The 40,697-nt window shown below is 69.7% G+C and carries 27 protein-coding genes, 2 pseudogenes and 1 riboswitch; of the genes and pseudogenes, 10 read left to right on the top strand and 19 right to left on the bottom strand.

The genetic code is table 11. The features are described 5' to 3' along the window. Positions 1-113 precede the first annotated feature (113 nt). The 5 genes from ABT061_RS21845 to ABT061_RS21825 all read right to left on the bottom strand — a co-directional run bounded on the left by ABT061_RS21845 (position 114) and on the right by ABT061_RS21825 (position 5,885). A complete protein-coding gene (locus ABT061_RS21845) occupies positions 114-1,121 on the bottom strand; it encodes a LacI family DNA-binding transcriptional regulator (protein ID WP_030908950.1) in 1,008 nt (335 codons plus the stop codon). 34 nt (positions 1,122-1,155) lie between these two features. Next, positions 1,156-2,580, bottom strand: a complete 1,425-nt coding sequence (locus ABT061_RS21840; protein WP_350920622.1) for a GH1 family beta-glucosidase — start codon at positions 2,578-2,580, stop codon at positions 1,156-1,158. After that, positions 2,577-3,476, bottom strand: coding sequence for a carbohydrate ABC transporter permease (locus tag ABT061_RS21835; RefSeq protein ID WP_451936441.1), 900 nt, complete (start codon positions 3,474-3,476; stop codon positions 2,577-2,579). The genes ABT061_RS21840 and ABT061_RS21835 overlap by 4 nt, the downstream gene beginning before the upstream one ends. Beyond that, a complete protein-coding gene (locus tag ABT061_RS21830) occupies positions 3,473-4,450 on the bottom strand; it encodes a carbohydrate ABC transporter permease (protein ID WP_350920619.1) in 978 nt (325 codons plus the stop codon). The genes ABT061_RS21835 and ABT061_RS21830 overlap by 4 nt, the downstream gene beginning before the upstream one ends. 82 nt (positions 4,451-4,532) lie before the next feature. Next, positions 4,533-5,885: an ABC transporter substrate-binding protein gene (locus tag ABT061_RS21825; protein WP_350920616.1), complete on the bottom strand. Its 1,353-nt coding sequence runs from the start codon at positions 5,883-5,885 to the stop codon at positions 4,533-4,535. 760 nt (positions 5,886-6,645) lie between these two features. Between ABT061_RS21825 and ABT061_RS21820 the strand changes: the two genes are divergently transcribed. Further along, entirely contained in the window at positions 6,646-7,155 is a 510-nt protein-coding gene (locus tag ABT061_RS21820; protein WP_350920613.1) for a hypothetical protein, read from the top strand. Between the two features lie 30 nt (positions 7,156-7,185). Here ABT061_RS21820 and ABT061_RS21815 read toward each other — a convergent pair whose 3' ends face one another. Together ABT061_RS21815 and ABT061_RS21810 are read right to left on the bottom strand one after the other, a co-directional pair. Further along, on the bottom strand, positions 7,186-8,520 hold the full coding sequence (locus ABT061_RS21815; protein ID WP_350920611.1) for a sensor histidine kinase: 1,335 nt from the start codon (positions 8,518-8,520) through the stop codon (positions 7,186-7,188). After that, complete coding sequence (locus ABT061_RS21810) at positions 8,517-9,185, bottom strand: response regulator transcription factor (protein ID WP_350920608.1); 669 nt, start codon at positions 9,183-9,185, stop codon at positions 8,517-8,519. Before ABT061_RS21810 ends, ABT061_RS21815 begins: the two co-directional genes overlap by 4 nt. A 356-nt stretch (positions 9,186-9,541) precedes the next feature. Here ABT061_RS21810 and ABT061_RS21805 point away from each other — a divergent pair, with 356 nt between their 5' ends. Both ABT061_RS21805 and ABT061_RS21800 read left to right on the top strand, forming a co-directional pair. Beyond that, positions 9,542-10,687 (top strand): branched-chain amino acid ABC transporter substrate-binding protein, encoded by a 1,146-nt coding sequence (locus ABT061_RS21805; RefSeq protein WP_350920605.1) that lies wholly within the window; start codon positions 9,542-9,544, stop codon positions 10,685-10,687. Positions 10,688-10,708: 21 nt separating this feature from the next. Then, positions 10,709-11,482, top strand: coding sequence for a hypothetical protein (locus tag ABT061_RS21800; RefSeq protein WP_350920602.1), 774 nt, complete (start codon positions 10,709-10,711; stop codon positions 11,480-11,482). 124 nt (positions 11,483-11,606) lie between these two features. Here the strand turns inward: ABT061_RS21800 and ABT061_RS21795 are convergent, their stop codons facing one another. Next, positions 11,607-12,317: a CHAP domain-containing protein gene (locus ABT061_RS21795; protein ID WP_350920600.1), complete on the bottom strand. Its 711-nt coding sequence runs from the start codon at positions 12,315-12,317 to the stop codon at positions 11,607-11,609. A gap of 18 nt (positions 12,318-12,335) precedes the next feature. Then, positions 12,336-12,474, bottom strand: a riboswitch (cyclic di-AMP (ydaO/yuaA leader). Between the two features lie 493 nt (positions 12,475-12,967). Beyond that, positions 12,968-13,195: pseudogene (locus ABT061_RS21790) on the bottom strand (helix-turn-helix domain-containing protein); the annotation flags it as partial. Between the two features lie 169 nt (positions 13,196-13,364). Here ABT061_RS21790 and ABT061_RS21785 point away from each other — a divergent pair. Then, entirely contained in the window at positions 13,365-14,333 is a 969-nt protein-coding gene (locus tag ABT061_RS21785; protein ID WP_350920597.1) for a hypothetical protein, read from the top strand. Between the two features lie 145 nt (positions 14,334-14,478). Continuing rightward, positions 14,479-15,663, top strand: a complete 1,185-nt coding sequence (locus tag ABT061_RS21780; RefSeq protein WP_350920594.1) for a DUF6716 putative glycosyltransferase — start codon at positions 14,479-14,481, stop codon at positions 15,661-15,663. Between the two features lie 371 nt (positions 15,664-16,034). Here ABT061_RS21780 and ABT061_RS21775 read toward each other — a convergent pair whose 3' ends face one another. The 4 genes from ABT061_RS21775 to ABT061_RS21760 form a co-directional block, all read right to left on the bottom strand. Continuing rightward, positions 16,035-17,363, bottom strand: a complete 1,329-nt coding sequence (locus ABT061_RS21775; protein WP_350920591.1) for an alpha-2,8-polysialyltransferase family protein — start codon at positions 17,361-17,363, stop codon at positions 16,035-16,037. Further along, a complete protein-coding gene (locus tag ABT061_RS21770) occupies positions 17,360-18,289 on the bottom strand; it encodes a glycosyltransferase family 2 protein (RefSeq protein ID WP_350920588.1) in 930 nt (309 codons plus the stop codon). Before ABT061_RS21770 ends, ABT061_RS21775 begins: the two co-directional genes overlap by 4 nt. 268 nt (positions 18,290-18,557) lie before the next feature. After that, positions 18,558-20,636 carry an N-acetylneuraminate synthase family protein gene (locus ABT061_RS21765; protein ID WP_350920585.1) on the bottom strand — a complete coding sequence of 693 codons (2,079 nt, stop codon included), beginning with the start codon at positions 20,634-20,636 and terminating at the stop codon, positions 18,558-18,560. Between the two features lie 154 nt (positions 20,637-20,790). Beyond that, positions 20,791-21,753, bottom strand: coding sequence for an alpha/beta hydrolase (locus tag ABT061_RS21760; protein ID WP_350920644.1), 963 nt, complete (start codon positions 21,751-21,753; stop codon positions 20,791-20,793). 312 nt (positions 21,754-22,065) lie between these two features. Between ABT061_RS21760 and ABT061_RS21750 the strand changes: the two are divergent. From ABT061_RS21750 to ABT061_RS21740, 3 genes and pseudogenes are all read left to right on the top strand, one after another. Further along, a pseudogene (locus ABT061_RS21750) lies at positions 22,066-22,266 on the top strand (ABC transporter permease subunit); the annotation flags it as partial. Positions 22,267-22,420: 154 nt separating this feature from the next. Continuing rightward, positions 22,421-22,690: a hypothetical protein gene (locus ABT061_RS21745; RefSeq protein ID WP_350920582.1), complete on the top strand. Its 270-nt coding sequence runs from the start codon at positions 22,421-22,423 to the stop codon at positions 22,688-22,690. An 84-nt stretch (positions 22,691-22,774) separates the two neighbouring features. Beyond that, on the top strand, positions 22,775-23,497 hold the full coding sequence (locus ABT061_RS21740) for an MgtC/SapB family protein (RefSeq protein ID WP_502991461.1): 723 nt from the start codon (positions 22,775-22,777) through the stop codon (positions 23,495-23,497). A 36-nt stretch (positions 23,498-23,533) separates the two neighbouring features. Here the strand turns inward: ABT061_RS21740 and ABT061_RS21735 are convergent, their stop codons facing one another. Further along, positions 23,534-24,880, bottom strand: a complete 1,347-nt coding sequence (locus ABT061_RS21735; RefSeq protein ID WP_350920579.1) for an aspartate aminotransferase family protein — start codon at positions 24,878-24,880, stop codon at positions 23,534-23,536. Between the two features lie 29 nt (positions 24,881-24,909). Here ABT061_RS21735 and ABT061_RS21730 point away from each other — a divergent pair, with 29 nt between their 5' ends. Beyond that, positions 24,910-25,869, top strand: a complete 960-nt coding sequence (locus ABT061_RS21730) for a LysR family transcriptional regulator (protein WP_350920576.1) — start codon at positions 24,910-24,912, stop codon at positions 25,867-25,869. 84 nt (positions 25,870-25,953) lie between these two features. Here the strand turns inward: ABT061_RS21730 and ABT061_RS21725 are convergent, their stop codons facing one another. Next, positions 25,954-26,829: an AEC family transporter gene (locus ABT061_RS21725; RefSeq protein ID WP_350920573.1), complete on the bottom strand. Its 876-nt coding sequence runs from the start codon at positions 26,827-26,829 to the stop codon at positions 25,954-25,956. Between the two features lie 164 nt (positions 26,830-26,993). Here ABT061_RS21725 and ABT061_RS21720 point away from each other — a divergent pair, with 164 nt between their 5' ends. Further along, on the top strand, positions 26,994-27,566 hold the full coding sequence (locus ABT061_RS21720; protein ID WP_350920570.1) for a putative glycolipid-binding domain-containing protein: 573 nt from the start codon (positions 26,994-26,996) through the stop codon (positions 27,564-27,566). 140 nt (positions 27,567-27,706) lie between these two features. Here the strand turns inward: ABT061_RS21720 and ABT061_RS21715 are convergent, their stop codons facing one another. The 4 genes from ABT061_RS21715 to ABT061_RS21700 form a co-directional block, all read right to left on the bottom strand. After that, positions 27,707-30,691 (bottom strand): carbohydrate binding domain-containing protein, encoded by a 2,985-nt coding sequence (locus ABT061_RS21715; protein WP_350920567.1) that lies wholly within the window; start codon positions 30,689-30,691, stop codon positions 27,707-27,709. 90 nt (positions 30,692-30,781) lie between these two features. Continuing rightward, entirely contained in the window at positions 30,782-32,815 is a 2,034-nt protein-coding gene (locus ABT061_RS21710) for a carbohydrate-binding module family 20 domain-containing protein (RefSeq protein ID WP_350920564.1), read from the bottom strand. Between the two features lie 93 nt (positions 32,816-32,908). Next, the gene (gene pulA / locus ABT061_RS21705; protein WP_350920561.1) at positions 32,909-38,695 is read right to left on the bottom strand and encodes a pullulanase-type alpha-1,6-glucosidase; all 5,787 of its coding nucleotides are present in this window, start codon (positions 38,693-38,695) and stop codon (positions 32,909-32,911) included. 207 nt (positions 38,696-38,902) lie between these two features. After that, complete coding sequence (locus ABT061_RS21700; protein ID WP_350920558.1) at positions 38,903-40,501, bottom strand: glycoside hydrolase family 13 protein; 1,599 nt, start codon at positions 40,499-40,501, stop codon at positions 38,903-38,905. Positions 40,502-40,697 lie beyond the last annotated feature (196 nt).

Here is a 40,697-nt window from a genome sequence, read left to right as displayed (position 1 = left end):
GCGCTTTTCCGGCGGCGACTACCTCGACCCCACCGCCCCGCCCGCGTCGTGGTACCGGCTGAGGCCCGGCTCCGTCCCGCCCGGCGCGCCGAAGGCCACCGGAAGGGGTCGTCTCAGGCGGAGGATCGCTCGACCAGGTGGGTGTCGAGTATCACCACCGGCTGCTCCAGGTGCTCGCCGTTGATGCGGGAGACGAGGAGGTGGGCCATCTGCCGGCCCATCGACTCGGTGGGCTGGTGCACGCTGGTCAGGGCGGGGGAGGAGTGCGCCCCGGCGGGCGAGTCGTCGAAGCCGATCACCGCGACGTCGCCGGGGATGCTCTTGCCCTCCTCACGCAGCACCCGCATCGCGCCCAGCGCCATCGGGTCTGAGGCGGTGAAGACGGCGTCCAGGTCGGGGTTCTCGGCGAGCAGCTTGCGCATTTCGGCCATGCCGCTCTCCTCGCTGAAGTCGCCGTACGCCACGATCTCGCTCAGGCCGGTCGCGAGCAGCGCGTCACGGTAGCCCGCGAGCCGGTCCACGCCCACGCCCATGTCCTGCGTTCCCGCGATGGTGGCGATCCGGCGACGGCCCCGGCCCAGCAGGTACTTGACCGCCTGCCTGGCTCCGGCCCGGTTGTCCACGTCGACGTAGCTGTAGGGGGTGAGGCCGACAGGGCGGCCCCCGATGACCGTCGGCACGCCCATCGCCTCCAGCCTTCCCGGCAGCGGGTCGGCACCGTGCAGGGAGATCAGCAGCACCCCGTCGACGTGCTGTCCCGTCAGATAGTGCTCCAGCCGTTCGTGCTCCTGCTTCGACTGGGCCATCGCGAGGATCAGCTGCAGACCGGTCTCGGACAGTGCGGAACCGATGCCGCGGATGGTTCCCGCGAAGTACGGCTCGTCGAAGACCCGCAGCTCGGACTCCGATACGACCAGCGCCACGGTGTCCGTGCGCCGGGTGACCAGCGCGCGCGCAGCCCGGTTGGGCACATAGCCCAGTTCCTGGATCGCCTGCAGCACGGCGTCGCGGGCCTTCTCGCTCACCTTCGGTGAACCGTTGATGACCCGCGACACCGTGCCTCGGCCGACTCCGGCCAGGGCCGCGACCGCCTCAAGCGTCGGACGACGGTCGCCGTTCATGTGTTTCAGCCCCCCGTGGTGAATTCGCCGGCCCCTATTCTGTCGGACCGTTCAGGCCTCCGCGCCTGATCGTCCCGGCATACCAGAGAGCGCTCTCTTTGGGAACTCTAGTTTGCGTCTCATAGTCGACGTGCACCAGTCCGAACCGCTTCCCGTACCCCCACGCCCACTCGAAGTTGTCCATCAGGGACCAGGCGAAGTAGCCCTCCAGCGGGATCCCCGCCTCGATCGCGGTGTGGCAGATGCGCAGGTGGGCGTCGATGTAGCCCACCCGGTCACGGTCGTGGACGACGCCGTCGGGTCCCACGACGTCGTCGAAGGCCGCGCCGTTCTCCGAGATGACCAGCGGGACGCGCGGGTACTCGGCGGCCAGCCGCTGCAGGATCTCCAGCAGCCCCGAGTCGTCGATCTCCCAGCCCATGGCCGTCACGGGACGTCCGCCCTCGACGAACGAGACGTGCTCGCTGCCGACCCAGGGGGACCCGGTGTCGGTGGGCGCCGCCGCGGCCGACGCCGCGCCGCCGGGGGTTCCGGAGACGGTGAAGCGGCTGTAGTAGTTGATCAGCAGCTTGTCCAGCGGCGTTGAGATGGTCTCCATGTCCCCGTCCTGGACGAGCCCGGCCGGCCGGCCGAGGTCCTCCAGCACGTCGGCCGGGTACTCGCCCTTGAGCAGGGCGTCCAGGAAGAAACGGTTCTGCAGCCCGTCGATGCGGCGGGCGGCGTCCTGGTCGGCCTCGGAGGCGGTCTGCGGCGTGATCGCGTACAGGTTGACGCAGCCGCCGATGACGCTCTCCGGGCGCTGGGCCCGTATCGCCTGCGCGGCCAGGCCGTGCGCGAGCAGCAGGTGGTGGGCGGCGTACACCGCCTTGTCGGGCTCGCGCCGCCCGGGGGCGTGCTCACCCGAGGCGTACCCGAGGAACGCCGAGCACCAGGGCTCGTTGACGGTGCTCCAGTTGCGGACCCGGTCGCCCAGCGCGTCGTGCACGGCCGCCGCGTAGTCGGCGAAGCGCTTCGACGTGTCCCGTGCCGGCCAGCCGCCCGCGTCTTCCAGGGGCTGGGGCAGGTCCCAGTGGTAGAGCGTCACCCACGGGTCGACGCCCCGGGAGAGGAGCTCGTCGACCAGGCGGCTGTAGAAGTCGATGCCCTTGAGGTTGACGGGGCCGTGTCCCTCGGGCTGGATCCGGGGCCAGGAGATGGAGAACCGGTACGCGCCGAGGCCGAGTTCGGCCATCAGCCGCACGTCGTCCCGGTAGCGGTTGTAGTGGTCGATGGCGACGTCGGCGTGCTCGCCGTTCACCACCCGGCCCGGCTGCTTGACAAAGGTGTCCCAGATGGAGATGCCGCGGCCATCCGCCGAGACGGCGCCTTCGATCTGGTATGCGGAGGTGGCCGCGCCCCAGACGAAACCTGTCGGGAACACCAGATCCGGGGTCTGAATCTGCGTCTCTTGCGTGGTCACGCTTTAACCGCACCTTCCATGAGTCCGCCGACGATCTGACGGCCGAACGCGATGAAAACGATGAACAGGGGGAGGACCGATGCCGCGGTGCCGGTGAACAGCATCACGTAGTCGGTGCCGTGGGCCTGGTTGAGCGCGGCGATCGACGTCTGGACTACCGGGTTGTCCGGGTTCAGCACGATCAACGGCCACATGAACTCGTTCCAGGTCTGCATGAAGACCAGCAGTGCCAGCACCGCCATTCCCGGCCGTAGCGCCGGCAGGATGACGTTCGCGTAGATGCGCATGGTGGAGGCGCCGTCGACGCGGGCCGCCTCGACCAGTTCGTCCGGCACCGCCTGGGTGGCGTACTGGGTCATCATGAAGACCCCGAAGCCGTTGACCAGGAAGGGCAGGATCACCGCCTTCAGCTGGCCGGTCCAGCCGAGCGTGACCATGAGCTCGTACAGCGGCACGACGCCCATCTGCTGGAGCGGGACCATCATCGTCACCAGGATCAGGCCCAGCAGGATCTTGCTGCCCCGGAAGCGCAGCTTGGCGAAGGCGAAGCCGGCCAGGGTGGAGATGAGCACCACGGAGAGGGTCACGGTGACCGAGACGATGGCCGAGTTGACCAGGCCGGTCATGAAGTAGGCGTCCTCGGTGGACAGGAGCCGTGAGATGTTCTCGCCGAGGTGGCCGCCGGGGAGCAGCGGCGGCGGTACGTCGATGGCCTCCTCGTTGGTCCGGGTGGCCATGATGAACATGTAGTAGATGGGGAACGCCGACAGCACGAGCGCGAAGGCCAGGACGACCTTCGTCAGCGGGCCGGCGTCCCAGATGCGGTTCCGTGCGGCCGACGGGCCGGAAGGCCGCCGTGAATGCGCCGGGGGCCGCCTGGACTGGATGGCCGTCACTTGGAACCCCCGATGCGGCGGGTGAAGGAGTAGTTGATGAGCGTCCCGACCAGGATCAGCGCGAACAGCATCCACGCGGCGGCCGAGGCGTAGCCGAAGTCGAAGTCGCGGAACGCCTCCTTGACGATGAACATGGCCACGGTCTGGTATTGGCCGGTGGTGCCGCCGGCCATCGTCGGGTTGCCTTCGAACATGACCGGCTCGGTGAACAGCGTCAGGCCGCCGATGGTGGAGATGAACACCACGAAGACGATCGTCGGGCGCAGCATCGGGATGGTGATCTGCCAGAACTGCCGCCTGGCCGTGGCCCCGTCGATGGCGGCGGCCTCGTAGAGATCCTTGGGGATGGTCTGCATGGCGGCCAGCAGGATGATGGCGTTGTAGCCGGTCCAGCGCCAGTCGATCATGGTGGAGATCGCGATCCACGCGGACCACTTCTCGTTCTGCCAGTTGATCGCGTCGGTTCCGAAGAGGCCCAGGAACCAGTTGATCATGCCGTAGTCACGCCCGTACAGCTGGGTGAAGACGACGGCGACGGCGACGACGGAGGTGATCAGCGGCAGCAGCACGCCGAGGCGGAAGAAGAGCCGTCCCCGGATGCGCTTGTTGAGCGCGTTGGCCAGCACGAGGGCGAGGACGAGCTGCGGGATCGTCGACATGACGAACATGCCGAGAGTGTTGATCACCGCGTTCCAGAAGGCCTCGTCGGTGATCAGCTCGATGTAGTTCTCGAGGCCGACGAAGGACTTGTCCCCGGCGAGCTCCCAGTCGTGCAGCGAGACCCAGAGGGTGTAGCCGAGCGGGAAGATGCCGAAGATCGCGAAGAGGAGGAAGTACGGGGAGACGAGGAAGTAGGGGGTCGCCCGGAGGTCGAACCGGGCCCATCCACCGCCTCGCTGCGGTCCGCCTGCCCCCGCCGACCGGCGGGGGCCGGGCTGTGGAGGGGCGGCAGGGGAGTCGACGTGCAGTGTCATCAACGGAGCCTTTCAGCGGGGGCAGGCGACCGGCCCGGCGGCGGGATCACCGCCGCCGGGCCGGTGCGGGTCGGTAGGGGGATCAGCCCGCTGCCTTGACGCCGGCCTCGATGAACTTGGTCCAGGCCTGGTCGTAGGGAACCGAACCCTGGTCCATGCCCTCGAGGACCTTCTCCACCGCGGTCTTGACCTGGGCGTGCTTCTCGCCGAGGAAGACGGGAAGCAGGTCCTTGACCGATGCGCCGAAGATCTGGCCGGTCGGCGCGTCGTTGAAGAACGGGTTCTTCAGGTCGGCGACCGCCGGGTCCTGCTGCGCCGGGATGGAGCTCGGGAAGGCCGCTGCCTCCTGGAAGGCCATGACGTGGCCCTCCTTGCCGGTGAGGTAGTTCAGGACCTCGGCGGCCTCCTTGGGGTGCTTGCTCTGCTTGGGAACCGCGAGGTAGGAGCCGCCCCAGTTGCCCGCACCGCCGGGCACGGACGCGACGTCCCACTTGCCCTTGTTGTCGTCACCGGCCGCGCCGGAGACCACACCGAGCATCCAGGCCGGGCAGCCCATGGTCGCGAAGCCGCCCTTCTTGATGGCGGCGTTCCACGGCGGGGTGAAGGAGGCGAGCTTGGCGGTCAGGCCCGCCTCGCTGAAGTCCTTCACCGTGTCGAAGGAGGTCTTGATGGCGGGGTTGCTCTCGATGACGAGCTGGTTGCTCTTGTCGAAGTAGGCGACGTTGCCGTTCTTCGGCGCCTCCTGCGACAGGATCACGTTGTAGAGCGTGTTCGGGCCGTCGAGGAACTTGGGGTCGCCCTTGCCGGGGTTGGCGGCCTTGAACTTCTCGCCGATCGCCTTGAAGGCGCTCCAGTCCGGCCAGAGCTTGCCGACCTCGTCGCGCTCGGTGGGCAGGCCCGCCTTCTCGAACAGGTCCTTGCGGTAGCACATGGTCATGCCGCCGATGTCGGTGCCGAGAGCGAAGAGCTTGTTGTCGGCGTTGATGCCGTTGTCCCACTTGGCCGCGGGGAAGTCGGCCTTGCGGCTCTCCAGCCCGTACTCGGCCAGGTCGGTGAAGAACTGCGGGCGGGCCTTCATGAGGCCCATCGCGCCCTCGTCCAGGGCGATGATGTCGGCCGCGCCGCTGCCGGCCTGCAGGCGCTGGAGCAGCTGCGGGAGGTAGACGTCCTCGAACCGGTCGGTCAGGTTCTGGTACTTGACCTGGATGTTCGGGTGTGCCGCGTTCCAGGTCTCCACGGCCTTGTCGTAGCCGAAGTTCTCGCCACCGCCGAAGGTGTGCACGGTGATGGTCACCGGCTCGGCCGCGGCGGAGGCGCCGCCGTCGCCCGCGGCGGGCTTGGCGGGCTCGCTGGAACCGCACGAGGTGATGGCCAGGGCGGTGGCCGCCATGACCGCTACGGCGGCGAGCTTGCCGTGCCGCTTGTTGTTCAACATTTCCGGACCCCTCTCAGGTGGTCGCCCGAATCATTGGGAGGTGACACCGGGGGGCCGGTCCCCGACAAACACGGCCTCGCGGTGCGGTAGTTCCTCAATGTGCTTTGGGAGCGCTCCCACGAAGAGTGGACGATGGGCAACCGGGACGTCAATATGCCGAAACTCAACCGTTACATCCGACTGTTTTGGGTGGGACTATCAGCATGAAGTGGGTACATACATCTCATTAGGGTGATTGGGAGCGCTCCCATCTCACGGACATACAGTCGGGGCATTTCGTGTCCGTGCCGAGGCTCGCCGGGGAGCGGCGGGCTGCCCGCCGCTCCCCGGCGAGCCTCCGCCCCGGTCCGGTGTTCGGCGAAACCCGTTAGGCTTATCCAATACGTTGAAACATGCCTGAGATGCCACACTCGATGCGTGCCGCACGTTCGCGATCGAGAGACATGGTGGCGGGTGGACGCGCGAGGGGGTTTCCATCCCCCGGCCCCCCGGCATCGTTGTTCACCGAGATCCGACCGTGGCCGGTCGGGTCGTCACGCCATCCATGATCGTTGATGGTGTCGCCCTCGCCCGGATCACCGTGTCCGGCGCTCGGTGACACCTCCCGCGAGGGAGCCGTGTGATTGTCACCCACTCCAGGCGGCGAAACGGCCGGGTAAGCGAGTCGTCAGCCGCCGAAAGGTCTCCGACAAGGAAGATCTCATCGAGTACCCCCGGCGGCGGGGAGGCATCCGGCGGGCTGTCCAGGCAAACTGTGCCCATGAGTCGACGTTCACGGTGGGCGGCGCTCCTGGCGGGACCCGTCGCCGCCCTGATGGTGGCGGGCTGCGCCGCTGACGGCGGAGCGCTCCGGCCCGACACGGAGCTGACCAGAGTGTCGGACCCCAGCGCCGCGCCCGGCCCCGGCCTGTTCGCTGTCAACTCGCAGCGGCTCGGCGGCCTCATCGTCATCGACGTCCAGGGATACGTCCTCTACCGCAGTGACGCCGACGACGCGAGCCCGTCACGTTCGGCCTGCGTCGGCGAGTGCGCCGAGATCTGGCGCCCGATGCCGGTCAGCGACATCGGGAGGCTGCGGATCGTCGGCATAGACCGGGGAAAGATCGGCAGGGTCGTCAGGCCCGACGGCACCGAGCAGCTCACCCTCTCGGGGTGGCCGCTGTACGGTTACAGCGGTGATCGCATGCCCGGCGACACCGGCGGGCATGGCCGAAACGGCTGGTTCGCCATCTCACCCGCCGGAGCCAGAGCCGGCCGCTCCACTCCCTGACGCTGCCTCGCCACGGCGCCGCGGCGAGCGTCATCGCCTGTCAGGCGGCGGCTCGTCGGGCAGGGTCATGATCGCGGCAGTGCCCCCTCCGGGCGCCGGATGAAGCCGCAGTGCCCCACCGTGCAGCTCCGCCACCCATTGTGCGATGGTCAGACCCAGGCCGGTGCCGTCCGCCGCGTCGCTCCGGAAACGCTGCGCCGGGCGGCCGTCCGGACCCGGACCGGGACCCGGACCGGCATCCTTGATCACAACCGTGCCGTCGGTGACGACGAGGGTGATCGTCGCGGGTTCGGCACCGGTCCGGCCATGCCGGACGGCGTTGTGGACCAGATTGCGGATGGCGATGCGGACCAGGGTCGGGTCACCGCTCGCCACCGTGGGCGAGACCGACACCGCCGCCGTGTGCGGCGGCTGCACGGTCTCGGTCACCACCTCCTCGGCCAGCTGGTCGAGGCGGAACGGCTGCCGCTGGAGCTCTCTCAGCCCGGCGACGAGACGCGCCCGCATGAGCAGCGCCTCAACCGAGTCGGCAAGCCGTTCGGTGGAGCGCAAAACCTGCTGCAACGCCTGAGACTGCCGGCCGGGATCCTTGATCGCGGCCTCCGACAGTGCCCGGATGACCGTCAGAGGGGTGCGCAGCTCATGCGCCGCGTCGGCGACGAACCGCTCCTGCTGGCCCAGCGCCTCGACAGCCGGCTGGGTGCCCCGCCGGGCCAGCAGATGCCCGCCGAAGCCGGCCAGGAGTGTGAACACCGCTCCTCCGGTGAACAGGATCCACCCCAGCCGCCGATGGGCCCGCTGAACGGGCTCAAGATCGACTGCGACCACGATGGTGCCCGACACCGCTCCGGTGACGGCGTGCGAGAACGGGACCGCGAGCAACCGTGAACGACGCCCCACGCTGGTGACGGTCGCGGCGAGTTCGCCGCGCCCCTGCCAGACGGGCCGGGCGAGGCCGCGCAGAACCTCTGGCGCGATCACCGGCAGGCTCGACGGATACGCGAAGACGAGGCGGACGTCGGTGCGGGTACCTTCGTACACGTGCACCGCGGTCGGGCCCTTCGACGCCGGATCGGCGAAGAGGCGGTCCAGCCGCAGCGCGCCGGACTCGTAGTACAGCAGGGCTTTCGCGGTCCGGGCGGTGCGCTCCAGCTCCGCCCGGACGAGACCGTCGCGCTGCTGCTGGTCGACGACCATCGCGACGGTTCCCATACCGGCCAGACCCATCACATTGAGGGCTGTCAGCAGCAGGGCCAGGCGGACCCGAAGCCCGTTGAGGCGCCCGGTCGTCTGCAGATGTGTCGGCTGGGTCCCCTTCTGACCCCTGCCGCCGGGATCGGGGCCGCGGAGACGTAGCGGGTTCACAGCCGCACGGGCCCGGCCCGGTAACCGGTACCCCGCATCGTGAAGATCACGGCAGGCTCACCGAGCTTGCGTCTCAGCTGGTTGACGACGACGTCCACCACATTGGACGCCGGGTCGGCCCGCTCGTCCCAGCAGTGCTCGATGAGCTCGGTACGGGTGACGACAGCCGGTTGGTGGGTCATCAGGATCTCAAGGACCGCGAACTCCTTGGGCGTGAGGGTTTGCAGCACCCCGGCGCGGCGGACCTCCCGGCGGGCCACGTCGAGCGTGACGTCGCCGACGCGCAGGACCGGCGGGACCATCGTGGTGCGGCGCCGGCACAGGGCGCGCACCCGCAAGACCAGTTCGTCGGTGGAGAACGGCTTGGTCAGATAGTCGTCGGCGCCGGCCTCCAGGCCTGCCACCCGGTCGCTGATGTCGTCGAGCGCGGTCAGCATGATCGCTGGTATGGCCATGCCGGCCTGACGGCGCCGGTGGAGCTCGTCGGCCGAGTCGCCTTCCGGGAGCATCCGGTCGAGGATCAGGCAGTCGTAGTCGTTGACGCTCATGCTGAGGTCGGCCTGGCTCCAGTTGGCCGCCTCGTCGACGGCGAAGCCGGCCGAACGCAGCCCGGAGACGACGGCACCCCGCACGTCGGGATCATCCTCGACGACGATCACACGCATGGGACGAGGGTAGCGATCCGCCGGGGGAGTTCAAGACGAGGGTGGCGACCTGTCAGGAGAGTTCAACCAGCCGCGTGCGGAGCGGGCCGGGGGCGTCCGGGCGTTCACCCGCCCGGTCACCGCGTGTGATCACAGGGCATCGCGGAACTCGCATGAAGGCTCCTGACGAATCTCTCCTCCGGAGATCGGATCGGTTCCCGTTTCCGTGGTACTTCTCCCCCTTCACCGGATCTTCATCGAATCCTCATGATCATCATCGCAGAATTCATGTCGGGCGCCCGCGGTGTGGGACGCCCCCGTACGCTGAGGCATCCGCCAGGCGGCGGCTGGACGGCCTAAGCGCCTGGAGGCGATCGATGCGCAGCGCCCGCCGGTTGGCCGCCTTCGCCGCGGCGGCGCTGCTGGCGGCCGTGCCGGGGTGCGCCGACATCGGGGGGCGCGTCTCGGATCAGGGGCGCTGCGGCCTGCGTATCGCCTTCTTCGGGCCACTCACCGGCGAGTCCATGAACCTCGGGCGCAACATGCGCGAAGGCGCGCTGCTCGCCGTCGAACAGCACAACGCCCGGAATCCGGCCTGCCCCGTCGGGCTCGTCGACTTCGACACCCAGGGGGATCCGAAGCAGGCGCCCGAACTCGCTCAGCAGGTCGTCGCCGACCCCGCGATCATCGGTGTCGTCGGGCCGGCGTTCTCCGGCGAGTCGCAGGCCGCCAACCCGATCCTGAACCAGGGCGGGGTCAGCACCATCACCCCGGCGGCCACCGACCCCGGCCTCAGCCGCTGGGGGCGATCGACCTTCCATCGCATCCTGGGCAGCGACGCCGCGCAGGGACCGGCGGTCGGCCGGTACATCAGGGAGAGGCTGCTCGCGCGGAAGGTGTTCGTCATCGACGACATGAGCCCCTACGGGCGCGGCCTCAGTGAGCTGGTCATGAAGGAGCTCGGCTCGCTGGTGGTGCAGAGCGCCTCGGTTCAGCCGAATTCGGTCGACTTCCGCGGCGCGGTCTCCGAGGTCGAATCGGCCGCCCCCGACGTGGTCTTCTTCGGCGGTTACTACACCCAGGCCGGCCGGCTCCTGCGCGAGCTGCGCGACGCGGGCGTGAGCGCCGTCTTCGTCTCGGGCGACGCGGTCAAGGACGACGGGTTCGTCCGCACGGCGGGGGCCGAGGCCGCCGAGGGCGCAGTTCTCACCTGCCCGTGCCGGCCGCCGGAGAAGGATCCCGGGTTCGCCCGGCGCTACCGGATCCGTTTCGACCACGACCCGGGCACCTACAGCGCGGAGGCCTACGACGCCGCCACCGTCTTCCTGCGGGGCATCGACGCCGGCCGGACGCGACGCTCTGACATGGAGGAGTTCGTCGACGGCTACTCCGGCGCCGGTATCACTACGAAGATCCAATTCAACGGCGACGGCGAGCTTGCCGGCTCCTCGGTCACGGTGTGGGCCTATCGCGTCCGCGGCGGCCGGATCGTCGCCGACGACAGGCCGATCCCCGGAAACTGACCGCACAGGAGATCAGAAATCATGACAAGCCCCCCGATCGCCTATCGAATCCCCGGTCCGACCGCGTCGTCCCCGAGGTCACCGTCTGCCGGACGCCTCGACTGCGCGAGCGGCACCGTCCACCGCGCCCTCGCGGAGGCTCCGATCGGCGGGTACGGCATGCTGGAGGCGGCGCTCGCCTGGCAACATCTGCGCTCCGCCGGACCCGGGAACACCGGCGGAGGGACACACGCCACAGCGTCGCGTCATCTTCCCGTCGTGGAGACGCGCAGCGGGGCGGTGGCGGCACGGATCGCCCGGCTGCTGTCAGGGCTGGCCTGGGCCATCGTCACCCAGGCCGACGCCGGCGACACCGGCTTCAAGCGGTCGCCGGTCATGCGCGTCGAGGTGCCCAGAACGCTACACCGTAGGGTCCTGCGGGCGTTGACCAACGCGTGGCGCGACGCCCGGCGGCAGTTCGACCCGAGCGTCCCGGGCACCGCCACCGACGCCGACGCGGCCGTCGCCCTGTGGCGCATGGGCATTCTCGTCGCCGGGCTCGGTCCCAGCCACAACATGGTCTACCTGCGCACCGGCACGTCCACGATGGCCGAGATGATGGCAGCCGCCGCCAGGTGTCTCGGCCTCACCCCGATCGTGGACAATGTCCAGGGCGCCCCGGCGGTAGCCCTCTACCATCGGGGTGAGGTGCACTGGCTGCTCGCGGAAGCGGGAGCGGGAGGCGCGGCGACCATGTGGGTGCGCGGTGGCCGTCCCGCCGGTGCCGCCGGTACCGGCGTCGGGCTCTGGCCATGAAATCGCCGTCAGGGGCGCCGCTCGAGCGAGCGGCGCCCCTGGGCGAGTGCGGATCGGCCCGCGTTCACCGGCGGGGGTGCCGGGTGCCCGCCCCATGGGGGATGGCGCGGGCGGCGGGTGTGGATCAGCCGGAGTAGACGGGGTAGCCGTAGCCGACGACCTGGGAGACGGGCCGGATGCGCTGCTCGACGTTGCCGTTGCCGGTGTTGCCCTCGATCGTGGTGATCGTGCCGTCTCCGTTGTCCTTCTTCACGAAGCCGACGTGGTCGATGCCGTCGAGGCTCTTGCCGCCGGCCCAGTCGAAGTAGACGACGGCGCCGGGAGTGGGGGTGGTGCCCCAGTGATGGTTGTTCTTGAACCACTTGGCGTGGGTGACGGTGTAGGCGTCCCAGCCCATCGTGGGCCGGATGCCGGCCATCTCACCGACCCAGGAGACGAACATCGCGCACCAGGGGGCGTTGGCGTAGCCCTGGATGCTGCCGCCGTCACGGGCGACGGTCTCCTTGGCGCGCGGGGAGGACATGTACCACGAGTGGAACTTGGTCCCGCCGCCCTGGGAGTTCTCACGGACGCCGATCTGCTTGGAGGCGAGGTCCAGGACCTGCGCGGCGGAGACCTTGGGCAGCCTCTCGGCCGCGATCTCGAGCGGGGTTCTCGCGGGCCTGTGCTGCGAGACCTCGGAGACCTTCGTCTCGGCGGGCGGGTTCAGAGCGGTGTGGCTGTCGGCCAGGGCTGCGGAGCCCACGGAGCCGGTCGCCAGGACGACGCAGGCGCCCAGGAGGGCGCTCGCCACGCGGGGGGCGCTGAAGGTGGGGGTGAGGCGGTGCTTGGTCATACCGGGGTTCGACTCCTTGCTTCGCTTCCATGCCGCCTACCGGGTTAGCTGACGGGTTCGGGCTGGGAAGTGCCCTACGGCGCGAGAACGCGCTGATTCACCCCAGGAACGTGGTTCCCCGGTTCCGCAGACTTCGCGGATTCGGCGGCCGTGCTCACCGCGGGCGGAGGGGTTCCGCCCAGGTGGAACACGGTCGGGCAATGTGACGGCAATGCTTAGATCTATACAGACCCAGACATTTGCCATGAACAGGACGAACGTACGTCACTCGGACAGACGATTACAAGTAGGACACATTGCCCTGACTTGGTGATACGTCCAAGTCGCGGGGGTACGGCGGGGGGTCGCTTGGCCTGGGAAGGGGGCGGGTCACGCCCGTCCTCCGGCCGGTCGCGGCGGGCGGGGTCGCGGCCCCGTCGCGGGCGGGATCCCCTGTTTCCTCGGCGATCCAGCCGTGTGGTATCCGCCGGTGGATCGCCTGACCCGGGGTGGTATGGCGTGATCGGGAGGCTCGCCGGTAAGGGTGTCAGGCCTTAACTCTTTGCAACAAATATTCGATGGTAAAAAGTGTGGAGCGGATGCGTCCTCCTCCCCCGGAAGGCCCGAACAAGGTTCGGCGGCCCAGGGGCCCTCCGGCGGCAGGGCGGGCCTCAGCTCTCCTGGCCGGACCAGGAGCGGAACAGCGGGAGCAGGAACCGGTCGACCGTGTCCTCGACGAACTCCCGATCCAGTGGCTTGCCGGTGAAGAGCAGCCGGTACCACACCAGCGCCTCCTTGCCCGCCCAGCGACGGTAGATCGTGACCTTGCTCGCGCTGGCCCGCCTGGCGATCTGGTCGATGGACATCCGGTCGTATCCGACCTCGGACAGCAGAGCGGCCGTCGCGTCGAGGAAAGATCGCGCGCAAGCACGCGTGGGCGGCTGTTCATCCGTGGTTCCCCGGCGCTTAAGGCCACCGGGTTAGCTTGGGTCAGTCGTGAACGGGTCATCACCCGGCGTGGAGGACGGTCGAGACCACGCGCGGGATCAGGGTTCGGCCATCGCCTGGGTGGAATCCCCGCTGCAGATGCTCTGCGCCGTGGAGGCCCACCACGCGGGGCTGCTCGGTGCCCGCAGCCACCTCGTGCCCAGGGCGAGGCTCCGCCCCCTGGCCGTCACCGGGCGCGAGCTCGGGCGCCTCACCCTGCCGCCGGGCCTGGAGCTCACCGCCGCGCGGCCGGACATGCCCAGGCCGCGCCGGGGCGTGACCTGGGCGGTGGGCGACGCCTTCTCCGGCAAGGTCCAGTTCCGCTGGCTCACCGGGCGCCCCGGCCGTATCGTGATCGTCGACGACGGGCTGGCCACCATCAGGCTCCTGGAGTTGCTCGTCGGCCACGCGGGTACGCCCCTGCTGAGGGCCCGGGGGAAGGCGGGACGGCTCAGAACCGCCCTCGGCGCGGCGGCCGGACTCAGGTTGCGCGCCGCGGCCCGCTCGGGTCGGCTGTCGATCTTCACAGCGCTGCCCGTTCCCGCGGACCTGGCGAAGGCCGTACGGGCGAGAGGGGCCGAGCTGATCACCCACGACTTCGCCTGGCTGCGGTCGCAGCCGCTGCGCGTGCCCCGTCCCAAGGAGCTCACGGTCGTCCTCGGCACCTCGCTGGTCCGCAACGGCCTGATCCACCGCGACCACTACCTCGGCTGGCTGGCCGCTCTCGGCTCGGCCGGGCCGGTGGCCTACTTCCCGCACCGCAGGGAGGACCCCCACGATCTCGCCAAGGTCGGGGAGCAGCCCGGGATCACCGTCTACGGTGGCGGGATCCCCGCCGAGATGACCCTGCGCGGGCTGGCCGCCGGGCAGCGGGTACTGAGCCTGCCGTCCACCGCGGTCACCTCCCTGCGGGTCCTGCTCTCGGCCAGGGGCGTCCCGGTCGAGACGGTGGACGTCCCGGACGAGTGGTGGACGGTGGAGGCGGCCCCCTCGCTCCGCTCCCACCTGTCGATGTTCGCCCATCACGACACGGGAGCCACCGGGGCATGACCTCGTGACCTCGTGACCTCGTGACCCCGCGGCCGGAGGCCGGTGGCGTGCCGCCCCGGGATGCGAGCCGCGCCGGGTCCGCCCATGTGAAATCGGATATGAAGCGGGGGATCCCCGTTGGAGGTTCTCGTTGAAGGTCCTGGCCGTGGCCGACTCTGACTCCTACCTGAAGTGGGCGGCCTGCCTGCTGCGGGACCTGCCCTCGGGATGCACGAGGGAACTGGCGGTCATCCGCACCCCCATCACCCCGTCCCCGGCGCAGATCAGTGCCGCGGTCGCGGGCTCGGCGGCGGATCCGCCGGTGCTCTCGGCCCGCGCGCTGCGCCGGGCCGCCGAGCGGCTCGGGCCCGACGTGGTGCTCGCCGCCTGCACAGGGCCCGTGGTGGACGTGCTGGTCGGCGAGGTGCTGGCCGGGTTGCGGCCACGGCCGGTGTTCGTCTCGGGCCTGCCCGGCATCTCCGTCCCCGCCACCGAGAAGGCCTGGCTGTTCCGTAGCGGATGCGAGCTGTTCGTGCTGCACAGCGGGCGGGAGGTCGAGGAGTTCTCGGCGATGGGCCGCGAGCTGGGCGGGGGCGGCCAGGTGGGGCTGGCCCGGCTGCCGTTTCTGCGAGGCCAGGAGGAGGTCGCCCGCATCGGGCCGCGGGACCGGGTGGTGTTCGCCACCCAGGCCAAGGTGCCCAAGCGGAGACAGGAGCGCGAGAGCATCCTGCTGGCCCTGGCCGAACTGGCCGGGCGGCGGCCGGATCTGGACGTCGTCGTCAAGCTCCGTGCCCTGGACGGCGAGCGGCAGACCCACAATGAGCGCCACCACTACCAGCGCCTGTGGCAGTCGCTCGTGGAGGAGGGCAGGGTGCGCGCCGGGGCCGTGCGCTTCGCGGCGGGGCCCATGCACGAGCACCTGGCCCACGCGGCCGGGTTCGTCACCGTCAGCTCGACCGCCGCGCTGGAGGCGATCGCCCAGAAGGTGCCCCTGCTGGTGCTGTCGGACTTCGGGGTGGGCGCCGAGATGATCAACCTGGTCTTCGAGGACAGTGGCCTGCTCGGCACCCTCGACGATCTTTCCGCGGGGCGCTTCCTGGACCCGGACGACGGCTGGTGCAGGGACAACTACTTCCATCCCGGTGACGAGAGCGACTGGGTCTCGCGGATGGTCTCCCTGGTCGGGCAGGCACGCTCGGGACGCCTCGTTCCCGCCAAGTCCCTGCTCGACGGCCCCGAGTACGCCGCCGCCCGCCGTCGCGCCCGGATGCGCGTGGAGGTCCCGCCGAACGTGCTGCGCATCGGCTACCGCGCCAAGCGCCGGATGCGCCGCTACCTGAGTCGTCCGTAGCGCTTTGCCCCTCAGGCCGGAGGGTTGATAACCGTTCCGTCGTGGCGGGGCAGGGAACGCTGATTCGCCGTTAACGGCGAATCAGCGCATGCCGGCGTGACCGCGTCAGATACCGCTGGATGAGCGGGAACGGAGCAGGAAGGGTTCGCAAGCCTGTGGAGACCCGATAAGGCCACCCCGGTGGCGCGGGTCGACGAGGCAGGAAGCCGCAGAGGTACCGCACACGCGGTACTCATGCCGAAGAGCGCGTCAACTCAGGGCGCCGGGCCGGCACTCGCGCCTCGCCTCCGGACCGGAGGAGACGGCGCGGCACGGGGACGCGGGGCGATCCGCCGTTTCCCGCCCGTGCCGTGCCGCTGTGGCCGTCCGGCTCAGGGAAAGGTTCTCGACAGGCGGCTGCGGAGCCTGCCCAGGGGGCTCCGCTCCTGGGGGGCGGCGACCGGGGCGCCGGCCGGAGCGGTGGCCGATGCGCCGGCCGATGCGGTGGTGGCTGAGGTGGCGATCAGGTCCAGGGCGGCGAGCCGCCGGTGCTTGAAGTAGCGGTCGGGGCCGCAGGCCTGGAGATAGGCCGCGGCCTGCTCGCGCAGCCCCGGATACGCCTCGCTCCGCATGCAGTAGCCGACCGCGCCCACCAGGGCGGAGACGTCCACCGGCGGGGGCTCCCACAGCGAACCGTCCGTCGACAGGCGGGGCAGCAGGGCGTCGGTGATGGTCGCCGGGATCCGGTTGCTGTTCTCGTACGGGGAGAGCCGCTCCAGGATCAGCTTGCCGCCCACCGTCGCCACCGGGAGCCCGAAGTACCGCCCGGCGGTGATCAGAGCGGTGGAGAAGCAGCCGACCACGAGCTCGGGCCCGAGGGTGGCGAAGCACGACTCCGCCGGGACGCTCTCCGCCACCACGTCCAGCTCGACGCCCAGCTCGGCGGCCGTCTCGCGCAGCCGCTGGGCGTGCCGCCGCCCGGCGGCCGGGTGCGGTTTGAACAGCACGCGCGAAAACCCCCGGGCGACGAGGCCGCGCAGCATGTCGGCGTGGAGCTCCGCCTCCTCCTCGGAGGTGACGATGCCGAGGGCGGACAGGTACTGGCCGAGGATCATCGCCCGGCCCGAGGGCGGGTCATCGGCCCGGTGGCCGACCACGTCGAGGAAGGCCCGGTCGGGGAGGGGTTCGGCGGGCACCCCGTACTCGGAGAGCAGCAGCGGCCGAAGACCGGGCACCAGGTCGAGGTGGAGCAGGCGGGTGATCCGCCCGTAGATCTCCTGCGGCAGCGGGTCGCGGGTCGGGCCGTAGCTCATCAGGCCGTCGGAGTAGACCGAGATCGGGCAGTCCCTGACCAGTCCGGCCAGCGTCTTGGCAGGGGGGACCGCGACGGATTCCAGAACCAACTCGGCGGGCCCGGCTCCCAGGGACAGGTGCGAGCGGAGCAGGCGGCCCAGCATCGGCACCTCGACGACGCGTGCCTTCCAGTCCGATGGATGCAGCGGGGCCACGATCTCGTTCCACGAGTGAATCTCGTCGAAGCGCGGGCGCAGCGTGGCGAAGCCCGGGGTCTCGTCCAGAGCCGGGGTGATCTCCGGGATGGCCGCGTTGTTGGAGACCAGCAGGATCCGGCGCCCCTGGCGGGGGCCGAAACGGCCGTCGTCGATCGCCGCCGCCAGCGTCATCGCACCGAACAGGGTCGAGGCGTAGAACAGCTGCGTCATCGGCGCTCCAGGAGGTCGAGCAGGATCTGATCGCGTTCGGGGTCCAGGGCGGTCCCGGCGAGCAGGTCGGCGGGGAACCGCCTCAGTGTCGTGGCACCGCGCTCCTCGAAGCGGGCTCGAAGCTCGGGGGAGAGGCGCTCGCCCAACTCCAGGTGGTGGGCCAGCAACGCGCGGAAGGTGCGCACCGCCTTGGGCATGAACTCCTCCTCCAGGTCCGCGAAGACCAGGTCGAAGGCGTCGAAGAAGTGCAGTTGCCTGGCGTCGCCGGTCTGCGTCAGCGAGCCCGCCACCATCCGCCGGTAGAACAGCCCGGCCAGTGACACCACCGCGAACGAACCCGCGTCGCGGTGCAGCCGCCAGATCCACGGCCTGTCCTCGGCGGTGTGCAGGTGCCCCGGGAAGGTCAGCAGGTCACCGAGGTCCCGGCGGTAGATCCCCGCCCAGGCGTACGGGTAGTCCACCATGGTCCTGGCGTGATCGGGCAGGATGTGGTCGCGCGGCTTCAGCACCACCTCGCGGGTGGCGAGCGGCGCCCGGTGGATCGTCCGCTTGCGGCCCTCCGCCTGTACGTGGTCGACCCGGACGAAGTCGCAGTCCAGCCGCTCGATCGCGCCGACCAGGTCCCCGAGATATCCGGGCGCGAGCCAGTCGTCGCCGTCCATGAACGTCAGGTAGCGGCCGGAGGCGAGGGAGATCCCGAGGTTACGCGCGTCGGCCAGTCCGACCGGCGCGTCGTTGCGGACCACCACCAGACCGGGCAGATCACGGCAGAAGTCCTCGACGATCTGCCCGGTCGCGTCCACCGACCCGTCGTCCACCACGATGAACTCGAAGTCCCGCCGCGCGTTCCTGACCAGTGACGCCAAGGCGTCCCCGACGTAGCCCTCCGCGTCCCGCACCGGAACCACCACCGACAACTTGATCAACTTCGCCCTCCCGTCCCCAACTCAGACGACCCAACCAAGAACCCTCACGTCGACCACCCTCACCTTCCCCCGACGGGACTCCCCGTGAGGCCGCGCCGGCGACTAGGCCAAGAAGCACCCTGGGGACGTGCCCCGTACTCCGTCCCCGAGGGACTCCCCGTGAGGCCGCGCCGACGACTGGACTGAGGAGCGAAGGAGCGAAGCGGATGAGCGACGAGGGAAGGAGTCGGATAAGAGCGGCCTCACCGCGACGCGTCAGCGTCGCCATCTACACAGTGACGCGGCGGAGGCGGGACTTGGGGGCCTGCTCGCCGGGGAAGACCCGCTTGACGCCGTCGCCTAGGGCGGTCTCGATGATGCGGATGTCGCGGACCAGGTGCTCAAGCCCGGCGGGCTCCAGCGAGGCGGCGTGGTCGGAGCCCCACATGGTGCGGTCGAGCGTGATGTGCCGTTCCACGGTCACCGCCCCCAGGGTCACCGCGGCGAGCGAGATCTGCAGGCCGCGCTCGTGGCCCGAGTAGCCGACCGGCACGCCGTACCGCTCCTGGAGTGTGGTGATCGTGCGGAGGTTGGCCTCCTCGGGAGGGAGGGGGTAGGTGGAGGTGGCGTGCATCAGCACCAGCTTGGAGGTGCCGAGAAGCTCCACCGCCTGGTCGATCTCCTCCAGCGTGGACATGCCGGTGGACAGGATGATCGGCTTGCCGGTCGCGGCGAGCGCGCGGAGCAGTTCCAGGTCGGTCACGCTCGCCGAGGCGACCTTGTGGGTGACCACGTCCATGGACTCCAGGAACTCAACGGACGGCACGTCCCACGGCGAGGCGAACCAGTGCAGGCCCCGCTTCCGGCAGTGCTCGGCGATCTGGGAGTACTCCTCCAGGCCGAACTCGGTCCTGAGCTTGTACTCCATGTAGGTCATCTCGCCCCACGGCGTCTGCCGGATCTGGTCGCGCTGCTCCAGCGGCACGCAGATCTCCGGCGTGCGCTTCTGGAACTTGACGGCCTGACAGCCCGCCTCGGCCGCCACGTCGATGAGCCGGCGCGCGATGTCCAGGTCGCCGTTGTGGTTGATGCCGATCTCACCGATCACGTAGACCGGCTGTCCGGCGCCGATCAGCGCGTCGCCGATCTGGACGGGCCTGGCGACCGGGGCGAGCCTCAGCTCGGCGCGGGGCGCGGTCACTCCGGTGACCTTCTCGTCCGCCGGGCGGGCCGCGAGGACCCGGTCGCACAGCTCCCGTACGGCCCCGGCCCCGCCGGGCCTGGTCAGCACGGTCCTGGCGGCGGCGCGGACCTTCGGGTGGGCGTCGGGGACGGTGACGGGCCAGCCGACGTCGCTCATCGGGCCCAGGTCGTTGACGTCGTTGCCGACGTAGGCGACGCGGGCCGGGTCGATTCCCTCGATGGCCAGCCAGTCGCGCAGCACGGTCCGCTTGTCGGTCAGGCCCTGCAGGACGGGCACGTCGAGCTTACGGGCGCGGGCCGCGACCACCGGGTTGTGCTCGGTGGACATGATCATCAATTTGACGCCGGAGCGGCGCAGCAGTGAGATGCCCATGCCGTCGGAGCGGCTGACCGCGACCATCTCACGGCCGTCCTGGTCGACGTAGGCGCGGTCGTCGGTGTGCACGCCGTCGAAGTCGGTGATCACCGCGTCCACATCGATCGGCTCGGGCCGGTCCACGAACGGCGCCAGCGCCCGTACGATCTCCAGATCCTCGGGGGTGTCCACCTCGACGGCGTGGTGCGGGGAGACCCGCTGCACGGCGACGGTGCCGAAGAAGCGGTGGCCGTACTCGCGCAGACCCTCGGCGCGCATCACGTAGAAGGCGCCGGTCTCGCGGAACTGCGGTTCGCGGTCCTGGCGGCGCGGCCGGTGGGAGGGGTCGTGGTTGACGCCCGCGCCGTTCACGCTCCACAGGAACTCGTGCGTCTCCAGCCCGGAGAACACCACGTCGGCGCTGCCGTCCAGGACCTTGGCAATGGCGTCGTCCAGGTCGGCGGGGTCGATGAACGCGCTGGTGCACTGCACCAGGATGACCACGTCGGGGACGTCGGGGGTGTGGTCGAGCGCGTGGAGCACCGCGGACTCGCTGGAGGCGGTCCCGCCGCTCAGCTCTTCCGGCCGGTCGATCACGGTCGCGCCCGCGGCGCGGGCCACCTCGGCGATCCCGGCGTGGTCGGTGCTGACCACGACCTCGTCGACCAGCTTGGCCCGCACACAGGCCCGTACCGCGCGGGCGACCAGGGGACTGCCGCCCACCGGGGCCAGGTTCTTCAGGGGAACGCCCACCGAACCTCCGCGGGCGGGGACAACGGCCAGGACTCGCAAGGTGGCTCCTCGTGACATGCGACAAACGCCCCTGAACTGGGGTGTTTGACGAACGCTAGTCACGGGGGTGACCGGCGAGGGGTGCCTGAGCTGAACGCCCAGAGTCATCAGCCTTAACTTTCGGCGCCCCGATGCACGGGTGGGACACCTTTCGAGGAGGTGTCCCAGGTCGTCAGGGAGCGGCGTCGATGGAGTCCATGAGCATGGGGAGCGCGCGTTCGAGGCCGCGGCTCCAGTAGGGCCAGCTGTGGGTGCCGGGCCCGTAGAAGTCGACGGTCACATCGACGCCGTTGGCCCTGGCCCGCTCGGCGAAGGTCACGGCCTGGCGGAACAGGGCGGCCTCGCCCTCGTCCCGCGGCTCGGAGGTGCCGTCCAGCGGGCCGGGGGAGCCGTCGCCGCTGGAGACGAAGAGCCGTACCCCGCGAAGCGCGCCGGTGAGATCGGCCGGGTTGTGGGCGGCCCATTCGGGGTCTCGCGGGGGACCCCAGAGCTTCGCGGAGTCCTCGCCGTTCCGGTTGAGCAGCCAGTCGACGCCGCCGTTGCCGTCGCGGGTGTGCAGCACCCCGGAGAAGGAGGCGGCCGCCTGGAACATGCCGGGATGGCGGGCCGCGTACGACATGGCCCCGAACCCGCCCATGGACAGTCCCGCCACCGCCCGCCGGTCCCCGGCGCCGTAGTCGCGCTCCAGGATCCGCCGTACCTCGGTGAGGTGGAAGGTCTCCCAGCCGGGGCCGTCGCGCCAGTCGGAGTAGAAGCCGACGGTGCCGCCCTCGGGGATGACCACGATCGCCCGGTAGCCGGAGGTGAGGCTCGCGGCCTCCCCCTTGGTGACCCAGGTGTCGTAGTCGGACTGGCAGCAGCCGTTCAGCAGGTACAGCACCGGCCACGGACCCGAGTCCGGCGTCCAGCCCTCGGGCAGCAGGACCCGGACCATGCCCTCGCGGCCGAGCGCGGTGGAGGTCACGGTGAGCTCGTGGTCGCGGCCGCCCAGCTTCTTCACCGCGACGGCGGGGGTTCGCGAGGCGCCACCGTCAAGCCTGCCGGGCGAGGACGGTGGCAGGAGTGCCATCAGTACCGCCACGACCGCCACGGCGGCCAGCAGGAACACTCCCAGACGTACAGCTGTGCGGTTCACGCCGCCAATACTCCCGCTTCCCGCCGATCGCGTGAAGCCTACTCGACGCGTTGAGGGCCGATGGGACGGACAAAGTGCCCCAGGAACGGGGGCACGGCCGCTTTTGAGACGGTGGTAGCGGGAGTGGTCGATGGTCGTGTCGGCGTGCAGCCCGGAGACGACGAGAATGCCGGAGACGCCACGGTCCAGCAGCATCCCGACGTACTCGTCCTCACCTGCCCCCTCGGGGGTCTGCGTGCACAGAACCGCGGTGTATCCGTGGCGCGCCAGCCCCGTCTCGATCACCTGGGCGAAGAACGGGAAAACCGGATTTTGCTGATGCTCGCGCTGGCCCCGCTGCTGGTCTCGTCGTTCGCGTTCAACTTCAACGGCATCTTCCTGGTCACCGCCGGAGGCCCGTTCCCCGCCGACAACCCGACGATGGGGGCGACCGACCTGCTGATCACCTACACCTTCCGGCCCGCCTTCGGGCAACAGGGCGCGCAGTACGGCCTGGCCTCCGCGATGTCCATACCGTCACGCTGCCCGCCGACGGCCCGGCCTTCCACATCTGGCGCCTGGCCCGGAGCTGAGGACCCGGGGACGGGCAAAGTTCTCATCAAACGGCGTTACAGGCCACGTGAGGCCGGGGACTTGCGACAGTACGTCGTGATTCACGGAGGCTGTCATGGTCAAGGGAACCGCCAGCGCACTGGATGGCAGAGCGGGCGGCCAGGCGGGTGGGGCGGAGCGGCCGCACATCAGCCTGCCGGTGATCGGCACGCTGACCGTGCCACCGGCGGACCGACTGGTCTTCTACGGCGTGCTGGGCGCGCTGGGCGCGCTCGGAGTCGTCGAATGGCCCCTCGTGCTCATCGTCGGGATCGGTCACTATCTGACCGAACAGCGGTTCTCGCCCCTCTTGCGGGAAGCCGGGCAGGCCGCGGAGGCGGCGTAGCGAGGAAAGAGACACCGAGCGGCGGCCCGGCCCTTCCCGGCGGACCGGGGCCGGGAGGGGGCCTGCCGGCCCGACCTGGAGGTGGTGGCGCTGGCACCTCTCGGTGACCTGGCAGGACAGGGCTGGACGCAGATCGGTGAGCTGGCCCTGGCCTTCGTGCTCTCGGCCGCGATCGGCCTGGAGCGGGAGATCCGCCAGAAGAGCGCGGGACTGCGCACCCACGCCCTGGTCGGTTTCGCCGCCGCCCTGTTCATGCTGGTGTCGAAATACGGCTTCGCCGATGTGCTGGGAGAGCACGTCACCCTCGATCCGTCCCGGGTGGCCGCCCAGATCGTCTCCGGCATCGGCTTCATCGGCGCCGGCCTGATATTCGTCCGCGGTGACGCGGTCCGCGGTCTCACCACCGCTGCGGCGATCTGGCTCACCGCCGCGGTGGGCATGGCGGCGGGGGCGGGGCTGTGGCTGCTGGCGACGGCCGTGACCGCGGGATATTTCATGACGGTACTCGTCCTCACCCCGCTGGCCGACCGGCTTCCCTGGTCCAGGTACGCCCCCTCACGGCTCCATCTGACCTATCTCGACAGGAGGGGCGTGCTCCGGCTGGTACTGGCCGAATGCACGCACCGGGGATTCGTCGTGGACGAGCTCTCCATCGACCAGCGCGGCGAGCGCCACGTCCCGGAGACCGTCTCGCTCTGGCTCACCGTGCACGGAGTCGGCCTGATAACCGAGCTGACCACCGCGCTCTCCGAGATCGACGGGGTGCTCGCGGTGGTGAGCCAGGACGCCAACGCGCCCACGGTCTGACGGCCGTCGCCACCGTGGCGCTCTCCCCTTTCCCGGTCAAGCAGCGAGGTGCGTTCGTGCGGTCACCTCTGCGATCGCCTGGTCGAGCATCTCCAGGCCGAGGGTAATCTCGTCTTCGGTGCTGGTGAGAGTGGGGGCGATCCGGAACGTGCCGCCGATTCCCGGCAGCTGCACGATGTTCATGTGGAGGCCGAGTTCGAGGCAGCGGCGGGTGATGGCCGCTCCGAGCTCGTCCGAGCTCTCCTCGGCGCCGGTGCCGGGCGCGAGTTCGACTCCCTGGAGGAGCCCACGGCCACGCACGTCGCCGATGATGGCGTGCCGGTGCTGGATGGACAGCAGACCGGCGCGCAGGAACGCCCCCAACTCGGTCGCTCGCGCATCGAGCGCGTCACGTTCGAGCACGTCGAGCACGGTGTTGCCGACGGCGGCGACCAAGGGGTCGGAGACATGCGTGGTGAAGAAGAGGAACCCCCGCTCGGCGGCGGCCTGTTCGATCTCGGCCGAGGTGACGACTGCGGCAAGTGGCAGGCCGGCGCCGAGCGTCTTCGACAAGGTCAGGATGTCGGGAACGACACCGTCGCGCTGAAAGGCGTACCAGGTGCCGGTACGGCACAGCCCGGTCTGAGCCTCGTCGAGGATGAGGAGCATCCCGCGCTCCACACACTTGCGCTTGAGTGCCGCGAGGTAGCCGAGCGGCGGTTCGATGACTCCCCCGGAGCTCAAGATCGGTTCGATGATGCAGGCGGCGAGGTTTCCCGTGGACTGCGCGTCCACGAGCCCGAAGGCGACGTCGAGCTGACGCCGCCAGTCAAGTCGCCCCTCCGCGTCGATGAAATCGGGCCGATACTCGTAGGGGACCGGGATCGGGATGTTGCCCGGGGCGGCCGGACCGTATCCCTTGCGTCCTGCGCTGTAGGTCGCCCCGGCTGCGGCCTGGGTCATGCCATGCCAGGACCGCGCGAACGACACGATCTCATGCTTTCCGGTGACAAGCTTCGCCATCCGGATCGCCGCCTCGTTCGACTCCGCACCCGTGCTCAGAAGCAAGGTCTTGGCGAGAGGGGCGGGCAGCGTCTCGGCCAGGCGTCGCGAGAGCTCGACGACCGGCCTGGAGAGCATGCCGCTGTAGAGGTGGTCGAGACCGGCGACCTGGCGCTGTACTGTCGCCACGATCTCCGGGTGCGAGTGGCCGAGGATGGAACTCATTTGCCCCGACGTGAAGTCGAGGATCTTCCGTCCCCTTTCGGTGTAGACGAAACTTCCCTCGGCGCGCGCGATTATCTCCGGAACGAACGGGGCGCCGTACCGGATGACGTGCTTGTCAACATCTGACCAGAACGCAGCATCGGAGGCGAGTGGGGGTTCGGAGGCGATGGACGACATGGTTCGACGGTACTGACGTCAGACTGTGCATGTCCATCGCAGCATTTCCATCATTCTGTTCGGTTCCATCGAACAGTAGGCTGCGTGTCATGACTCTGAACCCGTGGCGACTTCGGCTTCTCGATGTGTTCGAGCGGGTCGGAACCGTGCGCGCCGTGGCGGCGGAACTGATGTTGAGCCCTTCGACGGTGTCGCAGCAGTTCACAGTGCTGGAGGCCGAGACGGGAGTGCAGCTCTTCGAACGGGTCGGTCGAACCCTCACCCTCACGCCGACCGGTGCGACGCTCGTGGAACGGGCGCGCGAGCTGCGCGATCACATGGATTCCATCGAGGCGGAGCTGGCCGAGGTCACAACCGAACCCGCGGGACAATTACGCGTGGGCGGGTTCGCCAGCTCGATCGCCCCGATCCTGATCAAGGCGGTGACGGCTGTGGCGCGCACGCATCCGCGGCTGAGGCTGGAGCTGCTCGAGATCGAGCCGCGCGAGAGCATGGCGGCGCTCCATCAGGGCCGCTGCGATCTCGTGGTCACCGTCGACGAAGCCGACGGCTCGCTCTTGAGCCCCACCATCACGGTGATCCCGCTCGCGACCGACCCGCTCCTGCTTGTCGCGCCCGCGGCTCATGCGGTGGGGGAGCTCGACGTCGTCTCGCTCGCCGATCTCGCCGCGGAGCGGTGGGCGCTGGACCACTCGGGCACGTACCTGGGTGAGCTCGTTCCTCGTCACTGCCGGCTCGCCGGATTCGAGCCGATCGTCGCCGGTCGCTTCTCCAGCTACGGTGTGCTGCTCTCCCACGTCGCCGCAGGACTGTCCGTCGCGGTGCTCCCCGAGCTCGCGGTCGAGCCCAGGGCCGGCGTCGTCGCTCGCCCGATCATCGGTCTCTCCGATCGGAAGATCGTGGTTGCCGTTCGCTCCGGCAGCGCGCGGCGGCCCGCGATCACGACCGTGATCGAAGCACTTCGGCGGGCCTCCGCTCACGCCTCATAGCGCCCGCATGCGCTGTTGACGGCACTTCGCCACCACGCTCGCCCAGATGACGAACGAACGTACCGGACGGACGGATCTCTCGGATCACCCGGCTCCCAGCAGGGCGATGACGGACAGGGTCACCAGGGACAGGAGGCTGGAGACGAGGATGGCGTCGCGGGGCAGTTCGGTGGGACGGCCGTGCTCGGCGGCGTAGACGTAGGTGTTCTGGGCGGTCGGAAGTCCCGCGAACAGGACCGCAGCGAAGAGCGCGGGACCGTCGAGATCGAGGAGGAAACGTCCGGCCAGGAGAGCGACCAGCGGCTGGAGCAGCAGTTTGAGCACCACCACCGGTCCGATTCCGCGCCAGGCGACGGCCGAGCCGTTCAGGGACATGCCCAGTGAGAAGAGCGCCAGGGGCACCGCGGCGCCACCGAGGATCTCCAGGGGCCGCAGCGCGAGGTCGGGCAACCGCCAGCCGAGGGCGGACACGCCCAGGCCGAGGATCGAGGCCGCCACGATCGGCGTCCGCAGCGGGGCGAGGAAGGACGAGCCGCCGGCCCCGAGACCGAGGAAGAGCAGCGGGGAGACCACCAGGACCTGGAACATCAGGACCGACACCACGAACGTCGCGTCGTGCAGGACGTAGAGGCCGACGGGGATGCCGAGGTTGCCGGCGTTGACGTAGGACGACGCCATCGCGCCGGTCACCCGGTCGGGCAGCTTGCCGCGGAACAGTGCCAGTGCCAGCAGGCCGACGGTGAAGGTGCTGATCGCGAAGGCGAGCAGCGGGCCGGGCTGGATCTGGCTGAGCGGGGTACGGCTGAGCGTGGTGAACAGCACCGAGGGCATCGCGATGGTGAACGCGAACCTCGTCAGCGCCTGCCGGACCTGAACGCTCGCCGACCCGGAACGGGCGGCCAGCCAGCCGAGGGCACCGATGCACCATATCGGGACGAACGCCGCAATAACCGCCTGCACCCGGCATACCGTAGCCGGGCCTTGCACCGGAGGGCCGAGGGGGTACGCGTCTTGTTTAACGTTCTTGGAATGGTGTGGAGGTTCACGCTCACCGGCCAGGGGTATTCCCGTGCCGCCGGGTCATCTCACTCGTGGGCCGGGAAGGAGCGGGCGGGGGGACGGCGATGCGCGGGCTCGTGTGGCTGAAGGACGAGGGAGCCGAATACGCGGAGGTCGACCTCACCGGGGAGATGATGGCGGTCGGCGTGGCGATCGGCACGGATCCGGTGCCCTACCGGCTGGAATACACGCTGCGCGTGCTGCCCGGATACATCACCGAGCTGCTGACGGTACGGGCTCACGGCGCGGACTGGTCCCGGTCCCTCGATCTGCGCCGCTCCGTCCACGGAGCCTGGTCCTGTGAGACCTACGAGGAGGGGCGCCTGGACGGGGCGTTGCCCGGCGGGGACATGAACGTCCTGAACGACGCGCTCGACTGCGATCTGGAGCTCTCGCCGCTGACGCACACCATGCCGGTCCTGCGGCACGGCCTCAACGCTTCCAAAGGGCACGTGGACATCGTCACGGCCGCGGTCCAGGTGCCCCACCTGCACGTGAGCCACCATCCCCAGCGCTACACCCACCTCGGTCCCAACCTGGTGCGCTGCGAGAGCGGGGGCCTGCACGCCGACCTCGTCTTCGACGACGACGGGATCGTGGTCGACTACCCGGGCTTCGCGAAGCTGATCGACTCCTGACGGCCTGCGCCCGCCGCGACACCCCGGCGGGGCAGCCGGAGCCGGCCAACGTCGGGGGAGTGCGGCATCGCGCGTGGTGAACGGCGCGACACCGCCCGGATCGGCTCGGAGGCCGATCCGGGCGGTGCCACCGGGCGCGGTCACCTCAGGTACGGCCCCGCGACGCCGATCTTGCCGGGAGCCGGGTTGCCGGGCAGTGCGAGCACGTAGGCCCTCATGTTGCCCTTGCCGCTCAGCGAGATGGTGAGCGTTCCGCCGGTGACGGTCTTGCTGTCACCGGTGACGGCATCGACGTAGGTGCCGTTGGGGATGCCGGTGAAGGTGGCGTTCCCGGAGACCGAGACCAGCACGAAGCTGTCCACGGACCCCTGAGTGAAACGACGCTTGTAGGCCATGCCGCCCGAGACGCCCTCGGTGGAGTACTGCCCCTTCTGCAGCGCCGGGACGGCCCTGCGGATCTGGTTGAGCCGCTGCACATGCTTGACCAGCGGCTTGTCGAGGGTCTGCGTCACCGTGCCCGAGGCACTGGACACCGTGCCGAAACCGGAGGCGGTGACCGATCCCGCCAGATGGTCACCGAAATAGGCGCGCCCCGTCGTGGCCAGCGGGCAGGTCGGCCCGCAGTCGATCGGCTTGCCCGCCTGAAACTCGATCTCCGAGCCGTAGTAGAGCGTCGGGATGCCGCGGAAGGTCCACATCAGGCTCATGTTCTCCGCCCAGGCGTCGGTGCCGCCGTCGTAGCGGACCGAGGACTTGTTCGGGCCGTAGTCGTGGGAGTCGACGTAGACGGTGTTGTAGGTGGCGTCGTTGTAGCTGTCGTCGGAGTCCTTGCCGTTGTGGAACGCGTTGGACGCCTCGCCGAAGTTCATGTGCATGCGCATGTCGATGACGTTCATGCCGGAGAACCTGCTGTGGTCGGGCGCGTGGTAGGTGTTGCCGTTCAGCGTGGCGTTGGTGCTGGTGGGCTGGTTGCCGGGGCCCATCAGGTTCTCGTAGTCGTACTGCTCGATCGCCGCTCGGACGTCGTCGGCGCTGTACTCTTTGCGCTCCTTCCAGGTGAAGAACTGGGCGGAGTGGTTCACTGAGCCGCGGTTCCACTTGTCGTGCACGAACGAGGCGACCTCGCCGAAGACGTAGAAGTCCTTGGCCTTCTCCGCACCGAACTTCGCGGTCGCGTGCTCGCGGATCGCGGGCAGGAACCGGCGGTTCCAGGTGACCCTGGGGATGTGCACGGCGGTGTCGACGCGGAAGCCGTCCACGCCCATGTCGATGTACTTGTTGTAGACGTCGATCAGGTAGTCCTGGACGACCTTGCTCTCCGTGTTGAAGTCGGCCAGGTCGTCGTGGAGCCAGCAGCTACGGGAGTCCTCGCCCTCCCAGTTGCCGATCCAGCACTGGTGGTAGTAGTTCGCGGGGAACATGCCGGAGGTCGGGTTCGGCCACTGGCAGTTGTAGATGCGGTACCCCTCGGGGCTGCTCCACTGGGTGGGAGTGCCCCAGTTACGGCAGGTGTTGCCGGCCGGCTCGGTGGTGGACCACTGGTCGCCGTTGTACGGCCTGCCCTTGGCCATCGCGTTCTGCGCGGCCGTCAGGTCCGGGGCGTTCCCCTGATGCTCCTGCATCGGGTCGTACTGCCGGCCCGCCACCTTCTCGCTGTAGAGCCACTTCCACTGATCGTCGCGCGCGCCCCACACGGTGGGGGTGAACAGGCCCTTGGCGCCCCAGCGGGAACTGTGGTTGTAGACGACGTCCTGGTAGATCTTGATGCCCTTGGCGTGGGCGGCGTTGATCAGATCCTGGTACGACGTGCCCTCGGACTCCAGGCGGGGGTCGACCCGGTAGAAGTCCCAGCCGTGGTAACCGTGGAAGTCGTAGTCGGAGCGGTTGAGCACGACCGGGGTGATCCACAGGGCGGAGAAGCCGAGGCCCTTGATGTAGTCGAGCTTGTCGACCAGGCCCTTGAAGTCACCGCGGAACATCGGGTCGTTGTTCGCGGCGTTGCCCGACTTCACGTGCTGGCTGCCTCCCCGGTTGTTGGAGGTGTCGCCGTCGGCGAACCGGGCGGTCATCACGAAGTAGATGGAGTCCTCGCGCGGGTCGCCGCCGAGCGGGGTGCCGCCCTTGGGCTCCTCGGGCTTCTTCCCGGTGGTGGCGGTGGCCTCCGCACTCGCCCCGGAGAGGTTGCCGGCGGCGTCCCTGGCCTGGACGGTGTAGCGATAGAGGGTGTTCTCCGCCAGGCCGGTGTCGGAGTGCGCGGTGGCCGTCACCTCGACGACCTTGGTTCCCCCGGTGCCGCCGGTGCGGGTGACCTTGTAGCCGGTCACCCCGACGTTGTCGGTGGAGGCGTTCCAGGTCAGTGCGATCGAGACACCGGTCGCGGCCGCCGTCACACCGGTCGGCGTGCTGGGCTTCTCGGTGTCCGGAACCTCGGGGGCGCATGGGTCGGCGGCGTTGCCGGTCACGACGCCGTTCTTGACGGTGCTGACGCCGGTGCCGATGGTGTAGTCGGCGCCGTTGTTGTTGTCCCAGGTGCCGGAGCCGTTGTTGAAGGCGGCCTTGAGCCCGGTGGCCGAGCCCAGGCTGACGGTCTTCTTGGCCCAGTCGGTGCAGGCGGTCTCGTTCATGGGGACGCCGGGGACGGCGGTCCAGGCGCCGCCGGTGGGCTGGTAGTGGATGTTGGCGGTCGTCCAGCCCTTGGTCTTCTTGTAGAAGTAGACGACGGCCTGGTTGCCCGGTGGTTCGCCTCCCGAGCACGGGTCACCCGACGTCACCTGGCCGCCGGAGACCTTCACGGTCCCGGTGCCGATGGTGTAGTCGGCGCCGTTGTTGTTGTCCCAGGTGCCGGAGCCGTTGTTGAAGGCGGCCTTGAGCCCGGTGGCCGAGCCCAGGTCGACGGTCTTCTTCTTCCAGCCGGCGCAGGCGGTCTCGTTCATGGGGACGCCGGGGACGGTGGTCCAGGCGCCGCCGGTGGGCTGGTAGTGGATGTTGGCGGTCGTCCAGCCGGTGGCGTAGTAGACGGTCACGCTGTTGGCGGCCAGGGCCGCGGACAGCGGGACGACGGCGGAGGTCAGGCCGAAGGCCGCGACGGTGAGCAGTCTGAGGGCGCGTTTGGGAGATGAGCGCATGGGGTTCCTCTGTGTGAGGCGGTGGCGGGATGGTCCGGGGCGCCGGTGGGCGCCCGGGATGGTGGGCCGGGCCGAGGCCCGGCCAGGAGGTCAGCGCCAGCTGTCGTTGCGCGTCGCGGTGCCGCTCGCCGGGATGGTGAAGGACCGGTTGGGGTCGCTCTCCCACGTCACCGAGCCGTCGGGGTTCTTCTTGATGTACTTGTAGGAGACCGCGGTGTTGGCCGGCAGGTTGGCCGTGACCTTCCAGACCGGGTAGTCGGCCGATGAGAGCGCCACCGCGTTGGCGGGGTTCCAGCTGCCCAGTTCGGCGACGTCGCCGACCACGAAGACGTTCTGGCCGTAGGAGGTCGTCACGTTCGCGTTGAAGGAGGTGGCGACCTTACCGGGGTTCACCGTCGGGGTGGGGCTGGGTTCGGGGCCGCAGGGGGAGGTGGCGTTGGCGGTCACGACGCCGTTCTTGACCGTGCTCACCCCGCGGCCGATGGTGTAGTCGGAACCGCCGTTGTTGTCCCAGGTGCCGGAGCCGTTGTTGAAGGCGGCCTTGAGCCCGGTGGCGGTGCCGAGGGCGACGGTCTTCTTCTTCCAGCCGGCGCAGGCGGTCTCGTTCATGGCGACGCCGGGGACGGTGGTCCAGGCGCCGCCGGTGGGCTGGTAGTGGATGTTGGCGTCTGCCCAGGTGGTGGAGTAGTAGACGGTCGCGTCACCGGGCGGCGGGTCGGTCGGCCTGACGCCGCCGACGTGGATGGCGACCGCGCTCTTGCCGGGGACGGTCACCGAGGCGGAGCCGTTCGAGTCGACGGTCACCGTGCCGCCGCCCACGTCGTTGGAGTAGGTTCCGGCGGGCAGGCCGGTGGAGAAGGTACGGGTGACGCTGCCGCCCTCGTTGTTGATCGCGACCCAGCCCTTGTTGCCGCGGCTGAAGGCGATCACGTTGTTGCCGTTGTCGTACCAGTTGCCGACCGAGGTGCCGGCGACGGCGCGGTTGAAGCCGACCATCCCGCTCATCTGGCGGTGGAAGCAGGTCCACTGGCCGTTGCCGCAGTTGACGTCGGTGACGAAGCCGCCGTTGGCGGACGGCGGGCCGCCCTCGCTGTCGCCCCAGGTGAACCCGGAGTAAACGCGCTGGGTGCCGTACGGCCAGGCCAGCATGAAGACGTTGGCCAGCTTGTAGGCGTCGCCGTACTTGTAGTTCATGGTCGAGCCGTTACGCTCGGTGTCGTGGTTGTCGATGAAGACCACGGCCTTGTCGCTGGGCACCGACAGGCCCCAGCTCTGGCCGAAGCTCTGCAGGTTCTTGATCTGCCCGGCGAACTGCTCCTTGAGTTTGCGTCCGTACACGAACTCGTGCACGTCGCCGATCCCGGTGTACTGGCTCGGGGTGATCGCCTCGTTGTCGCCCTGGATGACCTCCTGGTGGATGTAGGGCGAGCCGGTCAGCTTGCCCTTGATCGCGGCCAGGTCGCCCGGGTTGATGTGCTTGGCGGCGTCGATGCGGAAGCCGTCCACGCCCAGGGAGGTCAGCTTGTTGAGGTAGCCGGCGATCTGGCCGCGGACGTACTCGGAGCCGGTGTTGAGGTCGGACAGGCCGACCAGCTCGCAGTTCTGCACCCGCCAGCCGTCGTTTTTGTAGTCGGAGCCGTTGATCCCGCAGGTGGGGGAGTGAAAGTCCCAGGATGAGTAGAGCCCCGGGTAGTTGTACTTGCCGAAGCTGTAACCGCCGTAGCTGGTGCTGCCCTGGCCGGTCATGTGGTTGATGACGGCGTCGGCGTGGACCTTGACGCCCGCCGCGTGGCAGGCGTTCACCATGTTCCTGAACGCGTTCTCGTCACCGAACTTGCTGGTGAGGGTGTAGCGGGCGGGCTGGTAGATGTCCCACCAGACCGAGCCGCCCTTGGACATCGAGTCACTCGGCGGCGAGACCTGCACGGCGGAGTATCCGGCCGGGCCGAGGATGTCGGTGCACTCCCTGGCGACGGAGTTCCAGTTCCAGTTCCACAGCTTGACGATCGGGCCGGGGGTGGGCGGTGCCGCCTGGGCGGGGGTGCTCAGCGCGACGGGCACCACGACCGCGGCGCCCGCCAGCGCGCTTAACGCCGTGGCAACGATGAGTCTGTAGGGTTTCATGAGTGGGGGGCCTCCAGGATCGATGGACGGGTTCCCTGGCCGGGCCGGGTGCTGCAACACCTGGCCCGGCCGTCTTTCCGGGGTATGCGGGGGTCAGGGCTGGACGAAGACGGCGACCGTGCGTGCCGGGACCGTCAGCGTGCCCGTGGCGGGGTCGAACGTCGACTGCTTCACGACGGCGTCGTCGCCGGCCGTCTGGACGGGGTGGAGCGTCACCTGGGTGCCCTTCAGCGCGGCGACGGTCTGCGGCCGTGTCTCGGGGGTCGCGTTGAAGACGACGGTGATCGACTTCCAGCGCGGGTCGATCCCCGAGGCGTCCAGGTGCATGGTCACCACACCCGGGGTCTCCGAGGTGCCGCTGGTCGGGAAGGTCAGGCGCTTCTGCACCTCGGCCAGGCTGCCGAGACCGAAGGCCGGGGAGGACGAGCGGATCTTCAACAGCTCGCCGTAGCGGGCGCGGGCCGCGCCGATCGCCGCGCAGTCCGGCTTCAGCGCCGGGTCGGCGAGCAGCGGCCTGGCGTACTGCCACTTGTCCTCGTTGTCGGCCTTCGGGGGGAGCCCGGCGCCGAAGCCGTTGCCCGCCGAGCAGTCCCAGAGCAGCCGGTTGAACCAGTCGCCGGAGTCGTAGGAGTTGCGGTCCAGCGACTTGGAGCGGAGCCGCTCGCTGCCGGCGTGCACGAACGAGGTGCCCTGCCCGAGCACGGCCGTGGCCAGCGAGAGCGACTGCATGCGCACCCGGTCGGCCATGGTGGTGGCCTGCGGCAGCTTGTAGGCCAGCGCGTCGAACAGCGTCTCGTTGTCGTGGGCGTCGACGTAGGTGACGACCTCGCCCGGCGAGGCGGTGTATCCGGCGGGGGAGCCGTTGTAGTCGACCTGCGAGCCCTTGACCTGTCTGCCGTCCGAGGCGGTGAAGGTGTAGTCGCGGAGGTTGCCGGCCAGCCCGACCTTGATCAGGTCCTGGTAGCCGAGCAGCCGGGCCCGCTGCTGCGCCTCGTCGCCGTTGGCGGGCGACCCATTGGGCGCCCCGGCCAGTCCCGAGCCGAAGCCCTGGACCCGCGGGTCGGGGTCGAACGGGCTGCCGCCGCGGACCGCGTCACGGAGCCGGTCGCTGAAGGTGCCGATCCCGGTGCCCGCCATGTTGGCCTGGGTGGCCTGCTCGAAGCGGGCGTTGTCGGCGACCTCGCCGAAGTTCCAGCCCTCCCCGTACAGGATGATCGACTTCCCGTCCACGCCGTCGCGGGCCACGGTCAGCCTGTCCAGGGCGGCGCGGACCGCGAGCATGTTCGCCTTGGGGTGGTGGCCCATCAGGTCGAACCTGAAGCCGTCCACCTTGTACTCGCGGGCCCAGGTGACGACGGAGTCGACGACGAGTTTGCCCATCATGGCGTGCTCGGGCGCGGTGTTGGCGCAGCAGGTGGAGGTGGCCACGGTGCCGTCGTCGAGCAGCCGATGGTAGTAGCCGGGCACGATCCGGTCGAGCACCGAGGTGGAGTCCTGGCCGGCGGCGTGGGTGTGGTTGTAGACCACGTCCATCACCACCCGCAGACCCGCCCCGTTCAGCCCGCCGACCATGCTCCGGAACTCCTTGATCCGCGAGGACCCCTCGGGGTCGGCGGCGTAGGAGCCCTCGGGCACCGTGTAGTGCAGCGGGTCGTAGCCCCAGTTGAAGGAGTCTCCTGCCGCGGTGCGCGCGACGCAGGCCTGCTGCTCCTCGGAGTCGGGGGGCATCGAGGCCAGGTCGCAGTCGGGCTCGGTCCGCTCCGCCCGGCGCTCGGGGACCGTCGCGATGTCGAAGACGGGCAGCAGGTGCACGTGGGTCAGGCCGTCCTTGGCCAGCCCGCGCAGCTCCTTCATCCCCGCCGAGTCGCCGGTGAAGGCCGAGTAGGTGCCGCGGCTGGAGGTGGGGACCGTCGTGTCGGAGGCGGAGAAGTCGCGCACGTGCAGCTCGTAGATCGACGCCTTCTCCTGCGGCACCGCCTTGGGTTTGGCAAGTGACGACCAGCCGTCGGGCCGCAGGGAACGGTCGGACAGGTCGACGAGCTGGCTGCGGCCCGAGCCGGCGGCCAGCGACAGGCTGTAGGGGTCGGTCACCTCGTTGGTGACGATCTTGCCCTCGGCGGGCGCGTAGACCGTGACCAGGAAGGTGTAGTAGCGGTTCTTCCAGCCCTGCTGTCCGCGGACCGACCAGATGCCGGTGCCGTCGTCGCGCCGCATGGCGTGGACGGTGCGGGCCCCGCCGGAGGGGTCGCGGTAGAGCGCCAGCTCGACCTTGCGCGCCGTCGGCGCCCAGACCGACAGGCCGGGCGTGCCACCGCTCCATGAGGGACCGAGGCCGGCGGTCGCCGCCTTGGCGTGCAGGTCGTCGAGTACGCCGGGCAACTGCACGCCGGTGGCGGCCAGCAGCACGCCCGAGGCGTCGCGCTCGACGGCCACGACCTGGCCGCGCAGTGCCTTTCCGACGAGGTCGGCGTCACGCGGGTCGATCGTGAACGCGGCGTGCCCGGCCAGGTGCGGCCACTTCGCCTGCTGCGCCTCGGTGAGCGCTCCGAGAAGGAGGCGGATGATCCGGATGTCGCCGGTCAGGTCGCCCTTGGCATAGGTGATGTCGCCCTTCTCGGAGAAGGCCAGGGAGTGCCGGAGCGAGGACGACGGCTCGACCTTCCACACCACGGTGCCGCGGTCGATCCAGTGCGCCGAGGACTTCGACAGGTCGGCGTCCGCGCCGCGTGCCGCCGGCTGTGGCAGCAGGTAGCCCTCGGTGGCCGCGATCCGCCAGGCTTCGTGGCCGGTCGCCGTGAGGTCCAGCGCCTGGTTGTCGGGAAGGTCTTTCTCGTCACCCTTGTGGATGATGTAGCTCACGTTCTTGGCCCCCTCGGTCAGGGGGACGCGGAAGTAGACGCCGAAGGCGTCTTCGCCCGTGGGCTGGAGCGGGGTGGCCCACTCGGTGGGCTGGGCCACGTCACCCCACAGGTGCAGTCCCCAGCCTTCATATTTCCCGTCGGGACGGTGGTAGTGCAGGATCGCCACGTTCTCGGCCGAGGCCCGGGTCGGGTGGATCTTCGCCACGCCCGAGACGACGGCGGCCTCCGGCTGGAGTGCCGGGGTGAACGACTGGTCGGGGCCGGGATCCTTGGTGTCGCCCTTGTGGATGATGAAGTTCACCGGCGTCGAGGCGTTCTTCAGCGGGACCTTCCAGAACGCGCCGTAGGAGTCGGTGCCGTCCGGCGGGCGCGGGGTGGCCCACTCGGTGGGCACCCCGTCGGCGAGCCCGTCGCCCCACAGGTGCAGGCCCCAGCCGTCGTAGTTCTTGTCCGGCCTGCTGTAGCGGATCGTCGTGTAGCCCTGGGCGGCCGCGCGGGACAGGTGCGTCTCCGCGTTCCCCTCCGCGAGCCAGACCTCGCCGTTCCTGGCGGGGTTGACGACCCGGTCGCCGCCGTCCTTCTCGTCACCCTTGTGGGCGATGATCCCGACGTTGGACGCGCCGGGCTTGAGCTTGATCCAGGCGAAACGGCCGTAGGCGTCCTCGCCGGTGAGCTTGAGCGGCTCGGCCCATTCCGTGGGGTTCTCGACGTCGCCCCAGACGTGCAGGCCCCAGCCGTCGTAGTTCTCGCGCTGGTAGTGCACGACCAGCCAGTCGCGCTTGACCGCGCCCGGCTCCTCGGGGGTGGGCTCGGCGCCGACGGTCGCCGCCGCGCTCGCCGAGGCGAAGCGGCCCGCGGAGTCCTTCACCACCGCCTTGTAGGAGATCTTCGTGCCCGCCGCGATGCCGCGCAGGTCGTGGAAGACCCGGAAGGTACGGCCCGCGGGGGAGGCGTTCGGCGCGTCGTCGGTGCCGATCACCCGCCAGGCGTCCCCGCCGACCTTGGCGGCGAAGGTGACCTGGTCGAAGCCGCCTCCCGGTACGGTCGCGGTGACCGGGATCCGGCCGTCCTCGGCGGTGCCCCTGATCTCGGCTCCCGGCAGGGCGATGGAGACGGCCGGGGCCGTGGACGGGGCGGTGAGCTTCGCGGACGCCTTGTAGACCACCGCCGACAGGGCGGGGACGGTGAGCGCGAGCTTCGTGTCCGAGCCGGTGGTGAGCGCGGCGGCGCCCTCCCCGTACACCCTGGTGAAGGCGGCGCCCGCGGAGAAGGTGGGCACGCTCGCGTTCGCCGGCTGCTCGGCGTTGTTGACCGCCACGACGTACTCGACCTGCCGCGCGGCGTCGATCCTGGAGAAGGCGTAGACGCCGCCTGAGGCGAGCCGTTCGATCTGGGCGCCGTCGGCCAGGGCCGGGTGGGCGTCGCGCAGCGCGGCCAGGGCGGAGATGCCCCGGTACAGCGGGTGGGAGGGGACGAAGTTGTCGCGCGCGTGGGTCGCGTCGGTACCGATCAGGTCGTCGCTCAGGTAGCTCTCGGTCTTCGAGGCGAACATGGACGCGCGGGCGTCCTGGTCGCCGCCCTTGCCGGTGAAGCCCTGTTCGTCTCCGTAGTAGACGACCGGCTGGCCCCGGGTGAGGTACATCAGCTCGTGGGCGAGCAGGTCCCTGCGGAGCAGCTCGGAGTCGGGCGCGCCGGGGTTGTCCTGGGAGATGAAACGGCCGATGCGGCCCATGTCGTGGTTGCCGAGGAAGGTCGGCAGCGACGCGGCGTTGCTGTCGGCGTCGGTGTGGTAGTCGTCGCCGGCGTACAGCTGGGCCAGCCGCGCCGCGCCCGCGGTGCCGCCGCTGAAGGAACGGGCGGCCTCCTGGAAGGGGAAGTCCAGGGTGGCGTTCATCTGGCCCCGGGTGGAGTAGCGGCTGGTGAAGGCGGGCTCGCTGGAGTAGACCTCGCCGAACATGAAGAACCGCTTGTTGCCGTGCTGGGCCGCGTAGCCGCGCAGGGCCGGGGAGAACTTCTCCCAGAACTCCATGTTCACGTGCTTGGCGGTGTCGATGCGGAAGCCGTCGAGGCCGGTCTCGCGCACCCACGTCTGGTAGATGTCCGTCATGCCCTTGACGACCTCGGGACGCTCGGTCCACAGGTCGTCGAGGCCGAAGAAGTCGCCGTACTGGTCGTTCTCACCGCTGAAGGTGGAGTCGCCCCGGTTGTGGTACATCGTCGGGTCGTTCAGCCAGGACGGGGTCTTGGCGTTCTTGGGAGCGACCGGGGTGTACGGGAACGAGCCGGTGTCCACCTTGGGGAAGGTGTTCTTGCCCGCGTAGGCCCGGTCGTCGAACGGCACGCCGTCGGTGTCGACGTAGGGATAGGCGCCCTTGGACCGGTAGGAGTAGGTCTTCTCCGCGTAGTCGATCACATCGGCCGTGTGGTTGGTGATGATGTCGAAGAAGACCTTCATCCCGCGCCGGTGCGCCTCGCGCACCAGCTCCTTCATCTGGGCGTTGGTGCCCAGGTGCGGGTCGATCCTGGTGAAGTCGGTGATCCAGTAGCCGTGGTAGCCGGCCGAGACGTTCGCGCCGGTGCCCTGCACGGGGCGGTTGACGAACGCCGGAGTGATCCAGATCGCGGTGCTGCCCAGGTTCTTGATGTAGTCGAGCTTGCCGAGCAGCCCCTTGAGGTCGCCGCCCTGGTAGAAGCCCTTGTGGGTCGGGTCGAAGCCGGTGGTGAGCCGGTCGCCGGACAGGCCGCCCCGGTCGTTGCCGGTGTCGCCGTTGGCGAACCTGTCGGTCATCGCGAAGTAGAAGCGTTCGCGGCTCAGGTCGGCGCGGAGCGCGTCGCGGGCGAGGTCTCTGTCGGAGGGCTCCGCCGTACGGCTCAGCGCGGAGACGACCCCGGCCGGGGCCGGGGTCGCCTGGAGCGCGGCGGCGGGTGAGGCGGATACAGCGAGCGAGGACGTGAGCAGGACCGCCGCGACGGCGGCCCCGGCGATGCGGGCGCCTACGCCCGGTCGTGACGTACCCACGCGCCGCGGGGGGAGCGGCCAGACCACCAAGGCCTCCACATATGTCAGTGTTTCGGGGGTGTTGCCCGGAAGTTACTCACTGGAGATGACCTATGCAATGCCTTGCAGAAATTTCCTGAAATATGTTCTGAACCAGCCCTGGGGCGTGGGCCTCCGGCCTGCCGGTCTCCGGACCGCGACCCTTCAGACCGCTCAGACCCTGAGCTTTCAGACCGCGAGCCAGAGCGCGGTGTCGGCGGGGATCGAGCCGTCCGCACCGAGCGGGCCGCTGGAGACCAGCGGCTCGCCGGTCAGGCCGAGCTCCGCCGGGGTGACCGGGCTGTCGCTGATGTTGACCACCACGACCAGGCCGGGCTCGCGGGCGATGACCAGCACGTCCTCCGGCGAGTCCAGCCACTTCACCTGGCCGCCGCCGAGCGCCGGGTGTTCCCTGCGGATCCGCAGCGCGGTCCGGTAGAGGTTCAGGGTCGAGTCCGGGGCGTCCTCCTGGGCATCCGCGGTGAGGAGCTCCCAGGACGCCGGCTGCGGCAGCCACGGCCTGGCGGCGCCCGTCGGGCCGAACCGGAAACCCTCGGTCACCGTTCCGCCCCAGGGCAGCGGTACCCGGCAGCCGTCACGGCTCTCCCCGGTGCGGAGGAACGCCGGATCCTCGCGCAGTTCGTCCGGAAGGTCGAGCACCTCGGGCAGGCCCAGCTCCTCGCCGTTGTAAAGGTACGCCGAGCCGGGCAGCGCCAGCATCAGCAGGGTGGCCGCGCGGGCCCGGCGCAATCCCGTCTCGCCGTCGCCGTACCTGGTCACGTGCCGCCACTTGTCGTGGTTGGACAGCACCCAGGTGGTGGGCGCGCCGACCAGCTCCGCCTCGGCCAGCGACCTGTCGATGACGGTGCGGAACGACTTGGCATGGAAGTCGGCCATCATGAAGTCGAAGTTGAACGCCTGGTGCAGCTCTTCCGTGCCGATGTAGCGGGCCAGCCGCTCCGGCGTGGCGACCCAGGCCTCGGCGACCCCGATCCGGCCTCCCGGGTAGCTGTCCAGGATCGGCCGCCATTCGCGGTAGATGTCGTGCACGCCGTCCTGGTCGAAGTACGGCACGAGCTCGTCGCCGAGCATCTCCGCCTGGCGGCCGTCCTCGTCGCTGCTCCGGCCGACCGACGGCAGCCCTTCGGCCTTGATCATGCCGTGCGCCACGTCGACCCGGAAGCCGTCCACCCCCCGGTCCAGCCAGAAGGTCAGGATGTCGCGGAACTCGGCCCGGACCTCCGGGTTCTCCCAGTTCAGGTCGGGCTGCTCGGGGGCGAACAGGTGCAGATACCACTGGCCGTCGGGCAGCCGGGTCCACGCCGGGCCGCCGAAGATGGACTCCCAGTCGTTGGGCGGCAATTCGCCGCTCTCGCCCAAGCCCTCGCCGAACATGTACCAGTCGCGCTCGGGGGAGCCGGGCCCGGCCGCGAGCGCCGCCTGAAACCGCGGGTGCGCATCGGAGGAATGGTTGGGCACCAGGTCCACGATGACCCGGATGCCCAGTCCGTGCGCGTCGCCGATCATCTGGTCGAAGTCGCCGAGGCTGCCGAAGCGCGGGTCCACGTCGCGGTAGTCGGCCACGTCGTAGCCGCCGTCGGCCAGGGGCGAGGTGTAGAACGGGCTGAGCCAGATCGCGTCCACGCCCAGGGCCTTCAGGTACGGCAGCCTGCTCCGCACGCCCTGGAGGTCGCCGGTGCCGTCACCGTCGGCGTCGGCGAAGCTGCGCGGGTAGACCTGATACACGACCGCGTCGCGCCACCAGTCGTCGTTGCCAAGGATGGTCACTGGTTGTTCCTCCCGGGGATGGTCCGGACCGCAGCTCCCCGCGATGTCCGTTGACGCGAATGGATGTCCGTGATGTCCGGTGAAGGATCCCGTGCGGCTCTGGGGGCGTCAAGCTGGATTTCAGCAAGTTTCAGATGCCGATTGGATGTCAACCTCCAGTTTTCGATCTCCTGAATCAGGACAAATCGGTCGATTG

The sequence above is a fragment of the Streptosporangium sp. NPDC002544 genome (genome assembly GCF_040295965.1).
GTDB lineage: Bacteria > Actinomycetota > Actinomycetes > Streptosporangiales > Streptosporangiaceae > Streptosporangium.
Note: the sequence above shows the minus strand (reverse complement) of the source record. Positions and strands in the feature narration are given on the sequence as shown.

Bases quoted from the DNA above. Each gene is read 5' to 3' on its own strand.
- ABT061_RS21845 (WP_030908950.1), bottom strand. From the start codon at position 1,121: ATGAACGGCGACCGTCGTCCGACGCTTGAGGCGGTCGCGGCCCTGGCC.
- ABT061_RS21830 (WP_350920619.1), bottom strand. From the start codon at position 4,450: ATGACACTGCACGTCGACTCCCCTGCCGCCCCTCCACAGCCCGGCCCC.
- ABT061_RS21825 (WP_350920616.1), bottom strand. From the start codon at position 5,885: ATGTTGAACAACAAGCGGCACGGCAAGCTCGCCGCCGTAGCGGTCATG.
- ABT061_RS21820 (WP_350920613.1), top strand. From the start codon at position 6,646: ATGAGTCGACGTTCACGGTGGGCGGCGCTCCTGGCGGGACCCGTCGCC.
- ABT061_RS21810 (WP_350920608.1), bottom strand. From the start codon at position 9,185: ATGCGTGTGATCGTCGTCGAGGATGATCCCGACGTGCGGGGTGCCGTC.
- ABT061_RS21805 (WP_350920605.1), top strand. From the start codon at position 9,542: ATGCGCAGCGCCCGCCGGTTGGCCGCCTTCGCCGCGGCGGCGCTGCTG.
- ABT061_RS21800 (WP_350920602.1), top strand. From the start codon at position 10,709: ATGACAAGCCCCCCGATCGCCTATCGAATCCCCGGTCCGACCGCGTCG.
- ABT061_RS21795 (WP_350920600.1), bottom strand. From the start codon at position 12,317: ATGACCAAGCACCGCCTCACCCCCACCTTCAGCGCCCCCCGCGTGGCG.
- ABT061_RS21775 (WP_350920591.1), bottom strand. From the start codon at position 17,363: ATGACGCAGCTGTTCTACGCCTCGACCCTGTTCGGTGCGATGACGCTG.
- ABT061_RS21765 (WP_350920585.1), bottom strand. From the start codon at position 20,636: ATGTCACGAGGAGCCACCTTGCGAGTCCTGGCCGTTGTCCCCGCCCGC.
- ABT061_RS21745 (WP_350920582.1), top strand. From the start codon at position 22,421: ATGGTCAAGGGAACCGCCAGCGCACTGGATGGCAGAGCGGGCGGCCAG.
- ABT061_RS21735 (WP_350920579.1), bottom strand. From the start codon at position 24,880: ATGTCGTCCATCGCCTCCGAACCCCCACTCGCCTCCGATGCTGCGTTC.
- ABT061_RS21730 (WP_350920576.1), top strand. From the start codon at position 24,910: ATGTCCATCGCAGCATTTCCATCATTCTGTTCGGTTCCATCGAACAGT.
- ABT061_RS21720 (WP_350920570.1), top strand. From the start codon at position 26,994: ATGCGCGGGCTCGTGTGGCTGAAGGACGAGGGAGCCGAATACGCGGAG.
- ABT061_RS21715 (WP_350920567.1), bottom strand. From the start codon at position 30,691: ATGCGCTCATCTCCCAAACGCGCCCTCAGACTGCTCACCGTCGCGGCC.
- ABT061_RS21710 (WP_350920564.1), bottom strand. From the start codon at position 32,815: ATGAAACCCTACAGACTCATCGTTGCCACGGCGTTAAGCGCGCTGGCG.